Below are 57245 nucleotides of genomic sequence, written 5' to 3'. Positions count from 1 at the left end.
AATTCTTCTATTTCACCACCTGCGGCTGGATGATGTGGAACTGGCTGGCTTCGGGCATCGGTTCCGGAGCCACCTTGCTGCTTTATGATGGCTCGCCCTTCTATCCCGATGGCAATGTGCTGTTCGATTATGCCGCCGCCGAAGGCATGACCTATTTCGGCACATCGGCAAAATTCATCGATGCCGTGCTGAAGGCTGGTCTGAAGCCCGCAGAGACACACGATCTTTCGGCACTGCGCACCGTTTCGTCCACCGGCTCGCCCCTGTCGCCGGAAGGTTTTGCCTTTGTTTATGACGCCATCAAGCCGGATGTGCACCTTGCGTCCATTTCGGGTGGAACGGATATCGTGTCCTGCTTCGTGCTGGGCGTGCCGACGGAACCCGTGTGGCAAGGGGAAATTCAGGGCGCTGGCCTTGGCGTGGCTGTGGATGTCTGGAACGATGATGGCAAGCCGGTGCGGGGCGAAAAGGGCGAACTGGTCTGCACAAAGGCGTTTCCTTCCATGCCGCTGGAATTCTGGAATGACGCGCAAGGCGAAAAATATCAGGCCGCCTATTTCGAGCGCTTCGATAATATCTGGTGCCATGGCGATTTTGCCGAATGGACCGAGCATGATGGCATCGTCATTCATGGCCGTTCCGACGCGACGCTGAACCCCGGTGGCGTGCGCATCGGTACGGCGGAAATCTACAATCAGGTCGAGCAGATGCCAGAGATCGCCGAGGCGCTCTGCATCGGTCAGGATTGGGACAAGGACGTGCGGGTTGTGCTGTTCGTGCGCCTTGCCGAAGGCGTGACACTGGATGACGATCTGAAGGCGCGCATCAAGACCAAGATTCGCACCGGCGCCACGCCGCGCCATGTCCCGGCGAAGATCATCGCCGTCCGCGATATTCCGCGCACCAAGTCGGGCAAGATCGTGGAACTGGCCGTGCGCGATATCGTGCATGGGCGCGACGTGAAGAACCGTGAGGCGCTGGCCAATCCGGAAGCGCTGGAGCTTTATCGCGACATAGCAGAGCTTCAGGAGGACTGATTGGTTGCCGGATAAAGAGCGCAATAAAATTTCGTTATCCGGTAATAAATAGCCACAGAACGCCGCGCAAAGCCATTGCCTATTTGAAATTCACGGGACACCCTGCCTTCCACATAAGCCATCTTGCAAAGGATGGTCGCCGGGCAGAACTTGTGGAGGACGAGTATGTTTGCTTTGGGCCAAAATGGGGGCATGAATTTCGGTCTTGGCGAGGAGATCGAAGCCCTTCGCGATACGGTGCGCCGTTTCGCAGAAAGCCGCATTGCGCCGCTGGCCGCTGAAACCGACCGCAACAATGCATTTCCCATGCATCTGTGGCGTGAACTGGGTGAGCTTGGCGTGCTTGGCATCACCGCGCCGGAAGACTATGGCGGCGCGGGCATGGGCTATCTTGCCCATTGCGTGGCCATGGAAGAAATCAGCCGCGCTTCCGCCTCCATTGGCCTCAGCTACGGCGCGCATTCCAATCTCTGCGTCAACCAGATCAAGCGGAACGGTTCGCCAGAACAGCGCGCGAAATATCTGCCGAAACTTATTTCCGGCGAGCATGTCGGCGCGCTCGCCATGTCCGAGCCGGGGGCGGGTTCCGACGTCGTTTCGATGAAGCTTCATGCCGAGAAGCGCGGTGATCGCTATATTCTCAACGGCAACAAGATGTGGATCACCAACGGCCCGGATGCTGATGTGCTGGTGGTCTATGCCAAGACCGATCCGGCTGCGGGATCGCGCGGGATCAGCGCCTTCATCGTTGAAAAAGGTTTCAAGGGATTCTCCACCGCGCAGAAGCTCGACAAGCTCGGCATGCGCGGCTCCAACACCTGCGAACTGGTATTCGAGGATTGCGAAGTGCCAGCCGAAAACCTGCTCGGGATCGAGGGCAAGGGCGTCAATGTGCTGATGTCCGGCCTCGATTATGAGCGTGTGGTGCTGGCGGGCGGGCCGCTCGGCATCATGGCGGCGTGCCTCGATGTCGTGGTGCCTTATGTGCATGAGCGCAAGCAGTTCGACCAGCCGATAGGCGAGTTCCAGTTGATGCAGGGCAAGCTTGCCGACATGTATGTGATCTTCAACGCTTCGCGCGCCTACACCTATGCGGTGGCAGCGGCCTGCGACCGGGGCGAGACGTCGCGCAAGGATGCGGCGGGCTGCATTCTTTATACGGCTGAAAATGCCACGCAGATGGCCTTGCAGGCGATACAGGCGCTGGGCGGCAACGGCTATATCAACGATTACCCGACGGGCCGTCTTTTGCGCGATGCCAAGCTTTATGAAATCGGCGCGGGCACCTCGGAAATCCGGCGCATGCTGATCGGACGGGAACTCTTTCAGGAGACCCGTTGATGGCGGTCCTGAAATCGGAAATCTCGACGCGCAGCGCCAGCTTCGAGGCCAACCGCAAGGCGATGCTGGCGGCAATCGATGTGGTGGCGGAAGCCGCGCGCCTTGCCATTGACGGCGGCGGTGAGAAGGCGCGCGAGCGTCACGTCGCACGCGGAAAACTTCTGCCGCGGGAGCGCGTGGCGCAATTGCTCGATCCGGGTTCCCCTTTTCTCGAAGTGGGGCTGACGGCAGCGCATGGCATGTATGGCGGCGCGGCTCCGTCCGGCGGCATCATCACCGGCATCGGGCGTGTGTCGGGCCGCGACTGCATGATCGTCTGCAACGATGCGACAGTGAAGGGCGGCACCTATTATCCGGTGACGGTGAAAAAGCACCTGCGCGCGCAGGAAATCGCGGGCGAAAATCGCCTGCCCTGCATCTATCTGGTCGATTCCGGCGGCGCGAACCTGCCCAATCAGGATGAGGTTTTCCCGGACCGCGACCATTTCGGGCGCATCTTCTACAATCAGGCGCAGATGTCGGCGGCGGGCATTCCGCAGGTCGCCGTGGTCATGGGATCGTGTACGGCAGGCGGCGCTTATGTGCCTGCCATGAGCGACGAAACGGTGATCGTGCGGGGCCAGGGTACGATCTTTCTGGCGGGTCCCCCTTTGGTCAAGGCCGCAACCGGCGAAGTGGTCACGGCGGAAGATCTCGGCGGCGGCGACGTGCATACAAGGCTGTCCGGCGTGGCCGATCATCTGGCCAATGACGATGCCCATGCCTTGCAGATTGCGCGCGCCATTGCCGCCAACCTCAACAGCGAGAAGCGCTCATTCATTCCGAAGGGCGATGGTGCTGCTCCGCTCTACGATCCGGAAGAACTGCTCGGCGTGGTCTCCGCCGATACGCGCATTCCCTATGATGTGCGAGAAGTGATTGCGCGGCTGGTCGACGGCTCGGATTTTGACGAGTTCAAGGCGCGTTACGGCGCCACGCTGGTTTGCGGCTTTGCCAGCATCTACGGCATGCCGGTCGGCATCATTGCCAATAACGGCGTGCTGTTTTCAGAAGCAGCGCTGAAGGGCGCGCATTTCATCGAGCTTTGCTGCCAGCGTAATATTCCGCTGGTGTTTTTGCAGAACATCACCGGCTTCATGGTGGGTCGTAAATATGAGGCCGAAGGCATTGCCAAGCACGGCGCCAAGCTGGTGACGGCGGTGGCAACCGCCAATGTCCCGAAGATCACCATGCTGATTGGCGCATCCTATGGCGCGGGCAATTATGGCATGGCAGGTCGGGCCTATTCGCCGCGCTTCCTGTGGACCTGGCCAAACAGCCGTATTGCAGTGATGGGTGGTGAACAGGCGGCGGGCGTGCTGGCAACAGTCAAGCGCGACGGGATCGAACGCACCGGCGGAACATGGTCGGCGGAAGAGGAAGCGGAGTTCAAGCGCCCGACGCTGGAAATGTTCGAGCGCCAGAGCCACCCGCTCTATGCCTCGGCGCGGCTTTGGGATGACGGTATCGTCGATCCGCGCAAGAGCCGCGAAGTGCTTGGCCTGTCGCTTTCCGCCACGCTGAACGCGCCGGTCGAGCCGACGCGCTTTGGTTTATTCCGGATGTAAGGAAGCAATCAGATGTTCAAAAAGATACTGATTGCCAATCGCGGAGAAATTGCCTGCCGGGTCATCCGCACGGCGCGCAAGCTTGGCATCGTCACTGTCGCGATCTATTCCGATGCCGACGCCCAAGCGCTGCATGTGGAGATGGCCGACGAGGCGGTGCGCGTCGGCCCTGCCATTTCTGCGCAAAGCTATCTGAATGTCGGTGCGATCATAGAGGCTGCGAAGGAAACCGGCGCAGAGGCTATCCATCCGGGCTATGGGTTTCTCTCCGAAAATGCACGTTTCGTGGACGCGGTTGAAGCCGCCGGGCTTGTCTTCATCGGCCCATCGGCCAAAGCCATTCGCGCCATGGGGCTGAAGGATGCCGCCAAGGCGCTGATGGAAAAGGCAGGCGTGCCTGTCGTGCCGGGCTATCACGGCGACAATCAGGATGCAGCTTTCCTTAAAAGCGAGGCCGACCGGATCACCTATCCGGTACTCATCAAGGCGCGCGCGGGCGGCGGCGGCAAGGGCATGCGCCGTGTCGATAGCGCCGCCGATTTTGCAGCCGCACTGGACAGTGCGCGGCGCGAGGCGGAGGCTTCGTTCAGCGATGGCGCGGTGCTGGTCGAAAAATATATGGCGAAGCCGCGCCATATCGAGGTGCAGGTCTTTGGCGACAGTCACGGCAATGCCGTGCATCTTTTCGAGCGCGATTGCTCGCTGCAACGCCGCCATCAAAAGGTGATCGAGGAAGCGCCTGCGCCCGGCATGACGCCGGAAATGCGCGCGGCGATGGGTGAAGCGGCTGTCAAGGCGGCACTCGCCATTGGCTATTCCGGCGCGGGCACGGTGGAGTTCATCGCCGATGTGTCGGAGGGCCTCAGATCCGACCGCTTCTTCTTCATGGAAATGAATACACGGCTACAGGTGGAGCATCCGGTGACGGAAGCGATCACCGGCCTCGATCTGGTCGAATGGCAATTGCGCGTTGCCTCTGGCGATCCGCTTCCGAAACGACAGGACGAACTTTCCATAAACGGCTGGGCGTTCGAGGCGCGGCTTTATGCGGAAGACCCGGCGCGGGATTTTTTGCCCGCGACCGGCAAGCTTGCTCTGTTCGCGCCGCCTGAAAATGCCCGTGTCGATTCCGGTGTGCGAACCGGTGACACGATCACGCCGTTCTACGATCCGATGATCGCCAAGATCATCGCCCATGGCGCAACGCGCGATGAGGCACTGAACCGGCTTGATGCGAGCCTGAACAAGACCCGGATTGCGGGCCTCGTCACCAATCGCCAGTTTCTGTCGGCGCTTTGCAACCTCGAAGCTTTCCGTACCGGTGATGTCGATACCGGCCTGATCGCACGCGAGACGGCGACACTGTTCGCCGATAAGCAGCCTTCGGATATCGCATTTGCGCTCGCCGCGCTTGGTGCGCTCGATCTCCTGGATGCGCCACAAAACGGAGCCCCACAAGGCGACCCATGGTCGAGCCTGCGCGGGTTCCGGCTTTGGGGCGAGGCATCGCGCTCGATTCTGATCGATCATCACGGCGAGCGTCGATCAACCCACTTCACGATCAACGATCAGCGGCATTTCGGCTTTGCTTTCGGCACTATCGAAATCCGTGAGCACAAGAACGGTCTCGTCCGTTTTGCCATCGATGGCCGCGTGTCGGAAGCGTCCGTGATGCGCATCGGGCATGATGTGACGGTGCAACTTTATGGCCGCGACACCATATTCCATCATGTGCAGGCGATCGGTGCGGAGGAGGATGCGTCCAGCGAAAGCCGCATCCTGTCGCCGATGCCGGGACTGGTGCGGCTGGTTTCCGTGGTAGAAGGTGCGCGTGTCGCCAAGGGCGACCCGCTGGTGACGATGGAAGCCATGAAGATGGAACTGTCACTGACCGCGCCGCGCGACGGCAAGGTCGCGTCCGTAACAGTCGCGGCGGGCGATCAGGTCAATGAAGGCGCAATGCTCGTCGAATTGGAGGAAGAACATGGCTGAACACGTGGAAATCGTTGAAATGGCTGCGCGTGATGGCCTGCAAAACGAAAAGCGTTTTGTGCCGACAGCCGACAAGATCGCATTGATCGACCGCCTGTCGGGCTGCGGCTATGCCCGCATCGAGGCGACGAGTTTCGTCAGCCCCAAATGGGTGCCGCAGCTGGCCGACGCCGCGCAAGTCATGGCCGGAATCCGCCGCGCCGATGGTGTGCGTTATTCGGTCCTCGTGCCCAATATGAAGGGCTATGAAGCTGCTGCCGCTGCAAATGTCGATGAAATCGCGGTTTTCATTTCCGCCTCGGAAGGGTTTTCGAAAGCCAATATCAATTGCTCAATCGCCGAAAGTATCGAGCGGCTGTCTCCCGTCATCGGCGCTGCCATCAATGACGGTCTTGCCATTCGCGGCTATGTGAGCTGCGTGGTCGAATGCCCCTATGACGGGCCGGTGGCCCCGCAAGCGGTAGCCGATGTGACTGAACAACTCTTCTCGCTCGGCTGTCACGAAGTAAGCCTCGGCGATACGATCGGGCGCGGCACGCCGGACAAGGTTGCAGCCATGCTCGATGCGGTGCTGGCCATTGCGCCCGCGCACAGCCTTGCCGGCCATTATCACGACACGGGAGGGCGTGCGCTCGACAATATCCGCGTTAGTCTCGAAAAAGGCTTGCGGGTGTTCGATGCTTCGGTCGGCGGGCTCGGCGGCTGTCCATTCGCACCGGGCGCCAAAGGCAATGTCGATACGGTTTCCGTTGTCGAAATGCTGCATGGATTGGGTTTTGAAACCGGCCTTGATCTGGACAAGCTAAAGTCGGCGGCCTTGTTCGCCCAGGCTCTTCGTCAGGATAAGGCCGCATGAACGACTTCAAGACGATCCGAATTTCCATTGATGAGCGCGGCGTGGCCACGCTGACGCTCAACCGGCCCGAACAGCACAATGCATTGTCTGGCCGGATGATCGATGAACTGACGACGGCAGCGCTGCATCTGGCGGACAATGAAGCCGTGCGCCTCGTGGTCCTGACCGGCGCAGGCACGAGCTTTTGCGCGGGCGGCGACCTTGGCTGGATGCGCGAACAGGTGAATGCCACCCGCACCCGGCGCATTGAGGAGGCGCGAAAACTCGCCCTCATGCTGAAAGCGTTGCGCGATCTGCCGAAACCACTGATCGGGCGCATCAACGGGCAGGCCTATGGCGGTGGCGTCGGCCTCATCAGCGTCTGCGATGCGGCGATCGGCGTTTCCGGCGCGCGCTTCGGCCTGACGGAAACGAAGCTCGGCCTGATACCGGCCACCATCAGCCCTTACGTGGTAGCGCGCATCGGGCAGGCGAATGCACTGCGCATGTTTACCTCTGCCAGATTGTTCGACGCGCAGGAGGCACTGCGCATCGGCCTCCTGCATGAGGTGGTAGAGGCTGAAAGGCTCGATGCGGCGGTGGAAGCTGAGATCAAACCCTATTTTTCCACCGCGCCCGCCGCAGTCGCCGCTTCCAAGCGGCTGGTCCATGCGCTGGGCGCGCCGATAGACGAGCTGGTGATCGACATGACGCTCACCCGCCTTGCCGACACATGGGAGACACCGGAGGCCGCGGAGGGAATCGCGGCCTTTTTTGCGAAGAAATCACCGTCATGGAAAGGAGGAGACTAAGAGTCTGAATCAAAAAGCGGCAGGCCGAGGCGAAAATGGTGATTTTCGAGTACCGGAGCGGAGTGTACTGAACGTACATGAGCACCGGAACGCAGAAAAGCGCCATTTGCAGACCGGCATGGCGACTTTTGGAACAGACTCTCTGACTTTGGGAGGAGCCGATTTTCGTTGTAGTTGCGGGTACTTGACGCTTGCAATCGAAAGCCGGAAATGCATTCTTATTACATCATGAAAGCGCGCTCCCGGTCTGGAGCATGATTCCGAAAGAGCGGATGCAATTTCGGATAATATTATGGCTCTGACCTCTTCAATGAGTGGGGAGGGCGCTTTTGGATTGACCCTTTGAGATCATGCGATGAACAAAAGGGAGGGCCCGGCAATTCGGCAGCGCAGATGCGCTGAGATTTGGCCGGCAAGGGTTGTCTCGGGGCCGTCGGAGGACGCTGCCCCACCAAAGGAGAAAAAGAATGAACCTGAAACTTCTGTCCAGCGTGGCTTTCGCAGCTACACTCGGCTTTGCCAGCACCGCTTATGCAGACATCACCATTGGCGTGGTTGCACCGCTGACGGGCCCTGTCGCCGCTTTCGGTGACCAGGTGAAGAAGGGTGCGGAAACCGCCGTTGAAGTCATCAACAAGGCTGGCGGCATCAAGGGCGAGAAAGTCGTTCTGAAGTTTGCCGATGATGCCGGTGAACCGAAGCAGGGTGTTTCCGCCGCCAACCAGATCGTCGGCGACGGCATCAAGTTTGTCGTCGGCCCGGTCACGACCGGCGTTGCCATCCCCGTTTCCGACGTTTTCTCGGAAAACGGCGTCCTGATGGTCACACCGACGGCCACTGGCCCGGACCTGACCGCGCGCGGCCTGGAAAACGTGTTCCGCACCTGCGGCCGCGACGACCAGCAGGCCGAAGTCATGGCCGATTACGTCCTGAAGAACATGAAGGACAAAAAGGTTGCCGTGATCCACGACAAGGGCGCCTATGGCAAGGGCCTGGCCGACGCTTTCAAGGCAGCGATCAACAAGGGTGGCATCACCGAAGTCCATTATGATTCGGTTACGCCGGGCGACAAGGATTTTTCCGCGCTCGTTACCAAGCTGAAGGCAGCCGGTGCTGAAGTCGTCTATTTCGGCGGCTACCATGCCGAAGGCGGTCTCCTGTCGCGTCAGCTGCATGACGCTGGCATGCAGGCGCTGGTGCTTGGCGGTGAAGGTCTCTCCAATACCGAATATTGGGCAATCGGCGGCACCAGTGCTGAAGGAACGCTCTTCACCAATGCCAAGGACGCCACCAAGAACCCGGCTTCCAAGGATGCCATCGAAGCCCTGAAAGCGAAGAACATTCCGGCTGAAGCCTTCACCATGAACGCCTATGCTGCCGTGGAAGTCATCAAGGCTGGCATCGAGCGCGCCGGTTCGACCGATGATTCCGCTGCTGTCGCCAAGGCGCTGCATGACGGCAAGCCGATCGAAACCGCAATCGGTACGCTCACCTATGGCGAAAGCGGCGACCTCAGCTCGCCAAGCTTCGACATCTTCAAGTGGGATGATGGCAAGATCGTCGGCCTCGAATAAGATCATCGTGGTTTTAAGATAGAGAAACGCCGGGGATTATCCTCGGCGTTTTGCATTTTGCGGGGCGGAAGGTCGTCAGGAACCGGTGTAACCCAGTTCCGCTTCGACGGCCTCAAATGTCTTTTCCATCGCGTAGGTGGGGCTAAGCGGAAAGCCGAAATGGCCGTAGGCGATAGACATTTGCCGTTCGGCCTTGCTTTCGCTGCCCTTCGCGACTGCCGCCACGTAGAGCGCTGCAGCCAGTCCGGTGCGGTCGGCGCCGGATTTGCAATGGATGAGCACCGGCTTTTCCGCATTCTGCATCAGGGCGATGAGCTGTCTGGTTTGCGCCGGGCTTAACTCCCGCCGCGACGACATTTCGAAATCCGCATGCTTGATGCCGAGCGTCTTGGCGGCCGCAATCTCGTCGTCATACCATTTGGAACCCGGCTCGGGGCCGCGCAGATTGATGATGGTCTTGATGCCGTAAAGCTTCTGCAATGAAGCAATGCGCGCCGGGTCAGGCTGGTTGGAACGATAGGCCTGCCCGTCGATGATGGTGTGAACGTTACCCTTATACTGCAGTGTATAAAGATAACCGCCCATGACGCTCGATCCGATCAGCAACCCCAGCCCGACCAGCCGGATGTAAGTGAAGGACCAATCGACATATCTGCGAAAGAACGACATAGGGGCCTCATCCGAACAAAAGCAGATACTTAAATAAACCAGCTCAAGAATTTCTTCTTGGTTTCCAGGCGAAATATACTAGGATTTGGACTTAATATTGTTCGGGAAAGTAAGAGTTTCATTTTTGTGTTTGCGCTATTTTTCAACGAGTTCCGCGAATGTGTGCGGGAAATTTGTTGGGGCAAGCGTCGGCGTCAGTTTGTGGTATCAATAAATCGCGTTGGTTTTTCGGGGTTTAAGCTTCGGTTAACCATGACTGTTTAATCTACGATTATGTGCTGGGGCAGTTAGCGGAGCAGGTTTATGCAGCGCTATAGATTTGACGATAAACGAATTCTGATCGAGGCGATTGTTGAGTTACTCAACCGGGGCGTGGAGCCCGACGAACTCGATCTCGTACTAAGCCGGATCGGTCCGGTCGATCTTGATCTGATGCGGCAATGCCTGATCGAGGTTTGGAACTACAACCATCCCGATGTGGCGGAAACGCCGATGGCGGCCTGATGACAGTTCTGCGGCCCGGTGGATACTAGGTTTTCCTGCGGGTGGCTGAGACGGGAATGCAAGCGGCAATCTGCGAGGGTAGTTTGGCGCAGATGGATTGGGCATGGATGAGCCGCCCAGACAAGAATACGGCAGTTTCAGGCAACGGTTTGTGGGCCGAAATTGTCGGGGCAGGGCCGGGTTGAACCGGTTTTGGAGCAATCTGGCTTCTGCCCGCAATGTCATATTCCTGAAACGCAGGCAGGTTATATCCATATGCGTATCGGGAATTCACTTGGGACTGCGACCACGGATGTACTGGCGCAAACTCAGGTGAAAGCGGAAGGTCGGGTTCAGCCCGGCCTTTTTCGCTTTTGGGAGCTCTCGTCTGGGCGTTCTCCGGCAAAGGCCGTATGAAAATGATCCCGAAGCTTATTTCAATGACGGAAACTGTTCATGATACGCCACATCGTGCTCATCAAATTCAGTTCTGAACTCGACGCCGCGCAGATTCAGGAAAGGCTGCAGGCGATTGTGGCCCTTAAAGACAAGATTGGGGGTATCCTGTCCATCACGGCTGGCGAAAACAGCAGCCCGGAAAATCTGGAAAAAGGATTCCGGCATGGTTTCGTCGTCGATTTCGCGGATAGTGCGGCGCGGGATATCTATCTTCCGCATCCCGAACACGCGAAGGTCGGCAAAAGCCTCGTCGAAGCAGCCGAAGGCGGTATCGAAGGCATATTGGTTTTCGACTACACGCTTTAAAGCACCAGCCCGCCCACCCCCATGCAAGAAAGATCGTCGGCAGAAAGCGCAATCCCTGCCATCAGGCGATCCAGCACCCGGTCGAGGCTGTTTTCGCGGGCGCTGCGGGCCGATCCGGGGGCGGCGACAATATATTTGCCGTCATGTCGGCCCAGAACCAGCAGATTGCCGGGATCGACCGGCATGCCGATGCGCAGGATTTCGCCGCCTGCCATACGGATCGACTGCGGCACGATATCCGCCTCGTCGGCGACCGCCGAGGCGCTGAAAATCACGATTATATCACAGGCTGGGCCGACTTCGGCGATTGCCGCCGCAAGAGCCGACTGGTCGTGCGCAACGCGTTTTTCGCAAACAAGCATCCCGCCATTTCGGGTAGCCCGTTTTTCCATCAACTCGCGGGTCTTCTCAAGAACCGTCTCGCGGATCGAGGGGAGGCGCGACTGGATCAGCCCGATCCGCGCGCCATTGAAAGGATAGACGTGCAGTGCAGGCTGCGCATCAGGATCGATCTCCTGCAACAGGGTCTCCGGCACGGCAAAAGGAATGATCTTGACGGTGGCGATCATCTGCCCGGCTTCCACGCGCGCATGATTGCGCAGCGTCGCGATGGAAATCCGCGCATCATGTGCATTGACCGCGTCGATACGGCTGACATTGGCGGAAAACACGCCGTTGTGCCGTGCATGCAGGTTGACCCGCCCGGTTGTGGCATTCCCGATTTCCACCTCAGCGGAGGCAAGCGCGCGTCCGATCATCAGTGCAGCCTCATCCTCGCCGATATCGCCCTTTTCCAGACGCGCGGCCAGAACCGAACTTATGCCCGCCCCTCGCAGCAAAGCCAAATTGGCGGCATCAAGAACCGTACCTTTGCGCAAAGTGAGCGCGCCTGCCGTCATCGCATAGCCGAGAATTGCACCTTCGGCGTCATCAAGCGGCATTTCGGCAAATATCATTTCTTCCCCCAATTCCCTCACACTATCGTCAATAGAGCATAATCCGACCGGAATGAAAGCTTGATGCCAAAGATCCGCCGGGGAGAAAAAACATATGCCTGAAAAACGGTAGATTGCTTAAGCTATGTCAAAATTGTCCGCATAATGTGCGGTAGATGGCGCGGTTTTCCGTCACAATCCCGTTCATTGGGCGGTCAGGAGCCGGTTTGCTTCTTGCAAATCCGTCGCTTTGCGCTTATGCGTCCGCCGCGTCTGACGATTGGAAAGCCGAAAGACGACCAACGAGACCAGGCCAACGCGGCGCAGCCAATTCCGGCTTGAGATATGGCCAAGACATCGCCGCATCTGCGATCAGGCCGGATTATTTAGACAAAATGCCCGGTTTTGGGCGCGACATTACGATCCAGCACAATTTTCGTCAGACACGTGACAAACGGCGTTATTCGTTATAACGGTACTTTTGGAAATTTCAGAATTTACCGAAAACTAGGAAATGATGAATGCGCCGGAATTGACGGTCTGTGCGCAGGATGGAAAGACAAATGAAAAACGGCACCCCCCGGACGATCGTTTCGTTCGCCGTCTTGGTCTTCTCTGCGTTTCTCGCAGGTTGCCAGAACCAGGTCCTGCTCTCCCCGAAAGGGGAAGTTGGCATGGCGGAGCGCGATCTAATCCTTTTTGCGACCGGCCTTATGCTGCTCGTTGTGGTACCCGTCATCTTCATGACGCTGTATTTCGCCTGGAAGTACCGCGCCTCGAATGAGAAGGCGGATTACCAGCCCGACTGGCATCACTCGACCAGGATCGAGCTTGCGGTCTGGCTCATCCCTATGGCGATCATCGTCGTTCTCGGCTCGGTCACCTGGATCAGCACCCACAAGCTCGATCCGTATCGCCCGCTGGAATCGAACGCGAAGCCGATCAATGTCGAAGTCGTCGCGCTCGACTGGAAATGGCTTTTCATCTATCCGGATCAGGGCATCGCCACCGTCAACGAGATGGCAATGCCGGTCGATGTGCCGGTCAACTTCAAGCTGACCTCCAGCAACATCATGAATTCCTTCTTCATCCCGCAGCTCGGCAGCCAGGTCTACACCATGCCAAGCATGCAGACGAAGCTGCATCTGGTTGCCAATCATGCGGGCGAATTCGACGGTATCTCCGCCAATTACAGTGGTCAGGGCTTTGCCCAGATGCGCTTCAAGGCACATGCTTACAATCAGGCTGACTTCGACAAGTGGGTGGCCGATGTGAAGGCAAAGGCGAATGGCGAAGAGCTGAGCCGCGACCGTTACGCCTCGCTGGTCCAGCCGAGCGAGAAGGTTCCGCCGCAATATTTCGACTATAAGGATCAGGCGCTGTTCCACAATATCGTGAACCGCTGCTGGGACGGCAAGTCCGTCTGCCTCGACGATGAAATGCATCGTCAACAGATGATCCGCGAAGCGCGCGCCAATCTGCGCAAGTCTTCGCCTGTCGATTTCAGCCTGTGGGCCAGCGACATCATCTGCGCAGTCCAGCCGCAGCGCCTTTCGCAGCTCGAAAACTGATGTGCCGATAGGACCGTGATCTCGAAAGAGGTCACGGCCATCCGCATTCAATCCTTTGTTTCACGCGGTTCCGGAAAGAGAGCGCTCCTGCGCCGCCCCGGAATTGCTAAAATCGAAGCGTGATAAAAAATGTTCGGAAAACTTACGCTCGAAGCGATACCCTATCACGAGCCAATCATCATGGTCACGTTGGCCGCGGTGGCTGGCGGGGCGCTCGCTATTCTGGCAGCCATTACCTACTATCGCAAATGGGCTCCGCTCTGGAACGACTGGCTGACGTCCGTCGACCACAAGCGCATTGGCGTGATGTACATCATTCTGGCACTCGTGATGCTGTTCCGCGGCTTCTCGGATGCCGTCATGATGCGCGCCCAGCAGGCCATGGCCTCAGGTGCCAATGAAGGCTTCCTGCCGCCGCACCACTACGACCAGATCTTCACCGCCCATGGCGTGATCATGATCTTCTTCGTGGCGATGCCCTTCATCGTCGGCCTGATGAACTTCGCCGTGCCGCTTCAGATCGGCGCGCGCGACGTGGCTTTCCCCTACCTCAACTCGCTCAGCTTCTGGCTGACGGTTGCCGGTGCTATTCTCATCAACATCTCGCTCGGTGTCGGCGAATTCGCCAAGACCGGCTGGCTGGCCTATCCGCCGCTTTCCGGCAAGGAGTTCAGCCCGGATGTCGGGGTGGATTATTATATCTGGGCTCTGCAGATTTCCGGTATGGGGACGCTGCTTTCGGGCGTGAACCTCATCACCACCATCATCAAGATGCGCGCGCCCGGCATGGGCATGATGCAGGTTCCGGTCTTCACCTGGACCGCGCTCTGCTCCAACGTGCTGATCGTTGCAGCCTTCCCGATCCTCACCGCCACGCTGGCAATGCTCAGCCTTGACCGTTATCTGGATTTCCACTTCTTCACCAATGACGCCGGTGGCAATCCGATGATGTATGTGAACCTGATCTGGATCTGGGGTCACCCGGAAGTCTATATTCTGGTTCTGCCGTGCTTCGGCATCTTCTCGGAAATCGTGGCAACCTTCTCCGGCAAGCGCCTGTTCGGCTACAAGTCGATGGTTTACGCTACCGTTGCCATCACCATCCTGTCGTTCCTGGTCTGGGTCCACCACTTCTTCACCATGGGCGGCGGCGCCAACGTCAATGCCTTCTTCGGCGTGGCGACCATGATCATCTCGATCCCGACAGGGGCGAAGGTCTTCAACTGGCTCTTCACCATGTATAAGGGCCGCGTCCGTATGGAAACGCCGGTCATGTGGACCATCGGTTTCATGTGCACCTTCGTCGTCGGCGGCATGACGGGCGTTCTGCTCGCCGTTCCGCCAGCAGACTTCGTGCTGCACAACTCGGTGTTCCTGATCGCCCACTTCCACAATGTGATTATCTCGGGCGTTCTGTTCGGCTGCTTCGCAGGCGTCGTTTACTGGTGGCCGAAGGCTTTCGGCTTCAAGCTGAATGAACGTCTTGGCAAGAACGCATTCTGGTGCTGGCTCGTCGGCTTCATCCTGGCCTTCATGCCGCTCTATGTGCTCGGCCTGATGGGCATGACCCGTCGTCTGAACCACACCGAGAACCCGGCATGGCACATCTATCTCATTGTTGCTGCCATCGGCGTTGCGATCATCCTGTGCGGTATCGTATTCCAGGTTCTGCAGATCGCGATCTCGATCCGCGACCGCGAAAAGCTGCGCGACACCAATGGCGACAGCTGGGGTACGGGCCGTACGCTGGAATGGTCGCTGGCTTCGCCGCCTGCCTTCTACAACTTCGCCGAAGTTCCGCATGTGCGCGATCATGACGGCTGGTGGGATATGAAGCAGAACGGTTATGTGCGCCGCACTGAAAAGTTTGCGCGCATCCATATGCCGAAGAACACCGGCACCGGCTTCATCATCGGTATGCTGAACATTCCGCTCGGCTTTGCCCTGGTGTGGCACATCTGGTGGCTGGCAATTGCCTCGGCCCTCGCTGTGCTGGCCGTTGCCATCGCTCACTCGTTCAACAATGACAGAGACTATTACGTCTCGGCCGAAGAGGTGCAGAGCGTCGAAGATCTTCGCACCCGGCAACTGACTGCTCAGGAGGCTTGATCCATGAGCGCTAGCATTTCAACCGCCGCACCGTTCACGGGCGGAAACGAGCATCCCGCTCACGAGGATCATCACGATGCAGGGTCGACCACGACGGTCGGCTTCTGGATTTACCTGATGAGCGACTGCGTCCTCTTCTCAGGCCTGTTTGCAACCTATGCCGTTCTGGCGCATCAGTTCGCGGGCGGTCCCACCGGCCGTGAACTGTTCGATCTGAACTTCGTTCTGATCGAAACCATGCTCCTGCTGGTGTCGTCGCTGACCTACGGTCTGGCAACGCTTTCGATGTTCAAGAAGAACCGCGCAGGCGTTCTGTTCTGGCTGGGCGTGACCTTCCTGCTGGGCGCTGCCTTCCTCGTGATGGAAATCTATGAATTCAATCACCTGATCCATGAAGGTGCAGGTCCGGGCCGCAGCGCGTTCCTCTCGGCCTTCTTTGCGCTGGTGGGAACCCATGGTCTTCACATCACGTCCGGCCTGATCTGGATTCTGGTGCTTTCCGCCCAGCTTCTGCGTGACGGTCTGACGGAAAAGAACCAGACGCGCGTGATGTGCCTCAGCCTCTTCTGGCACTTCCTGGACATCATCTGGATCGGCGTCTTTACTCTTGTCTATCTGCTGGGGGTACTGTGATGAGCTCTGCACATGAAACACACGACCACGGCGCAAGCCACGGCAACCTGAAGTCCTATTTGATCGGCTTCGTGCTGGCGGTCGTCCTCACCGTCGTTCCCTTCATGATGGCCATGAACGGCTACTTCACGCCGGGAACCACCGCTGCTATCGTGCTCGGTATCGCCGTCGTCCAGATTCTGGTGCATCTGGTTTACTTCCTGCACCTCGATCCGAAGTCGGAAGGCGGCTGGAATATTCTGGCGCTCATCTTCACGGTTATCATTCTGGCTATCGTGCTTGCCGGCTCCATCTGGGTCATGCATCACCTCGATACCAATATGATGCCGATGTATATGTCGCCCGAAGACGTGCGCAATCTGCCGTAACAAGGTTTGTCAAAGCATTCCCTGCACCACAATGCTGCGGGGAATGCTTCTGCGAGCCTCGCAAAACAACTGGCCTGACGGCCCGTGATCGCGGCTTTATCCTCCCTCTCTCCCCCAAAAGCCGCGTGGCGCCCCGGTTCCCTCCGGGGCGCCTTCTCTATTGATTGTTGGAGCATGCCTCCAGAAAGTAGGGACCGGTTTCAGGAGATATGCTAAAACAATTGGATAGAGCATCTGCTGTTTGTCTATTAAAGTGTAGAAAATAGAAATATATGGTATTGATTTACCATATATGCGTATCGCGTTTGTTATACTTTCATAAGTTATGTATTGTCGTTGGTGTTATATAGTTTTGCGTCTATCTTTTCTCGCAATTATTGAGAGGATGCAATGAATTTATTTAATAATATACTTATTAATAAGCGTATTCTTGGGGTGGCGGTTTTTGCCTCAGTTGTTTCGTTCTCGGGCATCGCTGCCGCAGCACCGGCTATGCTTTCAGCCTCCGTCAATGTACGTACAGGACCCGGCGTCAGTTTCGGCCGTATCGCGACATTTCCGGCCGGGATGCAGGTCGACGCCGGTCCTTGCCGCGGCGGCTGGTGTCAGGTTCGCAACGGGAGATATTTCGGCTGGGTTTCGGCTCGCTATGTCCGGTTCGGAGCCTATGCGGGTCGTCCGGTCTATCCGGCGCGGCCGGGGCCGAATGTCATCATTGAGGAAGACTGGGGGCCGGATTTCGGCTGGTACGGCCCCCGGCGGCATGGCTGGCGACCGGATTATGTTCCACCGTGCAGCTGGCGCGGTTGCGGCCCTTACGGACCACCGGCTTGGCGGCGTAACTGGAATCCGAACTGGGGCGTAGGTCCGCGAGTTATGCGTTCATGGCCTCCTGTCGGCCCGGATTTACCGCTGATTCAACCGCAGAGACCGTTGCAGCCGCAAAGGCCGATCTGGGGCCCTGGCCCGGCGGTTGGCAATACCACTGGCGGCGGCATCCATTTTGGAAATATTCGTCCCTATCATGCTGGACGCTGATCGAAACGGCACGCAGAGCCTTGTTCATCGAATTTCGGTATTAAGAACAAGAGATATGATGTGTGGGAAGACGAGAAGTTTTTGGTATCAGGTCGTTCCCTCCTCCTCCCAATGACCTGATGGCGGCTCGTCGGCAGAAACCCCCGCCGACGAGCCGTTAAGCCTTTCAAGGCATGTGGTCCTGCAATCAGATCGATAGGGCTGCAAATGCTTTCATAGGCACGGAAAATTGCAATGGTGTGGTAACGTTAATACTCCATTGACTGAAATGGTCCATATCTAGCGTTGTTGCTTGGACTTCCGTTCTCCCTATGGTAATCCCTGAATCGTCCTGGGCTGGGGGTAATGAACGGGACGCTGCCAAGCGACCGCATAGACAGGAACCGGACAGTAGCGCGTATGACTTGGAGTAACAGGACGATACAGGGAAGGGGCATCGCCGTGCTTTTGCTGGCGGCTCATTTTTCCTCCTTCGCGGTGTCGCCTGCATTGGCGTTCGAGATCTTCGGTGTTCGTCTGTGGGGCGAGGACAAGAAGGAAGATCCCGACATCATCGACCCGAAGACCTATACCGTCGAGGTCACGACTACGGGCGACCGCAAGAATGCGGACGGCACGCAAGCCGATCTGAAATCCACCATAGAAGGCGCTTCGGGCCTGGTTTCGGATGCAGAGAGACCTGCATCGGGATCCGCCGGTCTGCTGGCCAAGGCGCGCGGCGATTATCGTCGCATTCTGGCCGCGCTCTATGGCGAGGGCCGCTATGGCGGCACGATTTCTATTCTCGTCGATGGCCGCGAGGCAAACGACATTCCGCCCGACGCGGAAATCCCCAACAATGCCAAGGTTGCGATCTCGGTCGATCCAGGCCCGCAATTTCTGTTTTCACGCACCGCCATTTCCAATATTGCGCCGCCGCCGGTCGACAAGCGCGATAAGGTGCAGTCGCCGGAAGAGGCAGGCTTCGCGCCCGGACAGGTGGCGCGGTCCGGCACGGTCATCAAGGCTGAGCGCCTTGCCGTCGAGGCATGGCGCCAGCAGGGCTATGCGAAAGCGCGGGTTACCGGCGAGGACATTGTCGCCGACCATGCCGATAATCGCGTTTCTGCCGATGTTTCGCTCGATCCCGGCCAGAAGGCGCATTACGGTCCGGTCAGCGTTGTCGGTACGGCGCGCATGGACCCGCAATTCGTGGCCTGGATGACCGGCTTGAAAGAAGGCCAGGAATACGATCCCGACGACATCGAGAAAGCCAAGAAGCGTCTCGGTCGCATGGAAGTGTTCCGGGCGATGAGTTTCGAGGAAGCTGAAAAGATCGAGCCGGATGGCAGTCTGCCGATGACGCTCAATGTGCAGGAGCGCAAGCCGCGCCGTTTCGGCTTCGGTGCCGAATATTCGACTATCGACGGTTTCGGCCTGACCGGCTACTGGATGCACCGCAACCTGTTCGGGCGCGGCGAGCGTCTGCGTTTCGACGCCAAGATCAGCGGCATAGGCGGCACGCAGGACAATTCCTTCGACCCGAAGAACTTTACCTATCTTATCGGTACGAGCTTTACGAAGCCGGGCGTCTATACGCCGGATACGGATTTTGTCGCCGCGCTTGATGCCAAGCGCGAAGTGCTGGATGCCTATACCGAAACCTCGGTCAATGCGAAGACGGGCTTCACGCAGATATTCAGCGACGAGTTGTCGGGCGCGCTCTATGCCAAGGCCAGCCATGGTACTTTCGACGATGACGTATTCGGCAACCGCACCTTCACGACGGCGGGTCTTGAGGGCAACCTTCTCTATGACAGCCGCAACAACAAGCCTGACCCGAGTTCGGGCTTCTATCTTGAGGGCAATATCCAGCCCTTCTATGAATTCCAGTACGGCAATTTCGCTACCCGTTTCACCGCCGAAGGCCGCACCTATTACGGCTTTGGCGAAAAGGATCGTGTGATTCTCGCGGGCCGTCTCAAGGTCGGTTCGATTGTCGGCGCCTCGGTCGAGGATCTGCCGCCGAGCCAGCTCTTCCTGGCAGGCGGCGGCGGTTCGGTTCGCGGTTACGGCTATCGCAATATCGGCGTCAGTGCGGGCAATGGCGAGATCATCGGCGGACGTTCACTTGTCGAGGCCAATGGTGAAGTGCGCACCCGCATCACCGATTCCATTGGCGCGGTGGCATTTGTCGATGCCGGTTACGTCGGTGAAAAATCCTTCCCCGATTTCTCGGAACAGATGCGTGTCGGTGTCGGTGGCGGTCTGCGCTATCTGACCGGTCTCGGACCGATCCGCCTTGATGTCGCCGTTCCGCTCAACCGCCGCTCGGGCGATCCGAGCTATGGCTTGTACGTAGGTATAGGACAGGCGTTTTGACCAGATTTCTCGCAATCATCGCCTTCGTCGCATTCGCCGTCACGGCAGTCATCTTCGGCTGGCCTGAGCGAGAGGCACCGGTGACGGCCCGCGCTCAGGAAAATGCTCAGGCGCAGGAGTCGGATAATGCACAGGCTCAGCCCGAAGAAGAGAAATCCTATTTCCTGTCTTTCGTGGAAAGCCAGCTTTCCGCGCCGAACCGCCGTATTTCCATTTCCGGCATCAGCGGCGTTCTGTCTTCGGAAGCAACCGTTGGTTCGATCACCATCGCAGACCGTGAAGGCGTCTGGCTGCGTATCGAGAATGCCAAGCTGAACTGGAGCCGCACCGCACTTCTGGTCGGTCGCCTCAGCATCCAGTCGCTGGCCGCCGAGCGTATCGATGTCATTCGCAAGCCGTTGCCTGACAACAGCCTGCCATCGCCGGAATCATCGACGTTCAGTCTGCCGGACCTGCCGATTTCGATCAATCTCGACCAGCTTGCCATTGCGCGCCTGCATTTCGGGCCGGACATTTTCGGCCTCGAATCGGAAGTGTCGGCCAATGGTAGTCTTTCGCTCGCCGATGGTTCGCTGAATTCCAATTTCGATATCAAGCGCCTTGACGGCCCAGGCGGCAATTTTGCCCTTCGCGCAGCCTATGCCAATGCCGATCAGAAGGTCGATCTCGACCTGAAAGTCTCGGAACCGGCCAACGGCATTGTCGCCAACCTGTTGAACATCGATGGCCGTCCGCCGGTTGATCTCACTTTGACCGGTGCCGGCCCGCTTGACGCGTTGAAGGTGGACCTTGCGCTCGACACCAATGGCAGCCGCACGCTGACGGGCGAATTCGCACTCAACCGGCAAGGTCAGGCACCCGATGGCGGACGTGTTTTCTCTGCCCGTTTCAATGGTCCGATCGCGGTTCTGGTGCCGCCGGTATTCCGTGATTTCTTCGGTGCCGAGACGATGCTGTCGGCTGATGGCTTTCTCAAGGATGCAGGCGGCTTCCGTCTCGACGATCTGGCGCTGAGCAGTGCTGCCTTGAAGCTGAAGGCTTCCGCCGAGACAGGTAACGACCGCTTCCTCAACAAGCTGCGTATCGATGCTTCGATTGCCGATGAAAGCAAGGGACGCGTTCTCCTGCCGGTCAAGGGCGCGGAAACCTATATCGACAATGCAAGGTTCCAGGTCGCTTATGGTGATCGCCCGACCAATGACTGGACAGGAACGCTCGCCATTGCCGGTCTCAAGAACGCAACGATTTCTGCCCAGAGCATCGCACTCGACATGGGCGGCGTTGCTGAAAATTTGGATGATGCCGCCAATCGCCATATCACCTTCAAGGTCAATGGCGGGATGGACGGCATTTCCGCGGAACGTGCTGAAATGGCCGAAGCGCTCGGAAGCAAGATTGCGCTTGCCATCGACGGTGCATGGCGTGCCGGTTCGCCGGTGGAGCTGGCGCAAGCCAATATTGCTGGCAACGGTCTCAGTCTCGACCTCAAGGGCAATATTGACGACTTTGCCTTCAACGGTGATATCGCTGCCAAGGTGGCAAGCCTTGCACCTTTCGGCGCTCTCGCCGACCGTGACCTTGCAGGCAGCATCGATGTCAATGCCAAGGGCATTGTTCGCCCGGTCAGCGGTGCATTCCAGCTCGACCTCAACGGAACGGCGCAGAACATGCGCACCGGTACGGAAGCGGTTGACCGCATTCTCGACGGTGCTGTCAACCTGAGCGGTGCGCTTGGCCGCAGCGCCGAAGGTTTTTCGGCGCGTGACTTCCGTATCGGCAATGAGCTGAGTGAAATCACCGCCAATGGTTCCTTTGCCTCCGACAAGGCAAGTTTCGATTTCGGCGTGATGCTGTCCGATCTGAAGCTTCTTTCGGATCAGGCATCGGGCCGGATGACGGTCAAGGGCAGCGCGCGCGGCGACGACAAGCTGATCGCACTGGCATTGCGCGCTGATGCGCCGCAAGGCACTCTTGCTGGGCGCAAGCTTTCCGAAGGCGGTCTTGATTTCAATGCCATGCTTGACGGCAATGCAAAGACAGGCGCCGCCCTTTCCGGCAAGCTTGCCGGTAGTGCATTTCTCAATGGCCAGCGCGTCGATCTTGGAACGTTGATTGACATCGTCAATGACGAAAAGCGCCTGACCGATCTCGTCTTCAATGCAGGCGGTGCGCATCTTTCGGGCAATGTCACCCAGACCGCGAAAGGTCTCCTGACCGGCGCGCTGAAGCTCGATGCACCGGATATTTCCACGGCTGCAGCCCTGGCGCTGGCAGAGGCGACCGGCGCGGCCAATGCCGACATCACGCTTGACGCCAATGACGGCCGCCAGAATGCATCGATCACAGCCAATGCCAAGGACATCAAGGTCAATGGCAATCATATCACGTCGGCTGACATTGCCCTGATGGCAAAGGACCTGTTCGGGGTGCCGGTGGTTGACGGCAATGCCGCGGCGCGCGACATCATGGTCGGCACGTTCGGCATCGACAGTTTTGACGCCGAGGCCAATGCGACCGGGTCGAAGACCGATTTCACGGCCAACACCAAGCTGAAGATCGGTACGGTCGCCAGTGCTGCCGGTTCGCTGGAACCGAAGGATGGCGGTTTTGAACTGGGTCTCGCCTCGGCCAATGTGAAGCAGGGCACGCTCAGCGCCAATCTGGCCGCGCCCGCCACCATTTCCATGAAGGGTGAGGAAATCTCCTTCGGCGATATCATCATCAATACAGGCGCGGATGCCAGTGCCGGTCAGGTCAAGGTCAATGGCGTGGTCGATGGTCGTCTTGATCTTTCGGTCGCTCTTTCCAATCTGCCGCTGGCGCTTGCCAATACGTTCAAGCCGGAACTGGGGCTCGGCGGCACAGTCAACGGCACGGCTCGCATCACCGGCACGAAAGAAGCGCCCAATGTCGCCTTCGATATGGCGGCGCGCGGCGTGACGGCAGCCGAGCTTAAAAAGCAGGGCATTGCGGCTCTCAATGCCGATGCCAAAGGCACCTCTGCCGATAATCGGCTCAATGTCGATGCGCATGTCACTGGAGGAGGCGGCATTGATGTTCGCGCCAATGGTAGTGTGCCGCTGGGCAAGGGCGACCTCGCGATTGACGTCAATCTCGCCAATCTTCCGCTGACGGCGCTGAACGGTGCGGTCAAGGGACAGGATCTTGCCGGTAATGTTACCGGGACAGCGCGTGTGACAGGGCCGCTCACCAATCCTGCAGCAACCTTCAATCTGCGCGGCACCGGCCTTGCAGCCAAGCCGCTGCGCGATAACGGGCTTGCGCCTCTGACCCTGCAAGCCGCCGGCAGCTATGCGGCCATGGCCATCGACTTCTCGTCGCTGACCGTCGATGGTCCACGCGGCCTCAATGTTACCGCCAATGGCAAGGTGCCATTCTCGGGGCAGGGGCTTGGCGTCAATGTCAATGGCAGCGTTCCGCTGGCGCTCGCCAACCGTTTCCTGGCGGATCGCGGTGCGCAGGCAAATGGTACGCTGACGCTGACCGCCAGCGTTTCGGGCGGTTTCAACCGTCCGCAATTGCGCGGCATGTTCTCCACCAATGGCGCAACCTTTGTCGATCCAGACACCAATGTCCGCCTCAACAATATCAATATCATGGGCAGCATGGATGGCGAAACTGTCACGCTGCGCCAGGTCAATGCCGCGCTCGGCAGCGGCGGTTCGGTTTCCGCCAGCGGTACGATTTCGACCAATGCCGAAGCAAACTTCCCGGCCAATATAGAGATCAAGCTCAATCGCGCCCGCTATGCCGATGGCAAGCTGGTCGTGGCGACGGTGGATGGCGGGATCACGATCAGCGGTCCGCTGATGCGCGATCCGCTGATTTCAGGTCGCATCGATGTCGACAGGGCGGAAATCTCGGTGCCGGAAAATCTCGGCGGTGGTGCAGCCTATGTTCCGGTTCGCCACAAGAACACGCCGAAGAACGTTCAGGCGACGCTTGATCGCGCCAAGGTCGAAACGCGCCGCAGCCGGGTGCCGACACCGACAGCGCGTCCGACCGTGCCGCGCCTCGACGTTCTCATCAATGCGCCCAACCAGATTTTCGTGCGCGGTCGTGGCCTCGATACGGAACTGGGCGGACGTCTTCGCCTGACCGGACCTGTGACCGACATCAAGCCGGTCGGCTCCTTCGACATGATCCGCGGCCGCATCGGCATTCTCGGCCAGCGCATTACCTTCGACGAAGGCCATGTCACGCTGGTGGGTGATCTCAATCCGCAGCTCAATTTCGTGGCGCGTTCGGAAGGCAATGAAATCACCGCAATCGTAACGGTGACGGGTACGGTCGATAATCTCGATATCAAGTTCTCGTCGACACCGGAATTGCCGCAGGATGAAGTGCTGGCGCAGTTGATCTTCAAGCGCTCCATTGGCGAATTGTCGGCGTTCCAGATCGCACAGCTTGCTGCTGCGGCGGCAGAACTGGCGGGCGGTTCCAACAACTCGCTGATGAACAAGCTGCGCGCCGGAACGGGTCTTGACGATCTCGATGTCGTGACGGATGACAAGGGCCAGACGGCAGTTCGCGCCGGTCGGTATATCCGCGACAATATCTATCTGGGCGTGGAAGCAGGTTCAGGCGGTTCTACCAAGGGCACTGTCAATCTCGACATCACCCGCAATCTGAAGGCCAAGGGGTCGCTGGGTGCGGAAGGCGATTCCAGCGGCGGTATCTTCTACGAAAAAGACTATTGATCGCCGCAAATTATTGAAGGCGATCCAGGCCGGGTTTCAGGACTCGGCCTTTTGCTATTCTGTCTGCAATCCAGAATAGCAGCTCCAGGTGAAAACCATAATTTTGCCATCAAATAACCGCCAGGCACATACGTTCGCCGCATTTGCCTTGATTTTTAAATCGATTGAATTTCCATAATCGCTACAATTTATGCTTTAAATGGTGATTTTCCGACACGTTTGCGCGAGTTGTTTAACCGTTCTTCAACCATAAGAACGCAAATTGCTGTTGAGTATGGCGGTCGCTTGACGGCTGTGTTTCAACCCTTCTGTCCGGGTAATTTGCATGACCAAGTTCATTGACGATCTGAGCCGCCGCCGCTTCCTTTTTGGCACCGGAGCCATCCTCCTCACCGGTGCTGCCGGTTGTAACCAAACGATGGATATGTCGGCCCTGCAGATGAATATCGACCCGATGTCGACTGGCGGGATTACGCCGATGCGTCCGCAGATCAGCGTCGACCGCGATATCACGACGCCGGATGTCATGTATGCCGCCGTACAGGAAGGGCCGTATTCGCTGCCCGCAATTCCATACCAGAAAGTGCCGAAGCAATTCCGCCGTCAGATCGTGCCGGACCCGACAGGACAAGCGCCGGGAACGATTGTCGTCAGCCTCAAGGATCATCTTCTCTACTACGTTCTACCGGGTGGCGAAGCGCTGCGTTACGGCATCGGTATCGGCAAGGCGGGCTTTGAATGGTCAGGCACTGCCAATGTCCAGTATAAGAGGCAATGGCCGGTCTGGACGCCGCCGCCGGAGATGATCCAGCGCAAGCCGGAGCTGGCGAAATACCGCAACGGCCAGGAGCCCGGCCCGCAAAACCCGCTGGGTGCACGCGCGCTCTACATTTTCCAGAATGGGCAGGACACCGGCTATCGCATCCACGGCTCGCCCGAATGGTGGTCTATCGGCCAGTCCATGTCCTCCGGCTGTATCCGCCTGATGAACCAGGACATTATCGACCTCTATAACCGCGTTCAGGGGAAGGCCCCGATCATCGTCGGATAAGCAATTGATTTCTCACAAAAAAGGCCGCGCCAGATCTGGCACGGCTTTTTTATTTCAGTCTCGATGTGTTTACTCGTAGCGCATCGATTTCGGCATAGCTTCGCCGAGATTGATGAAATGGCGCAGTTCGGCGCGCAGATTTTCTGCCGAGGCCATATGGACCTGGCTCTGCGGCGCAACATCGTTCTGCACGATCTGGGTGGATACGCCCGGCATGACAAACGCTCCTGCGGTCAGGACGAGGGCGGCGGCAATGCCCAAGCGTCGTTCGGTTCTGGCCTGCATTTCTATCTCCTTGTGTCACCTGCGGCGACTTAAAATTAAGAATCATACCTGTTCGCAAAACGCTGGGCTTTCCTGTCCCTGGCGGTCAGTGAAAAGTCGCGCGCTGCGTAAAATTCAAAGCGCTGTCGATGGCATGAATCGGTATTGGCAACAAAGTCTGGCCGAAATCAGCCAGCGTATCGGCAAAATTGCGGGCAGCCCCTGCTACATCGTCGCAGCGACGACGGCAGGCAATGGCTTCAAGGCAGGTATCGAGCAGCAGCGCGTCCTGATTGTGGATGCCGGAAATCAACCCCAGCGTCAGGCATTCCTCGCGGCAGACATGGTGCGAATCGAAAGGAAACGCCCGCAACGGACAGCTGGCGCAATGGCGCAGAACGCGGATGAAATGCGACAGCTCGCCCAACGCGCGTTTTGCTTCCGACGGTCCGAGAACTTCCGAATAGAGGCCCCAGGTCATTTCCCACGGGATGATCGAGCCGGTCTCGAAACCTGCAGTCCAGCGGCGATAGCCTTCCAGCACCAGCTTCTCCGGCAGGCGATCGAAATAGCCCGCACTGTTGGCGCCGTTCAGTTGGGATATGCGCATATTCATGTCCGCCTCCCGCAGAAGGTGCGGAACGAAGACATGCGCATGGATGCGGGGACAAAGCCCTGCTTGCCTGCCGAGGGACGTTCGGTTTCCCCCCGCACATTACAATATCCGGTCGGCAAGAGACTGAGCTGCCAGGGCAGGCCGTCGACATTTGCGGACCGGCATTCGCCGAGACCAATCATAGGGTCCTCCAATCGAAAGGGTTCAAGGCCCAGACATCAAAGGTTGTGAATTTGCACTGTATATAAAAGCCTGAAAATACATCTGGAGTCAATTCCTCAACTTTAAAACATATTATATTTCAATTATTTAGAATAATTCTAGACTAGAATAGTCATGTTTACAGCATTCAGGCAGGAACGCAACCGCTGCGGGGGCGCAGCGGTTGCGGCAAACGGGCGCATAATGCGCGAAGGAGAGACCGCGGATCATCCGCCCCTTTGCAAAGGAGCTCGTTCTCGCGAACAGGCTTTGATGCATTTCCAGAAACGGCGCAAATGGCGCGATTTACCGGAAATGCTTTCGGGAGCGCCGATCTGATTCAATCAGACGGCAACACACTCTAATGACCCGAATGGTCCTCGCCCTTCTGGCCGCTTTGCGCGGTGACGGGGAAATCGATCGTGACCTTACCGGCCTTTTCGAATTCCAGCGTCACCGGCACGGTCTCGCCTTCCTTGTACGGCTTCTCCGGCTGGATGAACATGAGGTGATAACCACCGGACTTCAGCTCGACCTTCTCGCCTGCCGGGATATCGAGACCGCCTTCAAGCTGGCGCATCTTCATCACGTCATTCTGCATCGACATTTCGTGGATTTCGACACGCTTGACGCCTTTTGTGGTGACGGAAACCAGCTTGTCGGCATTCTTGCCGTCATTGGCGATGGTCAGAAACCCGCCTGCGACCTTGGCACCGGGAACCATGGCGCGTACCGAAGGGCCCGTGATTTCGAGGTCACCAAGCTTCGTCGGCATTGCTGCCTGCATGGAGGCATGGTCCATCTTGCCCATATGGTCCATCTGGCCCATCTTGCCGTGCCCGTCATGGCCGCCATGCTCATCGTCAGCACCTGCCGCCATTACATGCAGCTGGGGCGCGGGGTGCTTCAGATCGTGCGGGTTCTGGCCATCCTTGGGGATTTCCGTCCAGGCAACTGATGCATCGCTTCCACAAAGCTGTGTCACGGGGAAGGAGAGGGTCGTATCCTTGTCGAATTTGGCGAGCTGGCCGACGACGGTGAATTCATCATAGAAGTCGCTGGGCAGATTGCCCTCGGTGAAGCGGACTTCCTGGACACCCGAGGACACGTCCTTGCCATGCACCTTGTAGCTCTTCGCGTAGTCGCCCTTGAAGGTCTCTATCTTCCAGCCTGCCTTGGCCTGCGGCTGAGCCGAAATGAAGCCTTCGGGTAGCTCGATCTTTACTTCGGTCGTGGGCTTGCCATCGCAGCCATGTGGAATGCGGAAGGTTGCCTTGTAGAAGCTGCCTGCCTTGGCTTCGCCCTGGTCGAGAGAGGAATGGGCATGGGCCATGCCGGCGGAGGCGCATAATGCAGCAAATGAGATCGCAGAAGCGAGAAAACGATAGTTTTTCATTGTGTTAAACCTGAATAATCGTTGGAAGACGCGCCGAAACTGGGTTTGGGCGCAATTTCATTGCGGAATGCGGTTCAGAGCGCGATTGTGAACTGATTGAATCAGATTGGGGCTCAAACTGTTTGCTTTGGCGCGCATCTTGTCCGAAAGCCGTTTCAGACCTTTCGGGATGCGCTCAAAAGAACGCATTCGCTCAAACGGGATTATTCAGGCGATGGGCGGCGCTTGCGGCGGAGCCGATGGGGGATAGGCGTTGCGGCGCAGAACGGGCTGCGGCGGCACGATCCCGTCGGCCATGGCGATATGGGGGGCAGCGCCGGTGGAACCGGCAGGTGCCGGGCACAGGAAGGCCGACGAAATCCGGCAGGCTTCGCAACTATTGTTGCTCAGATGCTTGTCGTGACCCTGATTGTTCGGATCGGAGCCGTGGTCACCGATACAAAGCACCGGATAGGTGCCGTCCGGCAGTTTGTACTGGGCAAGCAGATAGCTGTCGGGCCCATTGAGATCGACGGGTTTATGCGCAAAGGCGACGAACATCAGGGCAAATACGCTGAGGATGCGTATCGCCAGAGACATCCGATATTGGCCGATGCTCGTCTTCAACTCAAAGCTTCTCCGTTCAAGCCGAATTTACCTAGCCTATGCGGGCCGTCTTTGCCACTGGACAAATAGTCCGATTGTTAGGGGAATAGGGGAATAGGGGAATAGGGGAATAGGGGAATAGGGGAATAGGGGAATAGGGTGTGGGCAGGCGGTGGACAAGGCAAGCAAAATATTTGCCTTGACCGAGAAATAAGCGTTTTTCCCTTACTCCCTTACTCCCTTACTCCCTTACTCCCTTACTCCCTTACTCCCTTACTCCCTTACTCCCTTACTCCCTACACATACCGCCCGCCGCGCTGCAGAACCTCGATCTTGTAGCCATCGGGGTCTTCGGCAAAGAAGAAGCGGGCAAGCTGCACGCCATTGTTCTTGAAATCGACCAGCTTGCCGACCTTGAAGCCAAGTTCCGTGAAACGGGCATGTTCTGCATCGACATCATCGACCGCCACGGCGAGATGACCATAGCCATCGCCAAGATTGTAAGGCTCGGTACGGCCCTTGTTCACGGTCAGCTCGACTTCAAAATCGGCTTCCGCATTGCGCAAATAAATCAATGTGAAGGTTTCGAAATCGATGCGTTCCGCAATATCGAGGCCAAAAGCCTGATTGTAGAAGGAAACGGACTTCTCTTCGTCGAGAACGCGGATCATCGTGTGAATGGCTTTGGCCATGGCTTGCTCCGATGTTTGGAATGGAGCATTTCCAGCAAAAGTGCGAAGCGGTTTTGCGCTGGATAATGCGTGAGAAGAAATATTTAGAGTAGCTCCAGCAATTCTTTCGTAAATGGAACCACTCTAAATGGTTGGGCACTATTGGCGTTTGGTTGGAAAGCTGATTATGTCAGGACTGGATATGAAGCAACAATGAAGGAGCAGGGCGGTAAGGTGCGAGGGCAATAAGGCAATCGGGCAGTCTGTTCTGCTCGATATGGATTTCCTTATGTCGCCGCTTCCTTACCCTCTTGGTGCAGTGAAATGGCAAGCGTAACACGCGAACAGGTTCTGGAGCGGCTGAAGGCCGTGACGGGGCCGGATTTCGAAAGCGATGTTGTGTCGCTCGGTCTGGTTTCCGATATTTTTATTGCCGACGGCAAGGTCTTTTTCTCCATCACGGTCCCCGCCGAGCGCGCCGATGCGCTGGAGCCGATGCGGCTTGCTGCTGAAAAGGCCGTGAAGGAAATTCCGGGCGTCACCGGTGCGCTGGTCACGCTTACGGCGGAAAAAAGAGGCGGACGCACCAGCGACGATGCGCCGCCGCCACCCAAACCGCAGCCGCGCCCTGCCGCCGCACCCGCACAGCACCGCCATCCCGCGCCACCGCAACGCCCGGCGCAAAAGCCCGGCATTCCGGGCGTCGGCGCGATCATTGCCGTTGCTTCCGGCAAGGGCGGCGTCGGCAAGTCCACCACGGCGGTCAATCTGGCGCTCGGTCTTGCCGCCAACGGGCTGAAGATCGGTATTCTGGATGCCGATATTTACGGGCCGTCCATGCCGCGCCTGCTTGGCCTTTCCGGCCGCCCGGAAACGGTCGAGGGACGAACCCTCAAGCCGATGGAAAATTTTGGCATCAAGGTCATGTCGATGGGCTTCATGGTCGATGAGGAAACGCCGATGATCTGGCGCGGGCCGATGGTCATGTCGGCGCTGACGCAGATGCTGCGCGAAGTGGCCTGGGGCGAGCTTGATGTTCTGGTGGTCGACATGCCGCCCGGCACCGGCGACGCACAGCTGACCATGGCGCAGCAGGTGCCGCTGGCAGGCGCCGTTATTGTTTCGACGCCGCAGGATCTGGCGCTGATCGACGCGCGCAAGGGCTTGAACATGTTCCACAAGGTGAATGTGCCGCTTCTCGGCATCGTCGAAAACATGAGCTATTTCATCGCGCCCGACACCGGCGCGCGCTATGATATTTTCGGCAATGGCGGCGCGAGGAAGGAAGCGGAACGTCTCGACGTGCCGTTCCTCGGCGAAGTGCCGCTGCATATGGACGTCCGTGCCTATTCGGACGCTGGCACGCCGATTACCGTCAAGGAGCCGGATAGCGAACACGCGAAAATCTATCGCGAGATAGCGCGCAAGGTCTGGGACAACATGAAAGGCGGCAAGGGGGCCGGGAAGCCAGCGCCGGCCATTGTTTTTGAGTAAGAAAAAGGGCCGTTTCCGGCCCTCAGATTGATTACAAACCCCTCGATTTTTGGAAGCAGTCAAAAACGAGGGGTTTTGATTCCGATTTGTTCACGTTCTGAATCTGGGACGTTCCGTGAATCTGAGGTCATTTTGACCCTGCCGGAGGTTTGTCAGCAGCCTGAGGGCCGTTTCCGGCCCTTTTTCTTTGGTCAGGTGATAACGCTCGGCGCATCGCGTCCGCTGCGCTTCTTCACCTGCGTGATTTGTTCTGCCGCCTCGATGAATGGGGCCAGCGTTTCCTGCGTATCGAGATTATGCTTCGCGGTGTCCGCTTCATAGCGCTCGACATAGATGCGGATGGTTGCGCCAGATGTGCCGGTGCCGGACAGGCGCAGCACCACGCGACCGCCTTCGGGGAAATAGATGCGGATGCCCTGATGCTCGCTGATCGAGCCGTCGACCGGATCGTGATAGGCAAAATCGTCGGCTTTCTCGATTTTGAGGCCGTTGACCGTGGTGCCGGGCAGGCTGGCAAGCTTGTCGCGCAGATCGGCCACCAGCTTTTTGGCGATATCGGAATCGACCGCTTCATAATCGTGGCGGGTGTAATAGTTGCGCCCGAAACGCGCCCAATGTTCCTCGACGATTTCCTTCACGCTCTGCTTGCGCACAGCGAGAATATTGAGCCAGAGCAGCACGGCCCACAGGCCGTCCTTCTCGCGCACATGGTCGGAGCCGGTGCCGGAGCTTTCCTCGCCGCAGATCGTGACCTTGCCGTTGTCGAGCAGATTGCCGAAGAATTTCCAGCCCGTCGGCGTTTCAAACATGCCGATGCCGAGCTTGTCGGCCACGCGGTCGGCGGCGGCACTGGTCGGCATGGAGCGCGCAATGCCCTTGATGCCGTCCTTGTAGCCCGGCGCCAGATGCGCATTGGCGGCGAGCATGGCAAGCGAATCGGATGGCGTGACGAAGATGCCGCGCCCGATAATGAGGTTGCGATCGCCGTCGCCATCGGAAGCCGCGCCGAAATCCGGCGCATGATCGGACATCAAAAGATCATAGAGATCCTTGGCATAGACGAGATTCGGATCGGGATGATGACCGCCGAAGTCCGGCAGCGGCACGAAATTGACCACACTGCCTTCCGGCGCGCCGAGACGGCGCTCAAAAATTTCCTTGGCGTAAGGTCCGGTCACGGCATGCATCGCGTCGAACTTCATGCGGAACCCGCCCTTGATCATGGCGCGGATGGCGTCGAAGTCGAACAGGCTTTCCATCAGCTCGGCATAGTCGGTGACGGGATCGAAGATGACGACCTCGGTATCGCCGATCCGGTTGGTGCCGATCCTGTCGATATCGACGTCCGCCACATCGGCAATTTTGTACTGGTCGATCACCTTGGAGCGGGCGAAGATCGCCTCGGTGATCTTTTCCGGCGCAGGCCCGCCATTGCCGATATTGTACTTGATGCCGAAATCTTCATTCGGACCGCCGGGATTGTGGCTGGCCGAAAGCACCATGCCGCCGAAAGCTTTGTATTTGCGGATCATGTTGGAGGCGGCGGGCGTCGAGAGAATGCCGCCCTGACCCACCATGATGCGGCCAAAACCGTTGGCGGCGGCGATCTTGATGAGCTTCTGGATCACTTCGCGATTGTAATAGCGCCCGTCACCGCCGACCACGAGCGTCTTGCCGGCAAAACCTTCCAGCACATCGAAAACCGACTGGATGAAGTTTTCCGCATAATTGGGCTGCTGGAAAACCGGAACCTTCTTGCGCAGGCCTGAAGTGCCCGGCTGCTGGTCTTGATATGGCGTGGTCGCAATCGTCTTGACGGTCATGTTTTTCCCGTTCGGTTCAATGAATTAAGCGGTCAATGTGTGGGCATTTGCGGTCATTGCAAGACAACATAGATCAAACTTGTTGATTGAAAATAACAAACTGTGTGTTTGTTGTGTCAGCCTAGTTCCTTGAACAGGACGCTCTGGTCGAACAGATAGCGGTTGGAGAGCGGCAGGCTTGCCGCGCCCATCGCCTTGGCATGGACGCCAACCTTGCCCTCGATGATCGTCGGTGCGCGCAGGCCCTGCAAGTCGAGGCATGAAAGCTCCACGCGCGTCGCCTCCACGATGCGGTGGCGCACATTGCCCGGCAGCCAGCCGTCGATGACGGCGGCGGGAAAGTCGATGACGGAGGCGGCTGCCACCGCCGCATGGGCCAACCCGCGTGCGGCAAGCGCCACCCATTCATCGAGCGGCGTGCCGAAATTGCGCCAGTTTTCCGGCGAAAGCCACAGATCGTCGGAGGGCAGATGCCGCTCCTGCAACATGCGTTCTAGAACGAACAGCGAGGCCGTATCGATGAGCTGCAAGGTCTCGCCGCGCTCCCACGTGCCGCGCATCCGCATCGGCATGGAGCCGAGCGCGCCCGCATTGCCGGTTCGGCCCGGATAGAGCGTGTTGTTGAGCACCACGCCGCCGCCGATGAACGAGCCAATGAAAAAATAGACGAAGTCGGTGAATTCCGGCCCGCGACCGAAGGTCAGTTCCGCACCGCAAGCCGCTGTTCCATCATTCTGCACGAAGACCGGAAACGGAAATGCCTTGGCGAAATCGCTGACCAGATCGGCACCGAGCCATGCATCCAGGTCCTCAGCCGGTGCACCCACTTCCTCGACCCAGTTCCACAATTCGAAGGGCAATGCGATGCCCAGCCCCGCAATGCGCCCGCGTTTGCCGGGATCGAGAGCCATGGTGAAATCGTCCACGCTGTCGAGGGTGAAGCGGCGGATTTCACCCGGCACAGGCCAGCGATAGGTGATGTGCCGCCGCTCGCGGATCGCCCCCAGAAAATCCATCAGGATGATTTCCGCGCTGCGTCGCCCGATCTTGAGACCGAAGGAGAAAACCCCGTCGGCGGCAAGGCGCATCGGCATGGAAGGCTGGCCGACACGACCGCGCACCCGTTCGCCCTGCGTGATGAGACCGTCCTTTTCCAGAGCACGAATGATGACGGAAACCGTCTGCGCCGAAAGTCCGGTCAGCCGCGCAATATCGGCGCGGGCAAGCGCACCATGCCTGCGCACCAGCGCCAGAACCAGCCGCTCATTATAGGCGCGCACGCCGATCTGGTTTGAACCGCGATTGACGCTCGCGCCCGGCCCGGCGAATTGCAGCATGGCAGGCCCCGGAGTGCCGGAAAGTGTCCCGGAAAGGGTGCCGGATAGCGTATCGGCAGACCTGCTGTCTGGTTCGCCTTCAACTTTATGCCTGACCATTGCCTCTCCCCGATTCCAGCCCATGGAATGCAATCTCGAAATGCAGCCATGGAATGCCGGAATTCCTAAACCAACCATCGAAGGAGAAAAAGCCCTCTTTGCAAGGGATATAAAATAAAAACAAACGCTTAAGATAGACCACGTAATGAAACGACCAGCCTGCCGTTCGCCTTTGCCGGTCCTCTCTCCTCCGTCTTCCAGAATGACACGGCATATTAATAAATCAAGTGGATTTATTAATTGACTCTGTTTTGAAGCCGTGTTTTGCTTCTCCCCTGCCGGGGGAAGAGGACCGGCTCAATCTGGGAGGAGTCCATGAAGAAGACAGTTCTGTCGGCAGCCTTTGCTGCCTTCGCGCTTGGCGCTGCCGCCATTCCATTGAGTTCGGCCAATGCCGCCGATGTCGGCGCGTGCCTCATCACCAAGACCGATACCAACCCGTTCTTCGTCAAGATGAAGGAAGGCGCCATCGCCAAGGCCAAGGAGCTGGGCGTCAATCTCAAGACCTATGCGGGCAAGATCGACGGCGATTCCGAAAGCCAGGTCGCAGCCATCGAAACCTGTATCGCCGATGGGGCGAAGGGCATTCTGATCACCGCTTCCGACACCAAGGGCATCGTGCCGTCGCTGCAGAAAGCGCGCGATGCCGGTATGCTCATCATCGCGCTCGACACGCCGCTTGAGCCAGCCGACGCGGCTGACGCAACCTTTGCCACCGACAATTTCCTCGCCGGTGAGCTGGTGGGTAAATGGGCGGCGGCAACGCTTGGCGACAAGGCCAAGGATGCAAGGGTTGCCTTCCTCAACCTCACCGCATCGCAGCCCAGCGTCGACGTTCTGCGCGATCAGGGCTTTGCCACCGGCTTCGGCATCGATCCGAAGGACAAGACCAAGCTGGGCGACGAGGATGATCCGCGCATTGCCGGTCGCGACCTGACCGACGGCAATGAAGAAGGCGGACGCCGCGCCATGGAAAACCTTCTCCAGAAGGACCCGAACATTAATGTCGTCCACACCATCAATGAACCTGCCGCCGCCGGTGCCTATGAGGCTCTGAAGGCCGTCGGGCGCGAGAAGGACGTGCTGATCGTCTCCATCGATGGCGGTTGCCCCGGCGTGAAGAATGTCGAAGCCGGTGTGATCGGCGCGACCTCGCAGCAATATCCGCTGCAGATGGCGGCACTCGGCATTGAGGCGATCAAGAAGTTTGCCGATACGGGTGAAAAGCCGAAGCCGACCGAAGGCAAGGACTTTGTCGATACGGGCGTGTCGCTTGTCACCGACAAGCCGGCGGAAGGCGTTCCGTCCATCGACACGAAGACCGCACTCGACAAGTGCTGGGGCTGATCCCCTTTCCGAAACTCAGGCCCGGCATATCGGAAGATCTGCCGGGCAGGGTCTGCGAGTGAAGGCAGGAGACAGACATGAGTGAGCCACAGGCGGCTTCCGCTGCACAAAAACAGTCCATGCAGGACTATGAAAAGACGCTGTCGCAGAGCGCGGCCGATGTCGCCTCCTTCGATGCGGGCGACCAGTCGGTGCTTTATCGGATGCGCAATTTCCTGCATCACAATCCCGCCGCCGTGCCGCTGATCGTGCTCGTCCTGTCGCTGCTGGTATTTGGCGTCACGCTTGGCGGCAAGTTCTTCTCCGCCTTCGCATTGACGCTCATTCTGCAACAGGTCGCCATCACCGGCATCGTTGCGGCGGCGCAGACGCTGGTGATTCTCACCGCCGGTATCGATCTTTCGGTCGGCGCCATCATGGTGCTGTCATCGGTGGTGATGGGGCAGTTCACCTTCCGCTATGGCCTTCCCGCCGAACTTTCCATTCTCTGCGGCTTTGCGACCGGCGCGCTCTGCGGTTTCATCAATGGCTTTCTGGTGGCCTATGTCCGTCTGCCGCCCTTCATCGTGACGCTTGGCATGTGGCAGGTGATCCTTGCCACCAACTTCCTCTATTCCGCCAATGAGACGATCCGCGCGCAGGAAATCACGGCGGAAGCGCCGATCCTGCAATTCTTCGGCGAGAGCATCCGCATCGGCGGCGCGGTCTTCACCTATGGCGTCATCGCGATGGTGCTTCTGGTGCTGCTGCTCTGGTATGTGCTGAACCATACCGCCTGGGGACGGCATGTCTACGCTATTGGCGACGATCCGGAGGCGGCGCAGCTTTCCGGTGTCTCGGTCAAGCCGATCCTCATGTCGGTCTATGTGCTGGCCGGTATCATCTGCGCACTTGCGGGCTGGGCCATGATCGGTCGTCTCGGTTCCGTGTCGCCAACCGCTGGCCAGTTCGCCAATATCGAATCCATCACCGCCGTGGTGATCGGCGGCATATCGCTCTTCGGCGGGCGCGGCTCCATTCTCGGCACCATGTTCGGCGCGCTGATCGTCGGCGTGTTTTCGCTGGGCCTGCGCCTGTGGGGCACCGATCCGCAATGGACCTATCTCCTGATCGGCGTTCTCATCATTGCCGCCGTCGCCATCGACCAGTGGATCAGAAAGGCTGCCGCATGAAAACGAACACCACGCCTGTTCTTTCTGCCAAGGGGCTGGTCAAGCGCTATGGTCGCGTCACAGCTCTCGACCATGCCGATTTCGACCTCTATCCGGGCGAAATCCTCGCGGTCATCGGCGACAATGGCGCAGGCAAGTCCTCGCTCATCAAGGCGCTGTCCGGCGCGATCAAGCCCGACGAGGGGGAAATCCTGCTCGACGGCCAGCCGGTCAGCTTCCATTCGCCGATGGAAGCGCGGCAGGCGGGCATCGAGACTGTCTACCAGAACCTTGCCTTGTCGCCCGCGCTTTCCATTGCAGACAATCTGTTTCTTGGCCGTGAAATCCGCCGCAAGGGACCGCTCGGTTCGATGTTGCGCATGCTGGATCGTGGTGCGATGGAAAAGATCGCGCGCGAAAAACTGTCAGAACTAGGCTTGATGACGATCCAGAACATCGGCCAGGCGGTGGAAACCCTTTCGGGCGGTCAGCGTCAGGGCGTTGCGGTGGCGCGTGCTGCTGCCTTCGGCTCCAAGGTGGTCATCATGGACGAGCCGACTGCGGCGCTCGGCGTCAAGGAATCACGCCGCGTGCTGGAGCTCATTCAGGACGTGAAGCGGCGCGGCATGCCCATCGTCCTCATCTCGCACAACATGCCGCATGTGTTCGAGGTTGCCGACCGCATCCACATTCACCGGCTCGGACGCCGCCTGACAGTCATCGACCCGAAGGAATATTCCATGTCGGATGCCGTGGCGCTGATGACCGGCGCAATGAGGCCGAAGGAAGCGGCTTGAACAGAGCCGGTACGTCTCCGATAAATTGGCAGGACGAATCACGGAAACCGGACATGACGCCTATCGAGCGCGAAGCCCTGCCTTCGGAAATTCTTGCACGGCTGGCGCAGACCGGCGGACGCCTGATCGTGGCCATTGCCGGTCCGCCGGGCGCGGGCAAATCCACGCTGTCCGACTATCTGCTCCATGCCATCAACAAGGGCGGTGAAACACCGTCCATCGTCGTGCCCATGGACGGGTTTCATCTTGATGACGGGATTCTCGATCAGCGCGGATTGCTGAGCCGCAAGGGTTCGCCGCCCACCTTCGACTGCGCCGGATTTGCGGTGTTGCTGCAGCGTCTGAAACAGGCGGAGGGCGAAATCTTCATCCCGGTCTTCGACCGTTCGCTGGAGCTTTCCCGCGCCGCCGCATCCGTGGTTGGCCCCGAGCACCGCGTGCTTCTGGTCGAGGGCAATTATCTGCTGCTCGATCAGGAACCCTGGTCCAGGCTCGCCCCTTTTTTCGACATGACGCTCTATCTGGACGTACCGTTTGCAGAGCTGGAACGCCGCCTGACCGATCGTTGGCTCAGTTTCGGCTTCGATGCCGAAACGGCCCGAAACCGCGCTCTTTCCAACGATATTCCCAATGCCGAACTCGTGGTAGCGCAATCGCGCAAGGCGGATTTTGTCGTGAAATCGGGCGCACGATAATAGAGAATTGCGCCTTTCAAGGGTTGCGGCGATGCGCTTGCGTCTGCATGATGGCAAAAATCGCTTCATCAGTTTCCGACCGGAATAGTTCCCCATGACGACTTATGTTTTTGCGCCGCCCCCGCAGCCATTTCTGCCGGTAAAGGGAACGGACGCGCGCTTTCCCGTGCATCGCATCTATTGCGTCGGCCAGAACTATGCCGATCATGCCATCGAAATGGGCGGCGATCCGACCCGCAATCCGCCGTTTTTCTTCCAGAAGAACCCGGACAGCCTCGTGATCGAAGGCGGTGACTTTCCCTATCCGCCAAAGACCGAAGACGTACATCACGAGATCGAGCTTGTGGTGGCGCTGAAGACCGGCGGCACCGACATTACTGTCGAAAAGGCGCTGGACCATGTTTATGGCTACGCCGTCGGCATCGACATGACGCGCCGCGACCTGCAGGCCGTGGCCAAGAAGGCCGGTCGTCCGTGGGAAGTCGCAAAGGCTTTCGAGCACTCCGCGCCCTGTTCGGCCATCGTGCCGGTGTCGGACATCGGCCATCTGGAAAAGGCTGCGATTTCGCTCGCCATCAATGGCGAAACCCGCCAGTCTGGCGACCTCAACCAGATGATCTGGAAGGTCGCGGAAACCATTTCCTACCTGTCTTCGCTCTTTGAGCTGCAGCCCGGCGATCTTATCTTTACGGGTACGCCTGCGGGCGTCGGGCCGGTGACGCGCGGCGACCGCCTGGAAGGCAAGGTCGACGGTGTGGCAACTCTCACCGTAACCGTGGTCTGATTCTCTTCACGTGGAGGAGTATGAATGAGCATCTATCTTCCCGATGACGTGCACGGCGCTCTGGAGCGCTTCATCGCCGAAAAGCATCCCGGTCTTAACCAGACCGAGGCGATGACGCTGATCCTGCGCAAATGGCTGGTGCGCGAGGGTTATCTGTCGGCGGAGCCCGAACACGGCACGCCGCCGGAAGAACTGAACGCGACCAATGACGACTGAACAAGGCAGCAATTGATTATGGCCAAACAGCCGCCGGAAGGGGCGGGTCGCAAGACCGCGCTCGGGCGACGCCTTTTGATTCTGATGATTCTGGCACTCCTGCTTGTGATCGCGCTCGTCTGGATGAGCATTTATCTCTTCGATCCGAATGGCGGTCTGGACTTCGATGATCTCGGAATTTTCGCGTGTGATTTCAATGCCGTAGTTACGGTGCTGCCACGCATTCTGTGAGTGCGTTAATCTTTTTGTTACCATTTGAAATATTCATTTTGGCCAAGCCCTCACGTTTAGCGCTTCCGTTTGCCGTCTTTTGCATGGTACACGATTGTCATCGACCGAAAGAAGACTGACTGAGCCGGGCCCTCAAAGTCCGTGTAAGCCAAGAGGATCTGGATGGCATTCGAGGACATCAAGGCGGAAATTGCGCTGCTTTTCGAGCAAATGGTGAACCAGCCGCAAGACGCTCATGAAATCCGCGAAACGGTTCGCGAAAAGCTCAATGCGTTGCGGGCCAGCGGTTTGCCCCTGCCTGAAGATCTGGTCGAGCTTGAAAAACGCATCGAAAAAGATTTCGATTCCTGAGAACGGGTCCGGTCATGCGTTACGCGCTTTCTTCTTCATCCGCTGATCTGGTCCGCAAGGGCCTCATGCTTCTTGGTTGTGCCGTGGCGCTGAGCGCCTGCAACACCACCAATGACGGCAAGCCCGTGAAGACGGCGCTGATCACGCAGACCGATACATCCGGCCAGACCGCTTCCGCGACAGGCGCGGCAACCGCCGATGCAGGCGCTGTTGCCGGAACGCAAACTGTCGCAGCCGTGACCGATGCTTCCGATCCAGTCCTGCCGACCGCCGTTCCCATTCCCGGCATTCGTGGCCAGTCCGAACCGATGATGGCCTATGCCGGTGCGCAGGCTGCCGCTTCGCCGGCTTCCGTTGCCGCCAATATGGCCTTCGAGACGCCGGATCACGCGCCGGAAGGTCTCGATGCGCTGATTACCAAATATTCCGTCGCCTATGACGTGCCGGAGCGCTTGGTGCGCCGGGTCGTGCATCGCGAAAGCCGGTTCAATCCGGGTGCGCGCAATGGACCCTATTGGGGTCTGATGCAGATCAGCCATCCGACCGCGCGCGGCATGGGTTATACGGGTTCGGCCAAGGGCCTGCTCGATGCGGAAACCAATCTGAAATATGCTGTTCGCTATCTGTCCGGCGCCTATAAGGTCGCAGGCGGTGATGAAAGTCAGGCAGTCCGCTATTATGCGCGCGGCTATTATTACGATGCCAAGCGCAAGGGACTGTTGCAGGAGACCGGCCTCGACGGCAGCTGGAAGCGCAATGGCCCGACCCGTGATGCAGCCGCTTCCATCCAACCGGCATCCTTGCCGGAAGGCGGGGCAGCACCGCTTCCGGGCGTAGCACCCATTCAGGCTTCCTACACGCCAGCGCAGTAAACCTGCTTGAACGAACTGTCATCTTGACGCTGCAAAGCGATGGCAGTTTCCTGTTGAGAGCGCATCCCGAAAAGTGTGAAACGGTTTTCGGAAAAGATGCGCGTTAAAGCAAAGGACTAGAGCGCCGATCTGACCCAATCAGATCGAAACGCGCTCTGGAACCGACGACAGGGAAATTTCATGAATGTAAGACTGCCTCATCCAGTCAAATGGAAATATGACCGGGCCGAATTGTGGGCCGATGGCGTCATCCATGTGCTGGGTGTCGGGCTGGCGCTTGCCGGCGCCATTGCCATGCTGTTCTATTTTCTGCCGAACATGCCTGCGGCGACCTCGATTTCATCCGGCGTCTATCTTGCGAGCCTGCTGACGGCGCTCGGAATTTCGGCTGTCTACAATATCTGGCCGGTTTCACCGACCAAATGGTTTCTGCGCCGTTTCGACCATTCGGCGATCTATCTGTTGATTGCCGGAACCTATACGCCCTTTGCCATGCATATGGGGGATCGCGCTCTGCCGCTGCTTCTCTTCGTCTGGAGCGTGGCTTTTATCGGTATCATGCTGAAACTGTTCATGCCGGGGCGTTTCGACCGGCTGTCGATCCTGCTTTATCTGGCGCTCGGCTGGAGCGGCGTCATGGTCTATGACACCATGGTGCAGTCGCTGCCGCCAGCCGTCTTCTGGCTGATTGCAGCCGGTGGCATGGTCTATTCGCTGGGTGTGATCTTCCATGTCTGGGAGCGTCTGCGGTTTCAGAATGCCATCTGGCACGGCTTTGTCGTGGTGGGCGCAGCGCTGCATTATTGCGCGGTGTTTTTCGTTGGCGCATGGAACTGAAGCCCGCTCTATTTCGGCTCTGACGGTCTGCAAATGGCGCACTTCTGCGCTTCCGTTGCTCATGTACCTTAAAGTACACTCCGCTCCGGTTCTCGAATTGCACCATTTTCGTCGCGTCATAGCCAAAATAGCGAACGGGCTTCGGAGCGCGTGATTGCTCAATGAAAGTCTCGCGAGTTCGGCATTATTCTAACATTGCGCGGATGATGCGCCATTTGCGACGGAGCGACGAGGCGTTGGGCTTCGCGTCCGCTCATTTCGATCAGCGCTGCCGAACGGTCCTGCAGTTTTGATGCCACCAGATGCACGACCCCTTCGGGGCTGCGCTGGATGCGGCCTTCGATATGGATCAGCCGCGCGCCCATGACTTCGCGGCGAAACACCTTCATGATTTTCGGCCAGACGACAATATTGGCGATGCCGGTTTCATCCTCAATGGTGAGGAACACCACACCCTTGGCGCTGCCGGGGCGCTGGCGCACGGTGACGACGCCCGCCACTTTCATGCGGCGTCCGTCGGCGCCTTCCTGAACCGCGCGGCAGGTTGAAACGCCTTCCGCTGCAAGCCCCTCGCGCAGATATTGCAGCGGATGCCCTTTCAGCGAGAGCCGGGTCGTCTCGTAATCGGCAATCACATGCTCGGATGCGGCCATTTCAGGAAGCTTCGTGCGCGGCTCTTCCGCCAGCTCGCTGGTTGCGGCGGCGCGGAACAGCGGCAGGGTTTCGTCGTTGGGTAGACGGCGCACGGCCCAAAGTGCTGCGCGGCGGTCGATATCGAGCGAGCCGAAGGCATCGGCATCCGCCAGAAGCGTGAAGGCGCGCCGGTCGAGCCGAAGCCGCCGATGCATGTCTTCAATGGTGCGGTAAGGCTCCTGCCGATCGGCAATCAGAAGCTTTACGTCCTCCTTGGAAAAACCATCGATCTGGCGAAAGCCGAGCCGGAGCGCCAGGTGAACGTCGGGTGTTTCCTCCAGAATATTGTCCCACTGGCTGAAGTTCACATCGACGGGCAGCACCGTCACGCCATGTTCGCGGGCATCGCGCACGATCTGGGCGGGGGCGTAAAAACCCATGGGTTGGGAATTGAGAAGGGCTGCGGCGAACACTTCCGGGTGATGGCACTTGATCCAGGCGGAAATATAGACCAGATGCGCGAAGCTTGCCGCATGACTTTCAGGGAAGCCATATTCGCCGAACCCCTTGATCTGGTTGAAGCAGTTTTCGGCAAAGGTCCGGTCGTAGCCACGATTGACCATGCCGTCGATCATCTTTGTCTCCATCGTATGAATGGTGCCCATCTTGCGGAAAGTGGCCATGGCGCGGCGCAACTGGTTGGCTTCTTCGGGCGTAAATTTTGCAGCCTCCATGGCGATACGCATCGCCTGTTCCTGAAACAGCGGCACACCCTTGGTCTTGCCGAGAATTTGTAGCAACTCGTCGGGAGGGCCATGTTCCGGCGAAGGCGATGGCAAGGTGCAGGGTTCCTGTCCGTTTCGCCGCCTCAGATAAGGATGCACCATGTCACCCTGAATGGGGCCGGGACGCACGATGGCGACCTCGATGACAAGATCATAGAACTCTTGCGGACGCAGGCGTGGCAACATGTTCATCTGGGCCCGGCTTTCCACTTGAAACACGCCGAGCGAATCCCCCTTGCACAGCATGTCGTAGACGGCTTTGTCGCCCTGCTCCACGGTTGCCAGCGTCAGCTTCTCGCCACCATAAAGTTGCGGCTTGTGCTGGTGAATGAGATCAAAGGCCTTGCGGATGCAGGTGAGCATGCCGAGCGACAGCACATCGACCTTCATCAGCCCCACCTCGTCGATATCGTCCTTGTCCCATTCGATGAAGGAGCGGTCTTCCATCGCCGCCGGGCCGATGGGCACGGTTTCGTCCAGCCGGTCGCGGGTGAGCACGAAGCCGCCGACATGCTGCGACAGGTGACGCGGAAAGCCGATCAGCGTGATGGCCAGTTCCACCGCGCGCCGGATGATGGGGTTGTCGGGGTCGAGACCCGCCTGCCTGATATGCTGCTTGTCGATGCCGCCGCCCGATATGCCCCAGACCGTATTGGCAAGCGCCGCCGTCACGTCTTCGGTCAGCCCCAGCGCCTTGCCGACATCGCGGATCGCGCTGCGGGACCGATAGCTGATGACGGTCGCGACAATGGCCGCGCGATCTCTCGAATAACGGTCATAGACATATTGCATCACCTCTTCGCGCCGCTCATGCTCGAAATCGACGTCGATATCCGGCGGTTCCTGGCGCTCGGCGGAGATGAAGCGCTCGAACAGGAGGTCCACTTCCGTCGGGTTCACGCCGGTAATGCCAAGGCAGAAACAGACGACGGAATTGGCCGCCGAACCGCGCCCCTGACACAGAATTTTTTCTCGGCGGGCATAGTTCACAATGTCATAGACGGTGAGAAAATAGGGCTCGTATTCAAGCTGGGCGATCAGCGCCAGTTCCTTGTTGATGAGGCCCTGCACCTTTGGCGGGATCGTGTCCGCGCCGTAATGGCGCGCCGCGCCTTCCCAGGTGAGATCGTGCAGATGCTGCCGTGCCGTCTTGCCGGGCGGGATGGGCTCATCGGGATAGGCATATTTCAGATCATCAAGCTGGAAGGTGATGGGCGCGACGAAATCGGCGGTCGCCGCGACAGCTTCAGGATAATCGCGGAACAGCCGCAGCATTTCCTCTGGCGGTTTTAGGTGGCGCTCGGCATTCTTTTCCAGAAGCCGCCCGGCTGCGAAAACCGTGGTGTGATGGCGCGTGGCCGTCAGCACGTCCTGAAGCGCGCGGCGGTTGGGATGGTGATAGAGCACGTCATTGGTGGCGATGAGCGGCACGCCTGCCTGTGCGGCAAAACGGGCGCTGCGTTCTGCGCGGCGTCCGTCATGGCCTTGATGCGGCATGGCGAGCGCCAGCCAGACGGAGCCGGGGGCAGCTTGCGCAATCTCCGTCAGGCGTGCGGCAAAATCCGGCCTGTCTTCGTCAGGCGGAAAGACCGCGATCTGGAACTGCCGCGCGCGAAACAGGAGGTCGGCCCATTCGAGATGGCATTCGCCCTTGATGGCGGCGCGCTGCTTGCCCTCCGTCAGCAGGCGGCACAATTGCCCATAGGCAGCGCGATCACGCGGATAGACGACCATATCCGGCGTGCCGTCGGTGAAGGACAGGCGGCAGCCGATGAAAAGCCGGAAATCGCTTTTCTTGCGAATCTCCTTCCATTCCGCATGGGCGCGCACCACACCGGCCAGCGTGTTGCGGTCGGCAATGCCGATACCGGACAGGCCAAGCGCATGCGCACGCGCGACCAGCTCCTGCGGATGCGATGCACCGCAAAGGAAGGAAAAATTGCTGGCAGCAGCTATTTCAAAATAAGGAGCCATCACGCGAACAGCCCATGCAGAAACCAGCGCGGATGATTGGCGCCGTCATAAAGCCCCTCGCGAAAAATCCAGAAACGCTGGCCGGTCTCATCCTCCACCCGGTAATAATCGCGCAGTTCCGGCACGTTCTGACCGATTGCGAGCCACCATTCCGGCTCGATCCGTTCCGGCCCTTCGGCAAGGCGAACCTGATGACGCACCCGCCGCCACAGAAAAAACGAAGGCGGACTGTCGGGCACTTCCGCCACGCTTTCGATTGGTTGTGGCGGGCGAAACAGCTTGATGGGGCGCGCTGGCGGGTCGCCCGGCAGTTCCGCCTGGCTGCGATAATCGGCTTCGGTTTTTCGCCATCCATGCAAGGCAGGGACGAGGCCAAAGGCCCGTTCTGGGATATGCGTGTCGCGCGGAAAGGAGACGAGAACGCGGTCCTGTCCAAGCCGCGCCGAAAGTCGGTCGACCAGCTGGCCGAACCCTGCTTGGTCTTCCTCATACTGGTCGAGGCCCGTCTGGCGCTGGGCCACCGCCGCGCTGCGCAGCGCTGCCAGCCGGATCATATCGAAGCCGAAACCGGCATCAAGCGGGTCGGTGAGCGCATCGAGCCTTTCGCGCGCAAGACGCAGGAAAACCTTGTCGTTGCGCAAGGGCTGGCCGGTTTCGATACGGATATGGCGCACCTCGCCATCGACCCGGAAGAATGACGCCTCGATCAGAAGCGCGCCCTTGCCTTCCATTTCAAGCTGCTCAAACAGCGCCTGCGCCAGTTCCCGCAATATATGTTCCACCAGTTCCATTGCCGTCACCGGCTCTGACAGGCGGCGTTCGGCAAGGGTGAGCGGCAGGATGCGCAAGGGGGAAATCGGCGCGCGCTCACGCCGCGCCAGCCGGTCGAGCCTGGTGGCAAGATCGCTGCCGAAGCGGGCGGTGAGGGCGGAGCGCGGAAGTCCCATCACATCGCCGATCCGTTTCAATCCGGCGCGCTTGAGGCCGGTTTCGGCAGCTTGCGTCAGTTCAAGCGCAGAGAGCGGCAGGCGGGGGAGCAGCCGGTCGGCCTCTGTCCTGCTGAACAGGCCACCCTTCGTTCCGCGTGCCAGAAGCCGCGCGGCAAAACTGTTATCGGCAATCGCTGCCTGCACGTGCAGCCCGGCGCGTTCCAGACGCCGGATTGCGTCGACGCGCATGGCGGCAAGCCCGCCGAACAGATGCGCGCAGCCGGTTATGTCCAGCATCAGCCCATGCGGCAGATCGAAGGCGACAAGCGGCGTGTAGCGTTCGCACCAATGGGCAAGGCGCTTTAAAAGCGCCGCATCCTGTTCCGGCGCGGCCGCTGCCACATCAAGCCTTTCCACGCGGGCGCGCGCATCGGTTAGCACCATGCCGGGAAAAAGGCCGAGCCTTGCCGCTTCACCATCCACCGCCGTCAGGCGCAGCGCATTGGCCGTGCGCTCGATCACAACCAAAGGCAGGTGCGGTTTGCCGTCAGGCGGAACGGCGCGGCGAAGCCGATCGGTCGGCAGAAACGGAAACCAGAGGGCGAGGAACAGACGTTCTGCCGTCCCGTTCTCTTGTGCCAAATTCAAGGGTTTCATTGTTCCATTCCATGATCCATTGCCCGCATGTGCCGTGGCGATTGCGTTCAAGAACCGCCGAAAAGACAGGCTTGCCGGGTGCGTTCGCTCCGCTTGAACGGGATGGGGCGGGCGCCACCCGCCAGCGGCTGACAGCAGCGCTTTGCACAGCCGTCCGGTGGCTTCGGAGCAGGATGACGGGCAGTTGCGCGGTTTCGGTTGCAAGCAGCAGACGCCGCGAGGCGGTGAGGTCGAGGCATTTCGGCTGGCCGCTGATCGAGGCGACAATGCCGGAAACCAGATGCGAGGCCGTGCCGCCGCTTCCGGCTTCCAGCGCATCATTGGCCGCTTTCAGCACATCCTGCGCCGTGGGACAGCGCACGATCAAAAGTCGTGCGGGATCGATCCCGAAGGCGTGAAGCCCCGGCGGATAAAGCCCGCCATACTCGTTTGAGGCGGTTTCTTCCTCGATCCAGATGATCGGGCGCCGGGGGGCTGTTGCACGTTCTGCCGCGCGGGTGACAAAGGCGAGTGCAAAGCCGGTTGCGGCCATATGCGCGCCGGGGTTTTCGGCAAAAACCTCATGCAGCGCATCACCTGCAAGGCCATGCGGAAAGGCGGCATCTGCCCCGGCAAGGCCCAGCGTGAAACTGTGCGCCCGCCCGAAGCCCGCGGCCTTTTCGCCTGAAAGACTGCCTTGCGAGCTGTTTCCTTCAATGACTGTCACCATGCGCCGCAGCGCCGCGATGTCGATGCCGCTCACGTCAGAATCCCTATCAATATGTTCTCTATTTGTTCCAATATTGAATCGAGTCAGACAAGAGTCAAGCGCCGACAGAAAATTAGGGAGAAGTTTGATTTTTATCTTACTTCCAGCCTCGAAATAGCTTCCCCACTATGGGTCTAGGAAATAAAATTTATGTGATTATTGATTATTTTTGTAGGTCATTAGAACTAATCGAGAGAGGGGTGGATTTTATATGTAGGGTATATATTAGATTAAATTTATTTAAGTTGAAATTACAGGGTTTACTATGAAGAATTCGAATAAAATTAAATTATTAAATAAAAATATACTTATGGCATCGTTGTGTATTTTTCCATTTGTTGCTGGCGTCGCGCATGCGGAAGATGCTGTAACAAAGGGAGAAAACGCTTGGGCCGCTGATGGTGCTACCGCAGAAGGTGATGTTGCTGTGGCTGCAGGTCAGGGTGCGAGTGCTAAAAAACACGGCTCTATCGCAGTTGGTCAGGATGCGACAACTGATGGACAATCCGCAATAGCCATTGGCAATACCGCTTCCGCCTTGGGTACATTTTCTATTGCGACTGGTATTGACGCGAATGCCAGCCAATGGGCCGGAGTTGCGCTCGGTACTGAGGCAGAGGCAGCTGGCGGATGGGCAACGGCGATAGGTGGAAAAGCGTCCGCAGCGGGTTTTGGAAGCACTGCACTGGGTTCGAGTAGCTCTGCTCAAGAGGAGGGAACAGTTGCGATTGGTGACGCGAGCAAAGCGTCCAACCTGAACGACGTCGCATTGGGATCGAACTCGGTAACGGAACAGGCTGTAGGCTCGGCGAACACTACCATCAATGGTGAAGTGTTCAACTTTGCTGGTGCCACGCCGATTGCCACCGTGTCGATTGGGTCGGCGGGTCAGGAACGCACCATAACGAACCTTGCCGCAGGTCGTCTGGATGCGGCATCCACGGATGCGGTGAACGGGTCACAGCTTTTTGCCACCAATCAGGCTGTCAACAATCTGGCTGCAGGCGTTTCAAAACTGGCAAACGATGCGGTTAAATATGATACGAATCCAGATGGGACACGGGCGGACTCTGTAACGCTGAATGGCGGTTCTGTTTCTATGGAGGGAGGAGACTCCAACGCACCGGTTGTCTTGTCCAATGTCGCGAATGGCGTGAAGCGTAACGATGCGGTTAATGTCGGCCAGCTTCAGAATACCGCGTCTTCGACACTGGCCAAGGCGAATGTCTATTCGGATATGCAGTCCATCAAGACATTGGGTGAAGCAAACACCTATACGGACCAGCAGATGACGCGGGCCGTCGGTGAAGCCAATGCCTATACCGACACCAAGTTTGGGATGCTGAGCCAGGATATCGGTGCAGTCCGCAAGGAAGCCCGGCAGGCTGCGGCAATCGGTCTTGCTGCGGCGTCGCTGCGTTATGACGACAGGCCGGGCAAGCTCAGCGCGGCCATTGGCGGCGGCGTCTGGCGCAATGAAGGCGCCTTTGCCATGGGCCTTGGTTACACCAGCCAGGATTCCAAGTTCCGTACCAACGTCTCGATGACGACCGCAGGCGGCAATGTCGGCGGTGGCGTCGGCCTGAGCTATACTTTCAACTAAGGCCGCATGCCTATGCTTGCGACATATCGGATCGGCAGGATGTGTCTGGTATTATCCTGCCTGACTCTGGCTTTTTTGCCCGGCGGCGTTGCCGCCGGGCAAAAGGGAAAACAGAATCGCCTGCCGTTACAGCCGCCGCAGGCTTTTACGATGCCTCCCGGTTTTGCCATCAAACCCGCCGATATCGCCATTCCGGACGGCGTTCCGGTGGGGCAGTATCGCCGTATCATCCGGCCTTTTCAAAACTGGACGCAGATTTGCGACGAAAATCTGAAAATCAAAAAGCGGGTTTGCAACATCTCGCAGACGATCGTCCACGATAAGGGTGTGACGGTATGGAGCTGGTCACTGGCTGCGACTGAAGAAGGCAAGCCCTTCATGATTATCCGGGTGCCGCCCATCGTCGGTGTCGGAAAAGACATCCAGCTCGAATTTGCTGACAAGACTGCGCCCATCAAAATCCAGACCACAGGATGCGACCGGAATGTTTGTGTGTCTTATCTGCCAGTAGGGCCGCGCATGCGCGGCTATATTTCAAAAGGCAGCGCGCCAGAGATTTCCTACAGCTTCACGGATGTGCAAGGACGATCCAACCGGATTTCGCTTCGCGCACCGCTTAAGGGCCTCTCTGAGGCACTTGCGGCGATCTGAACGGGTCGATTTCGCAAGGAAAAAATTGCAAGAAAAACGCCCTCCCGGTTTTCCGGAAGGGCGTTTTTTAAATCGCAGGTTATTCGGGTTTTATTTGCGATCACGAGCGGCAAGCGTGCGCAGGCGCAGTGCATTGAGCTTGATGAAGCCCGCTGCGTCCTTCTGGTCGTAAGCACCCTGATCGTCTTCGAAGGTGACGAGCTTGTCGGAATAGAGCGACTTGTCCGATTCGCGACCGATCACCATCACATTGCCCTTGTAGAGCTTGAGCGTGACTTCGCCTTCGACATGGCGCTGGCTGTGATCAATTGCCGCCTGCAGCATTTCGCGTTCCGGCGAGAACCAGAAGCCGTAATAGATCAGTTCCGCATAACGCGGCATCAACTCGTCTTTCAGGTGCGCCGCGCCGCGGTCGAGCGTGATCGATTCGATGGCGCGGTGCGCTGCCAGCAGGATCGTGCCGCCCGGCGTTTCGTAGACGCCGCGCGACTTCATGCCGACGAAGCGGTTTTCCACGAGGTCGAGACGGCCAATGCCGTTGTCGCGGCCATAATCGTTGAGCTTGGCAAGAAGCGTCGCAGGCGACAGGCGCTCCCCATTGATGGAAACGGCATCGCCCTTTTCAAAACCGATCTTGATGATCGTTGCCTTGTCGGGCGCGGTTTCCGGCGAAATGGTGCGCATATGCACATATTCCGGAGCTTCCTGCGCCGGATCTTCCAGAACCTTGCCCTCGGACGAGGAGTGCAGCAGGTTGGCGTCGACGGAGAACGGCGCTTCGCCCTTCTTGTCTTTCGCAACCGGAATCTGGTGCTGTTCGGCGAATTCGAGCAGATGCGTGCGGCTCTTGAACGACCAGTCGCGCCATGGGGCGATGATCTTGATATCCGGGTTCAGCGCATAGGCCGAAAGCTCGAAACGAACCTGGTCGTTGCCCTTTCCGGTTGCGCCGTGTGCGATGGCATCGGCGCCGGTCTTTCTGGCGATGTCGATCAGGTGCTTGGAGATCAGCGGGCGGGCAATCGAGGTGCCAAGCAGATAGACGCCTTCATAGACGGCATTGGCGCGGAACATCGGGAAAACGAAATCGCGCACGAATTCTTCGCGCACGTCCTCGATGAAGATTTCCTTGATGCCCAGCATTTCCGCCTTCTTGCGGGCCGGCTCAAGTTCTTCGCCCTGACCGAGATCGGCAGTGAAAGTCACGACTTCCGCGCCGAGTTCCGTCTGAAGCCACTTCAGGATGATCGAGGTGTCGAGGCCGCCCGAATAGGCGAGAACGACTTTCTTAACGTCTTTCCACTTGCTCATAATAAACTTCCGTCTCATCAGGCGCTCCAGAGCGGCGCCCAAAATTTGTCCGTAGTTCTTTTATCAGTTGCCAAGCAGCGTGCAAGCCGACGAGCTGCGACTTATCGCGAAAACTCATGCGTATTATACTAGGGCGCTGAGATGCTAACGCATCACGCCCTGAAAATGCTCAGTCGCCGCACGGGCTTAACCAAAACTCGATGAGTCAAACTCATCGAGTTTTGGTATTACGTGATCTGTGGTTCGCCAACTTCATAAACAACGAGATTGCGGTCGCCGATACCGAGCTCGGGCCATGTCGCGCGCCATTCGGCAATATGGGCGGAGGCGAAATGCCGGTCGAGCGAAGCACGGTCGCGCCACATCTCCTTCACATGGATGAGACCCGGTTCAAGGATGTCTTCGGCGTAGCCATAGTCCACGCAGCCATCCTCCGCGCGGCTGGCCAAGATCATGCGCTGCATGGCCTCGCGTGCACGGTCAAGATTTTCCGGCGGCAGGCGGACGGTCCCTATGATCAGCAGCATTTCTGTCTCCATTCGACTGTTTCATTTGCCGGGAAATTATTCTAGCGTGCGCCATCTCTTGGAGCACATTTCGATGTCTTTTCTGACAAACCTGACCTTCATTCCCGAATGGACGATTTTTGTCCAGTTCGCGATAGCAACCGCGATCCTTTCCATCACGCCCGGTCCCGACATGACGCTTTTCGTCGGGCGCGCCCTGTCCGAAGGCAAGGCTGCAGGCTTTGCCTGCATGGCTGGTGCCAGCACCGGTATCGTCATTCATACTACCATGGTGGCGCTCGGTCTTTCGGCGCTCATTCTGGCGTCGCCGACAGCCTTTACGGCGCTCAAAGTGGTGGGGGCGGGCTATCTGGTCTGGCTGGCCGTGCAGGCGATCCGCAAGGGATCGGCCTTCTCGCCGGAAAAGAATGGCGGCAAGAAACATACGCTGTTCCAGAACTGGCTGACGGGTCTCGGCATCAATCTTCTCAACCCGAAGATCATTCTGTTCAACATGACCTTCCTGCCGCAGTTCGTCTCCGCGCATGACCCCCATGCCATGGGCAAATTGTTCTTTCTCGGCCTGTCGTTCATTCCGATGGCGCTGCCCTTCACCATTCCGATGGTGGTGGCGGCTGATCGCTTTGCCGGGCTTCTGAAGAAGAACCCGACCGTGACGCGCATCGTGGACTGGATGTTTGCGGGCGTATTCTCGGCCTTTGCGCTGAAGATCATCACCGCGCAGGCGAAGTAATAAAAAATCAGTCTGTCGGGCGGGATAAAAGCCGCCCGGCATTGCGCCCTGCCAGCAGCCAGTAGACGAAGCTGCCGACGACACCGGCCCCCGCTATGGCTGCGATCCAGAGCGAGCTTTCCGGCACGCTCCTTCCATCGCTGAACGGAAGCGATGCGCCTGCTGCGGCAAGCCCGATCAGGGCGCCCGCAACGCAATAGAACAGCGACGATTTGTAACCGCGTGCTTCCGCCAGAATGATGAGGATGAGGGCGGGCACAAAGCTGAACCCGCCAGCCATTGCTGCAAGAGCAAAACCGCCGACGAAGACGGCGCTCCAGAAGCTGGTGGCTGCAAAGAACGAACCGGCATCCATATCGCTTGCCATCATGACGAAGTCGTTCATGAAGGAATCGACGCCGAGGGTGCGGAAAAGGATGGCGGCCAGAAACCAGCCTGCCGTCAACACACCGCAGCAATAGCCGAATACCACGATGACGAAGCGCGTTATGTAGTCGAAAGTATCGTTCAAGCGCGCTCACCCATCGGTTTATTCGCCCCGTTATTCGCCATGCCCGGCAATCATCATGGCTTCGAGCGCAAGGCGCTCGCTCTTGCGCATGCGCTCCGATTCCGACTTGAGCTGGCCGCAGGCGGCAAGAATGTCGCGGCCGCGCGGAGTGCGGATCGGCGATGCATAGCCTGCCGCGTTCACATAATCGGCAAATTTCTCGATCTGCTCCCATTCCGAGCACTGGTAATTGGTGCCGGGCCACGGGTTGAACGGGATCAGATTGATCTTGGCCGGAATGCCCTGCAACAGCTTCACCAGAAGCTTGGCATCCTCAAGGCTGTCATTGATGTCTTTCAGCATCACATATTCGAAGGTGATGCGCTTGGCATTGGACAGGCCCGGATATTCGCGGCAGGCCTTGATGAGCTCGGCCAGCGGATATTTCTTGTTGATCGGCACCAGAATGTCGCGCAATTCGTCGCGCACGGCATGCAGCGAAATGGCGAGCATGACGCCGATCTCGTCGCCGGTGCGATAGATTTCCGGCACGACACCGGAGGTCGAAAGCGTGATGCGGCGCTTGGAAAGGGACAGGCCGTCGCCATCGGAGGCAATCAGCAGGGCCTTCTTCACTTCCTCGAAATTATAGAGCGGCTCGCCCATGCCCATCATCACGATATTGGTGATCTTGCGGCCCTCGGCAGGCACCATGGCGCCGTCGGGCGTGTCCTTGTCCGGGAAGTCGCCAAGCCGGTCGCGGGCGGTCAAAAGCTGCGCCAGAATTTCTTCCGAGGTCAGGTTGCGCACCAGCTTCTGCGTGCCGGTATGGCAGAAGGAACAGGTGAGCGTGCAGCCGACCTGCGAGGAAACGCAGAGCGTGCCGCGACCTTCTTCGGGAATATAGACGCTTTCGATTTCGACCGGGCGACCGGCGCCCCGCGGCGGAAAGCGGAACAGCCACTTGCGGGTGCCGTCCTGCGAAATCTGTTCTTCGACCACTTCGGGGCGCTGAATGGTGAAATGCTGCGCCAGAAGGCTACGCAGATCCTTGGAAATATTGCGCATGTCGGCAAAATCGGAAACGCCGCGCACATAAAGCCAATGCCAGAGCTGGCTGATGCGCATCTTCACCTGACGCTCCGGCACGCCGACCTTTATCAGCGCTTCGGCCATTTCCTCGCGCGACATGCCGATCAGCGACGGCTTTGCCTCCAGGCTGGCGCGCGCATGGCGGGCAAGCTGGTCGCGCGTATCATCAATGGTAAGGTCGAACGAAATGGACATCTGTTTTCAACTGTTGGAGACGACGGCTGAAGCGCGTCGATAAGCTTCGCCAGATAATCTGGCCCGAATGCATGGATAAATAGGGTCCGGCACTTGGCTTTTCGACCCCTGTTGCGCGCGCTCTTAGCACACAATATCGCATTCGTCATCCCACATGAAATCCGGCCACATGAAATCCGGCCACATGACATCCGGGGTGCCATGCGTGCGCAGGGTAAAGAAAAAGCCCGGAGCGATCCGGGCTTTGAAACTCTATTCAACTGTGCAAACTATTTGCACTTCTGGATTGCGGCAAGGGCTGCGGAAATGCCCTTCAGCGAATAGGTATAGCTGGTCTTGGTGCCGCGTTTCGACTGTGCCTGCACCTTCATGTCGGAACCGCCGCGCATGGCCGCGATGAGCTGCGGCTCTTCCGCTGCATTTTCCATCCAGCCGGACTTGCCGTTGACGAACATGTTGAAGCTGCGATTGCCGACGGTCACGACGACCTTCGCATTGGTGTTGAGGTCGTAACCGGCCATGAATTGCGGCTCGAACGAGATGTTCTGTCCGGGCTTCTGGCTCACGAGGAAGAAGTTGTCGCCGTGATCGACGTTGGCCGGGGCCTTTTCGGTCGGTACGGAGAGGACATAGCAGACCTTGCCGTTGCCCGACTGATAGCTATAGGCGCCCCAGGCGTTGAACTGGCTGATCTGGCTCGGGGTCTGGGCGAGTGCCGAGCCCGCCATCCCAATCATGAACACAGAAGCCGCGACGATCGATTTTCCAAGCATTGGTTTTTACCGGTTCTCTTTCGTTTGCTTCAAACTTGAATATCGGGATGCCGCCGTTCATCACGCCGTCCCGCTCAGTTGCCGATTAAATTGCCTTAATCTGGGTTACCAAACGGTGAAGTTTCGAAAGAAAACTTGAATGAGCAGCCAAGTCGCCCCGCCATCCCTTGGTTCCAGTTGAATGAAAAGAAAGCGGCGTCAGTAAGGCGGTATGTTAAGGGAATAGGGGAATAAGGGAGTAGGGGAATAAGAAGAAAAACGAGTATAATTGATTGTGGGGTCGTCAGGATCACATAGCTGTGAACGGCCTCCCTTACTCCCTTACTCCCTTACTCCCTCATCCTCCAGCGCCTGCTTCGCGGCGAGCCGGTGCGCAGGCGTGATGTGGGCACGAACGGCGGTGAGCGCTGCCATCAGCACGGCAACGTCATCGGTGAAGCCGATACCGGCCAGAATATCGGGGATGGCGTCGAACGGCAGCACGAAATAGGCGAGCGCTGCCATCAGCGTCATGCGCACGCGTGTCGGTGTCTTCTGGTCGAGTGCACAATAATAGGCTGCAACCACCTCATCCATGAACGGCACCATGCGGCCGGCGCGGCGCGCGGCCTTCCAGAATCCATTCTTCACCCGTTCGCTGCGCTTCTTGAATTCGCTCTCACTGCCGGGTTCGAGGATTTCACCGATTCTGACGTCATCCATTCTCGTTCAACTCCTGCCGTTCCGATTGTGGGCTACGACCGGATAAAAATGGGGAGTTTTGACCGCCCTTGCAAGACCATGATGATTCCATCATCCCGGTCACCTGCAACAACCATCAGCTACAACGCTCTCATCAAATCCCCAAAATACAGATTCGATCGGATCGCTTCCGAAGCGTTTTGGACGCGCGGCAAAGCAGGTGCAGAATGAATGGAGGTTTTGATGCATTTGACCGGCTATGGGGAAAACTTCATCCGCAGCGACCGTTCAACACGGCTGTTTCGCGGCAACCAGCTGCTGGCGGCGGGAAGTGAAGATAATTACATCACCGTCGATCTGTTCGAGGCGGGATGCTACGATGCCGCCGTCTATCTGCGGTTTCTCTTCGGTGCCGGAATTTCGCTCAACACGCTGCGCGGCACATCGAGCCAGAACTGGATACCCATCCTGAATTTCAGGGCAGGCGAACAATGGAACGGTTATTCGGCACTGCCTTTCGGTCAGGCAATCGGCTTCTATGATGTCCAGGCCGGGCATATTTTCCATGCCGCCATTTCGCTTGGCGATGTCCATATCCGTGGCGTCCATGGCGGCAAACTCGGACAAAACTGGCAGGATCGCGTTAATCTTACCCGCGTTCTTCCCTATTCCAGCCGCAACCCTGACGGCAGCTTCAACTATGACCGCCGGAAGATTTACGTATATATCTCAAAGCTTTAAAATCAGGCCAAGGCGTTCATCTTGTGCGCAAGCCTGATGTCGAGTTCCGTAATACCGTTCTCGCTATGGGTGGCGAGCGTGACATCGACGCGATTGTAGACATTGAACCATTCGGGGTGATGGTCGAGCTTTTCGGCATGGAGCGCTGCGCGCGCCATGAAACCGAAGGCGGCGTTGAAATCCTTGAACTTGAAGCTTTTGGCAATCGCCTCGCGTCCGTCGACCTTCTGCCAGCCATCCAGCTCCTTGAGCGCTTCGTTCAGTTCACTTTCCGTCAGCCGGTTGCGTGCCATCGTCTTTCGCCTATGTTGCGGTTCCTGAGATAACCTATCATAAGCGCGAGAGTTCCGTGACCATATCAGCGACGGCACCTAATCCGACCAGCATCCTTTTCATCTGCGCAGGCAATATCTGCCGCTCTCCGCTTGCCGAAGGCGTGATGGGGCATGTGCTGGAAAAGCGCGGCATCCGCCACGTGCCGGTCGATTCTGCGGGAACCAATGGCTACCATACCGGCGAGGAGCCGGATGAGCGCTCCATCAGCGTTGCGGCGCGTCATGGTCTCGATATTTCCACGCAGCGCTGCCGACAGCTGATCGCCGCTGATTTCACCCGTTTCGACCTGATCCTCGGTATGGACCGCTACAATATGCGAATGATCGCGGGGCGAATGCCTGCAAATGCAAGCGCACATATCGGGCTTTTCACCGAGATTGCCGAAGGGCGGGCGATTGAAATCCCCGATCCCTATTATGGCGGCATCGGGGATTTCGAGCTTGTTTACCGGATGGTTCTGGCAGCTTCCATCGCGCTTGCCGACCAGTTCTGGCCGGAACGGGCAACCAAAGGCCAGGCTTCCTCTACGATGTAAGGTCCGCCACCAACCGAATCGCGTGACGACATCAGCACGAATCGTCCCACCTTGAAGGGCAGCGTCGCGAAGTTGCCGCGTGAGGAGAGATAGCGCGCCACATCGTCGATGCGGGCGTTTCTGAGCCGCGCCAGCGTCACATGAGGCGTGAACTTGCGCGGGTCGGCGGGAATGTGCAGCCG

At 58.4% G+C, this 57245-nt stretch carries 52 protein-coding genes and 2 pseudogenes (2 of these 54 cut by a window edge); 34 read left to right on the top strand and 20 right to left on the bottom strand.

Annotated elements, in window-relative coordinates; all coding sequences use genetic code 11:
- The 7 genes from JNC70_RS03165 to JNC70_RS03135 form a co-directional block, all read left to right on the top strand.
- Nucleotides 1-1037, top strand: the 3' portion of a protein-coding gene (locus JNC70_RS03165) for an acetoacetate--CoA ligase (protein ID WP_104756647.1). Its footprint begins 952 nt before the window's first position; only the last 1037 of its 1989 coding nucleotides appear in the window; its start codon lies off the left edge, out of view; the stop codon is at nucleotides 1035-1037.
- A gap of 192 nt (nucleotides 1038-1229) precedes the next feature.
- Nucleotides 1230-2378 (top strand): isovaleryl-CoA dehydrogenase, encoded by a 1149-nt coding sequence (locus JNC70_RS03160; protein ID WP_483416433.1) that lies wholly within the window; start codon nucleotides 1230-1232, stop codon nucleotides 2376-2378.
- On the top strand, nucleotides 2378-3985 hold the full coding sequence (locus JNC70_RS03155) for a carboxyl transferase domain-containing protein (protein WP_104756594.1): 1608 nt from the start codon (nucleotides 2378-2380) through the stop codon (nucleotides 3983-3985). The genes JNC70_RS03160 and JNC70_RS03155 overlap by 1 nt, the downstream gene beginning before the upstream one ends.
- A 12-nt stretch (nucleotides 3986-3997) precedes the next feature.
- Nucleotides 3998-5977 carry an acetyl/propionyl/methylcrotonyl-CoA carboxylase subunit alpha gene (locus JNC70_RS03150; protein ID WP_104756593.1) on the top strand — a complete coding sequence of 660 codons (1980 nt, stop codon included), beginning with the start codon at nucleotides 3998-4000 and terminating at the stop codon, nucleotides 5975-5977.
- Entirely contained in the window at nucleotides 5970-6833 is an 864-nt protein-coding gene (locus JNC70_RS03145) for a hydroxymethylglutaryl-CoA lyase (protein WP_104756592.1), read from the top strand. Before JNC70_RS03150 ends, JNC70_RS03145 begins: the two co-directional genes overlap by 8 nt.
- Nucleotides 6830-7624, top strand: a complete 795-nt coding sequence (locus tag JNC70_RS03140) for a crotonase/enoyl-CoA hydratase family protein (protein ID WP_104756591.1) — start codon at nucleotides 6830-6832, stop codon at nucleotides 7622-7624. Before JNC70_RS03145 ends, JNC70_RS03140 begins: the two co-directional genes overlap by 4 nt.
- Before the next feature lie 467 nt (nucleotides 7625-8091).
- Nucleotides 8092-9198, top strand: coding sequence for a branched-chain amino acid ABC transporter substrate-binding protein (locus JNC70_RS03135; protein ID WP_104756589.1), 1107 nt, complete (start codon nucleotides 8092-8094; stop codon nucleotides 9196-9198).
- 75 nt (nucleotides 9199-9273) lie between these two features.
- On the opposite strand, the gene JNC70_RS03130 is transcribed toward JNC70_RS03135, so the two are convergent.
- A complete protein-coding gene (locus tag JNC70_RS03130) occupies nucleotides 9274-9867 on the bottom strand; it encodes a tyrosine-protein phosphatase (protein ID WP_104756588.1) in 594 nt (197 codons plus the stop codon).
- A 303-nt stretch (nucleotides 9868-10170) separates the two neighbouring features.
- Between JNC70_RS03130 and JNC70_RS03125 the strand changes: the two genes are divergently transcribed.
- Together JNC70_RS03125 and JNC70_RS03120 are read left to right on the top strand one after the other, a co-directional pair.
- Nucleotides 10171-10371 (top strand): hypothetical protein, encoded by a 201-nt coding sequence (locus JNC70_RS03125; protein ID WP_010657850.1) that lies wholly within the window; start codon nucleotides 10171-10173, stop codon nucleotides 10369-10371.
- A gap of 435 nt (nucleotides 10372-10806) precedes the next feature.
- Nucleotides 10807-11115: a Dabb family protein gene (locus JNC70_RS03120; RefSeq protein ID WP_104756587.1), complete on the top strand. Its 309-nt coding sequence runs from the start codon at nucleotides 10807-10809 to the stop codon at nucleotides 11113-11115.
- Here JNC70_RS03120 and JNC70_RS03115 read toward each other — a convergent pair.
- The gene (locus JNC70_RS03115) at nucleotides 11112-12071 is read right to left on the bottom strand and encodes a molybdopterin-binding protein (RefSeq protein ID WP_104756586.1); all 960 of its coding nucleotides are present in this window, start codon (nucleotides 12069-12071) and stop codon (nucleotides 11112-11114) included. The genes JNC70_RS03120 and JNC70_RS03115 overlap by 4 nt on opposite strands.
- A 542-nt stretch (nucleotides 12072-12613) precedes the next feature.
- Here JNC70_RS03115 and cyoA point away from each other — a divergent pair.
- The 8 genes from cyoA to JNC70_RS03075 all read left to right on the top strand — a co-directional run bounded on the left by cyoA (nucleotide 12614) and on the right by JNC70_RS03075 (nucleotide 25902).
- On the top strand, nucleotides 12614-13621 hold the full coding sequence (cyoA, locus tag JNC70_RS03110) for a ubiquinol oxidase subunit II (protein WP_104756585.1): 1008 nt from the start codon (nucleotides 12614-12616) through the stop codon (nucleotides 13619-13621).
- Between the two features lie 129 nt (nucleotides 13622-13750).
- Complete coding sequence (gene cyoB / locus JNC70_RS03105) at nucleotides 13751-15730, top strand: cytochrome o ubiquinol oxidase subunit I (RefSeq protein WP_104756584.1); 1980 nt, start codon at nucleotides 13751-13753, stop codon at nucleotides 15728-15730.
- Nucleotides 15731-15733: 3 nt separating this feature from the next.
- Nucleotides 15734-16363, top strand: coding sequence for a cytochrome o ubiquinol oxidase subunit III (gene cyoC / locus JNC70_RS03100; RefSeq protein WP_104756583.1), 630 nt, complete (start codon nucleotides 15734-15736; stop codon nucleotides 16361-16363).
- A complete protein-coding gene (locus JNC70_RS03095) occupies nucleotides 16363-16731 on the top strand; it encodes a cytochrome o ubiquinol oxidase subunit IV (RefSeq protein ID WP_104756582.1) in 369 nt (122 codons plus the stop codon). Before cyoC ends, JNC70_RS03095 begins: the two co-directional genes overlap by 1 nt.
- Nucleotides 16732-17121: 390 nt before the next feature.
- Entirely contained in the window at nucleotides 17122-17769 is a 648-nt protein-coding gene (locus JNC70_RS03090; RefSeq protein WP_104756581.1) for an SH3 domain-containing protein, read from the top strand.
- 399 nt (nucleotides 17770-18168) lie between these two features.
- Nucleotides 18169-20130, top strand: a complete 1962-nt coding sequence (locus tag JNC70_RS03085; RefSeq protein WP_249126650.1) for an autotransporter assembly complex protein TamA — start codon at nucleotides 18169-18171, stop codon at nucleotides 20128-20130.
- On the top strand, nucleotides 20127-24851 hold the full coding sequence (locus JNC70_RS03080) for a translocation/assembly module TamB domain-containing protein (protein WP_104756579.1): 4725 nt from the start codon (nucleotides 20127-20129) through the stop codon (nucleotides 24849-24851). Before JNC70_RS03085 ends, JNC70_RS03080 begins: the two co-directional genes overlap by 4 nt.
- A 325-nt stretch (nucleotides 24852-25176) precedes the next feature.
- A complete protein-coding gene (locus tag JNC70_RS03075) occupies nucleotides 25177-25902 on the top strand; it encodes a L,D-transpeptidase (protein ID WP_104756578.1) in 726 nt (241 codons plus the stop codon).
- 69 nt (nucleotides 25903-25971) lie between these two features.
- Here JNC70_RS03075 and JNC70_RS03070 read toward each other — a convergent pair whose 3' ends face one another.
- The 5 genes from JNC70_RS03070 to JNC70_RS03050 all read right to left on the bottom strand — a co-directional run bounded on the left by JNC70_RS03070 (nucleotide 25972) and on the right by JNC70_RS03050 (nucleotide 29656).
- Entirely contained in the window at nucleotides 25972-26187 is a 216-nt protein-coding gene (locus JNC70_RS03070) for a hypothetical protein (protein WP_104756577.1), read from the bottom strand.
- 85 nt (nucleotides 26188-26272) lie between these two features.
- Nucleotides 26273-26782, bottom strand: a complete 510-nt coding sequence (locus JNC70_RS03065) for a hypothetical protein (protein WP_208623474.1) — start codon at nucleotides 26780-26782, stop codon at nucleotides 26273-26275.
- A gap of 562 nt (nucleotides 26783-27344) precedes the next feature.
- Entirely contained in the window at nucleotides 27345-28379 is a 1035-nt protein-coding gene (locus tag JNC70_RS03060) for a DUF1775 domain-containing protein (RefSeq protein ID WP_104756574.1), read from the bottom strand.
- Nucleotides 28380-28586: 207 nt separating this feature from the next.
- Complete coding sequence (locus JNC70_RS03055) at nucleotides 28587-28985, bottom strand: hypothetical protein (RefSeq protein WP_104756573.1); 399 nt, start codon at nucleotides 28983-28985, stop codon at nucleotides 28587-28589.
- Nucleotides 28986-29260: 275 nt separating this feature from the next.
- Entirely contained in the window at nucleotides 29261-29656 is a 396-nt protein-coding gene (locus JNC70_RS03050) for a VOC family protein (protein ID WP_104757190.1), read from the bottom strand.
- A gap of 303 nt (nucleotides 29657-29959) precedes the next feature.
- Between JNC70_RS03050 and apbC the strand changes: the two genes are divergently transcribed.
- Nucleotides 29960-31129 (top strand): iron-sulfur cluster carrier protein ApbC, encoded by a 1170-nt coding sequence (gene apbC / locus JNC70_RS03045; protein ID WP_104757189.1) that lies wholly within the window; start codon nucleotides 29960-29962, stop codon nucleotides 31127-31129.
- Between the two features lie 191 nt (nucleotides 31130-31320).
- On the opposite strand, the gene JNC70_RS03040 is transcribed toward apbC, so the two are convergent.
- Nucleotides 31321-32952, bottom strand: coding sequence for an alpha-D-glucose phosphate-specific phosphoglucomutase (locus JNC70_RS03040; RefSeq protein WP_374788542.1), 1632 nt, complete (start codon nucleotides 32950-32952; stop codon nucleotides 31321-31323).
- A gap of 116 nt (nucleotides 32953-33068) precedes the next feature.
- Nucleotides 33069-34388, bottom strand: a complete 1320-nt coding sequence (locus JNC70_RS03035; RefSeq protein ID WP_104757187.1) for an ROK family transcriptional regulator — start codon at nucleotides 34386-34388, stop codon at nucleotides 33069-33071.
- Between the two features lie 315 nt (nucleotides 34389-34703).
- Between JNC70_RS03035 and JNC70_RS03030 the strand changes: the two genes are divergently transcribed.
- The 10 genes from JNC70_RS03030 (at nucleotide 34704) to trhA (ending at nucleotide 41669) form a co-directional block, all read left to right on the top strand.
- A complete protein-coding gene (locus JNC70_RS03030; RefSeq protein WP_104757186.1) occupies nucleotides 34704-35735 on the top strand; it encodes a sugar ABC transporter substrate-binding protein in 1032 nt (343 codons plus the stop codon).
- A gap of 77 nt (nucleotides 35736-35812) precedes the next feature.
- The gene (locus JNC70_RS03025) at nucleotides 35813-36907 is read left to right on the top strand and encodes an ABC transporter permease (protein ID WP_104757185.1); all 1095 of its coding nucleotides are present in this window, start codon (nucleotides 35813-35815) and stop codon (nucleotides 36905-36907) included.
- Nucleotides 36904-37683: an ATP-binding cassette domain-containing protein gene (locus tag JNC70_RS03020; RefSeq protein ID WP_104757184.1), complete on the top strand. Its 780-nt coding sequence runs from the start codon at nucleotides 36904-36906 to the stop codon at nucleotides 37681-37683. Before JNC70_RS03025 ends, JNC70_RS03020 begins: the two co-directional genes overlap by 4 nt.
- 53 nt (nucleotides 37684-37736) lie before the next feature.
- The gene (locus JNC70_RS03015; protein WP_104757183.1) at nucleotides 37737-38378 is read left to right on the top strand and encodes a nucleoside/nucleotide kinase family protein; all 642 of its coding nucleotides are present in this window, start codon (nucleotides 37737-37739) and stop codon (nucleotides 38376-38378) included.
- A 94-nt stretch (nucleotides 38379-38472) separates the two neighbouring features.
- Nucleotides 38473-39162, top strand: coding sequence for a fumarylacetoacetate hydrolase family protein (locus JNC70_RS03010; protein ID WP_104757182.1), 690 nt, complete (start codon nucleotides 38473-38475; stop codon nucleotides 39160-39162).
- 24 nt (nucleotides 39163-39186) lie between these two features.
- Nucleotides 39187-39378, top strand: coding sequence for a hypothetical protein (locus JNC70_RS03005; protein WP_104757181.1), 192 nt, complete (start codon nucleotides 39187-39189; stop codon nucleotides 39376-39378).
- Nucleotides 39379-39396: 18 nt separating this feature from the next.
- Nucleotides 39397-39609, top strand: a complete 213-nt coding sequence (locus tag JNC70_RS03000; RefSeq protein WP_104757180.1) for a hypothetical protein — start codon at nucleotides 39397-39399, stop codon at nucleotides 39607-39609.
- 162 nt (nucleotides 39610-39771) lie between these two features.
- Nucleotides 39772-39960 carry a hypothetical protein gene (locus JNC70_RS02995; protein WP_061344759.1) on the top strand — a complete coding sequence of 63 codons (189 nt, stop codon included), beginning with the start codon at nucleotides 39772-39774 and terminating at the stop codon, nucleotides 39958-39960.
- A 14-nt stretch (nucleotides 39961-39974) separates the two neighbouring features.
- Entirely contained in the window at nucleotides 39975-40832 is an 858-nt protein-coding gene (locus JNC70_RS02990; RefSeq protein ID WP_104757179.1) for a lytic transglycosylase domain-containing protein, read from the top strand.
- A gap of 180 nt (nucleotides 40833-41012) precedes the next feature.
- Nucleotides 41013-41669, top strand: a complete 657-nt coding sequence (gene trhA / locus JNC70_RS02985; protein ID WP_104757178.1) for a PAQR family membrane homeostasis protein TrhA — start codon at nucleotides 41013-41015, stop codon at nucleotides 41667-41669.
- Nucleotides 41670-41827: 158 nt separating this feature from the next.
- Here trhA and JNC70_RS02980 read toward each other — a convergent pair whose 3' ends face one another.
- From JNC70_RS02980 to JNC70_RS02970, 3 genes are read right to left on the bottom strand one after another with little or no spacing between them, the layout of a single operon-like run.
- Entirely contained in the window at nucleotides 41828-45061 is a 3234-nt protein-coding gene (locus tag JNC70_RS02980; RefSeq protein ID WP_104757177.1) for an error-prone DNA polymerase, read from the bottom strand.
- The gene (locus JNC70_RS02975) at nucleotides 45061-46512 is read right to left on the bottom strand and encodes a Y-family DNA polymerase (RefSeq protein ID WP_104757200.1); all 1452 of its coding nucleotides are present in this window, start codon (nucleotides 46510-46512) and stop codon (nucleotides 45061-45063) included. The genes JNC70_RS02980 and JNC70_RS02975 overlap by 1 nt, the downstream gene beginning before the upstream one ends.
- Nucleotides 46513-46537: 25 nt before the next feature.
- Nucleotides 46538-47389: an ImuA family protein gene (locus JNC70_RS02970; protein WP_104757176.1), complete on the bottom strand. Its 852-nt coding sequence runs from the start codon at nucleotides 47387-47389 to the stop codon at nucleotides 46538-46540.
- Between the two features lie 271 nt (nucleotides 47390-47660).
- On the opposite strand from JNC70_RS02970, the pseudogene JNC70_RS22845 reads away from it, so the two are divergent.
- From JNC70_RS22845 to JNC70_RS02960, 3 genes and pseudogenes are all read left to right on the top strand, one after another.
- Nucleotides 47661-47954 (top strand): annotated as a pseudogene (locus JNC70_RS22845) (hypothetical protein); the annotation flags it as partial.
- A gap of 102 nt (nucleotides 47955-48056) precedes the next feature.
- Nucleotides 48057-48998: pseudogene (locus tag JNC70_RS02965) on the top strand (YadA-like family protein); the annotation flags it as partial.
- Nucleotides 48999-49037: 39 nt separating this feature from the next.
- Nucleotides 49038-49649: an invasion associated locus B family protein gene (locus JNC70_RS02960; protein WP_104757174.1), complete on the top strand. Its 612-nt coding sequence runs from the start codon at nucleotides 49038-49040 to the stop codon at nucleotides 49647-49649.
- Between the two features lie 90 nt (nucleotides 49650-49739).
- Here JNC70_RS02960 and JNC70_RS02955 read toward each other — a convergent pair whose 3' ends face one another.
- Nucleotides 49740-50960 carry an argininosuccinate synthase gene (locus JNC70_RS02955; protein WP_104757173.1) on the bottom strand — a complete coding sequence of 407 codons (1221 nt, stop codon included), beginning with the start codon at nucleotides 50958-50960 and terminating at the stop codon, nucleotides 49740-49742.
- A 227-nt stretch (nucleotides 50961-51187) separates the two neighbouring features.
- Nucleotides 51188-51487: a putative quinol monooxygenase gene (locus JNC70_RS02950; protein ID WP_104757199.1), complete on the bottom strand. Its 300-nt coding sequence runs from the start codon at nucleotides 51485-51487 to the stop codon at nucleotides 51188-51190.
- Between the two features lie 73 nt (nucleotides 51488-51560).
- Between JNC70_RS02950 and JNC70_RS02945 the strand changes: the two genes are divergently transcribed.
- Nucleotides 51561-52220, top strand: a complete 660-nt coding sequence (locus tag JNC70_RS02945; RefSeq protein ID WP_104757172.1) for a LysE family translocator — start codon at nucleotides 51561-51563, stop codon at nucleotides 52218-52220.
- Between the two features lie 7 nt (nucleotides 52221-52227).
- On the opposite strand, the gene JNC70_RS02940 is transcribed toward JNC70_RS02945, so the two are convergent.
- The 4 genes from JNC70_RS02940 to JNC70_RS02925 all read right to left on the bottom strand — a co-directional run bounded on the left by JNC70_RS02940 (nucleotide 52228) and on the right by JNC70_RS02925 (nucleotide 55472).
- On the bottom strand, nucleotides 52228-52731 hold the full coding sequence (locus JNC70_RS02940; protein WP_104757171.1) for a hypothetical protein: 504 nt from the start codon (nucleotides 52729-52731) through the stop codon (nucleotides 52228-52230).
- Between the two features lie 30 nt (nucleotides 52732-52761).
- Complete coding sequence (gene rlmN, locus JNC70_RS02935; RefSeq protein WP_104757170.1) at nucleotides 52762-53997, bottom strand: dual-specificity RNA methyltransferase RlmN; 1236 nt, start codon at nucleotides 53995-53997, stop codon at nucleotides 52762-52764.
- Between the two features lie 269 nt (nucleotides 53998-54266).
- Nucleotides 54267-54770, bottom strand: coding sequence for an invasion associated locus B family protein (locus JNC70_RS02930; protein WP_104757169.1), 504 nt, complete (start codon nucleotides 54768-54770; stop codon nucleotides 54267-54269).
- Nucleotides 54771-55091: 321 nt separating this feature from the next.
- On the bottom strand, nucleotides 55092-55472 hold the full coding sequence (locus tag JNC70_RS02925) for a YkvA family protein (protein ID WP_104757168.1): 381 nt from the start codon (nucleotides 55470-55472) through the stop codon (nucleotides 55092-55094).
- 222 nt (nucleotides 55473-55694) lie between these two features.
- On the opposite strand from JNC70_RS02925, the gene JNC70_RS02920 reads away from it, so the two are divergent.
- Nucleotides 55695-56192 carry a hypothetical protein gene (locus JNC70_RS02920; RefSeq protein ID WP_245414808.1) on the top strand — a complete coding sequence of 166 codons (498 nt, stop codon included), beginning with the start codon at nucleotides 55695-55697 and terminating at the stop codon, nucleotides 56190-56192.
- A 2-nt stretch (nucleotides 56193-56194) separates the two neighbouring features.
- Here JNC70_RS02920 and JNC70_RS02915 read toward each other — a convergent pair whose 3' ends face one another.
- Nucleotides 56195-56485, bottom strand: coding sequence for a 4a-hydroxytetrahydrobiopterin dehydratase (locus JNC70_RS02915; protein WP_104757166.1), 291 nt, complete (start codon nucleotides 56483-56485; stop codon nucleotides 56195-56197).
- 56 nt (nucleotides 56486-56541) lie between these two features.
- On the opposite strand from JNC70_RS02915, the gene JNC70_RS02910 reads away from it, so the two are divergent.
- Nucleotides 56542-57063, top strand: coding sequence for a low molecular weight protein-tyrosine-phosphatase (locus tag JNC70_RS02910; RefSeq protein ID WP_245414807.1), 522 nt, complete (start codon nucleotides 56542-56544; stop codon nucleotides 57061-57063).
- Here JNC70_RS02910 and thpR read toward each other — a convergent pair.
- A protein-coding gene (gene thpR, locus JNC70_RS02905; RefSeq protein WP_104757165.1) for an RNA 2',3'-cyclic phosphodiesterase crosses the window boundary here: on the bottom strand, nucleotides 56973-57245 show its end. Its footprint extends 318 nt past the window's final position; only the last 273 of its 591 coding nucleotides appear in the window; its start codon lies beyond the right edge, outside the window; the stop codon is at nucleotides 56973-56975. The two genes, JNC70_RS02910 and thpR, sit on opposite strands and share 91 nt — an antisense overlap.

This window comes from Brucella oryzae, from assembly GCF_041929965.1.
Lineage (GTDB): Bacteria > Pseudomonadota > Alphaproteobacteria > Rhizobiales > Rhizobiaceae > Brucella > Brucella oryzae.
This window is presented reverse-complemented; position numbering and strand designations above follow the sequence as displayed.

What these genes read in the sequence shown, in the direction of transcription:
- JNC70_RS03160 (WP_483416433.1), top strand. Translation starts at nt 1,230, where the DNA reads ATGAATTTCGGTCTTGGCGAGGAGATCGAAGCCCTTCGCGATACGGTG.
- JNC70_RS03120 (WP_104756587.1), top strand. Translation starts at nt 10,807, where the DNA reads ATGATACGCCACATCGTGCTCATCAAATTCAGTTCTGAACTCGACGCC.
- JNC70_RS02955 (WP_104757173.1), bottom strand. Translation starts at nt 50,960, where the DNA reads ATGAGCAAGTGGAAAGACGTTAAGAAAGTCGTTCTCGCCTATTCGGGC.
- JNC70_RS02920 (WP_245414808.1), top strand. Translation starts at nt 55,695, where the DNA reads ATGCATTTGACCGGCTATGGGGAAAACTTCATCCGCAGCGACCGTTCA.
- JNC70_RS03000 (WP_104757180.1), top strand. Translation starts at nt 39,397, where the DNA reads ATGGCCAAACAGCCGCCGGAAGGGGCGGGTCGCAAGACCGCGCTCGGG.
- cyoB (WP_104756584.1), top strand. Translation starts at nt 13,751, where the DNA reads ATGTTCGGAAAACTTACGCTCGAAGCGATACCCTATCACGAGCCAATC.
- JNC70_RS02915 (WP_104757166.1), bottom strand. Translation starts at nt 56,485, where the DNA reads ATGGCACGCAACCGGCTGACGGAAAGTGAACTGAACGAAGCGCTCAAG.
- JNC70_RS03070 (WP_104756577.1), bottom strand. Translation starts at nt 26,187, where the DNA reads ATGCAGGCCAGAACCGAACGACGCTTGGGCATTGCCGCCGCCCTCGTC.
- JNC70_RS03155 (WP_104756594.1), top strand. Translation starts at nt 2,378, where the DNA reads ATGGCGGTCCTGAAATCGGAAATCTCGACGCGCAGCGCCAGCTTCGAG.
- rlmN (WP_104757170.1), bottom strand. Translation starts at nt 53,997, where the DNA reads ATGTCCATTTCGTTCGACCTTACCATTGATGATACGCGCGACCAGCTT.
- JNC70_RS03130 (WP_104756588.1), bottom strand. Translation starts at nt 9,867, where the DNA reads ATGTCGTTCTTTCGCAGATATGTCGATTGGTCCTTCACTTACATCCGG.
- JNC70_RS02945 (WP_104757172.1), top strand. Translation starts at nt 51,561, where the DNA reads ATGTCTTTTCTGACAAACCTGACCTTCATTCCCGAATGGACGATTTTT.
- JNC70_RS03015 (WP_104757183.1), top strand. Translation starts at nt 37,737, where the DNA reads ATGACGCCTATCGAGCGCGAAGCCCTGCCTTCGGAAATTCTTGCACGG.
- JNC70_RS03030 (WP_104757186.1), top strand. Translation starts at nt 34,704, where the DNA reads ATGAAGAAGACAGTTCTGTCGGCAGCCTTTGCTGCCTTCGCGCTTGGC.
- JNC70_RS03040 (WP_374788542.1), bottom strand. Translation starts at nt 32,952, where the DNA reads ATGACCGTCAAGACGATTGCGACCACGCCATATCAAGACCAGCAGCCG.
- apbC (WP_104757189.1), top strand. Translation starts at nt 29,960, where the DNA reads ATGGCAAGCGTAACACGCGAACAGGTTCTGGAGCGGCTGAAGGCCGTG.
- JNC70_RS03140 (WP_104756591.1), top strand. Translation starts at nt 6,830, where the DNA reads ATGAACGACTTCAAGACGATCCGAATTTCCATTGATGAGCGCGGCGTG.
- JNC70_RS02990 (WP_104757179.1), top strand. Translation starts at nt 39,975, where the DNA reads ATGCGTTACGCGCTTTCTTCTTCATCCGCTGATCTGGTCCGCAAGGGC.
- JNC70_RS03020 (WP_104757184.1), top strand. Translation starts at nt 36,904, where the DNA reads ATGAAAACGAACACCACGCCTGTTCTTTCTGCCAAGGGGCTGGTCAAG.
- JNC70_RS03125 (WP_010657850.1), top strand. Translation starts at nt 10,171, where the DNA reads ATGCAGCGCTATAGATTTGACGATAAACGAATTCTGATCGAGGCGATT.
- JNC70_RS02960 (WP_104757174.1), top strand. Translation starts at nt 49,038, where the DNA reads ATGTGTCTGGTATTATCCTGCCTGACTCTGGCTTTTTTGCCCGGCGGC.
- JNC70_RS03035 (WP_104757187.1), bottom strand. Translation starts at nt 34,388, where the DNA reads ATGGTCAGGCATAAAGTTGAAGGCGAACCAGACAGCAGGTCTGCCGAT.
- JNC70_RS03075 (WP_104756578.1), top strand. Translation starts at nt 25,177, where the DNA reads ATGACCAAGTTCATTGACGATCTGAGCCGCCGCCGCTTCCTTTTTGGC.
- trhA (WP_104757178.1), top strand. Translation starts at nt 41,013, where the DNA reads ATGAATGTAAGACTGCCTCATCCAGTCAAATGGAAATATGACCGGGCC.
- JNC70_RS03145 (WP_104756592.1), top strand. Translation starts at nt 5,970, where the DNA reads ATGGCTGAACACGTGGAAATCGTTGAAATGGCTGCGCGTGATGGCCTG.
- JNC70_RS02980 (WP_104757177.1), bottom strand. Translation starts at nt 45,061, where the DNA reads ATGGCTCCTTATTTTGAAATAGCTGCTGCCAGCAATTTTTCCTTCCTT.
- JNC70_RS03090 (WP_104756581.1), top strand. Translation starts at nt 17,122, where the DNA reads ATGAATTTATTTAATAATATACTTATTAATAAGCGTATTCTTGGGGTG.
- JNC70_RS03065 (WP_208623474.1), bottom strand. Translation starts at nt 26,782, where the DNA reads ATGAATATGCGCATATCCCAACTGAACGGCGCCAACAGTGCGGGCTAT.
- JNC70_RS03150 (WP_104756593.1), top strand. Translation starts at nt 3,998, where the DNA reads ATGTTCAAAAAGATACTGATTGCCAATCGCGGAGAAATTGCCTGCCGG.
- JNC70_RS03025 (WP_104757185.1), top strand. Translation starts at nt 35,813, where the DNA reads ATGAGTGAGCCACAGGCGGCTTCCGCTGCACAAAAACAGTCCATGCAG.
- cyoA (WP_104756585.1), top strand. Translation starts at nt 12,614, where the DNA reads ATGAAAAACGGCACCCCCCGGACGATCGTTTCGTTCGCCGTCTTGGTC.
- JNC70_RS03010 (WP_104757182.1), top strand. Translation starts at nt 38,473, where the DNA reads ATGACGACTTATGTTTTTGCGCCGCCCCCGCAGCCATTTCTGCCGGTA.
- JNC70_RS03050 (WP_104757190.1), bottom strand. Translation starts at nt 29,656, where the DNA reads ATGGCCAAAGCCATTCACACGATGATCCGCGTTCTCGACGAAGAGAAG.
- JNC70_RS02925 (WP_104757168.1), bottom strand. Translation starts at nt 55,472, where the DNA reads ATGGATGACGTCAGAATCGGTGAAATCCTCGAACCCGGCAGTGAGAGC.
- JNC70_RS03085 (WP_249126650.1), top strand. Translation starts at nt 18,169, where the DNA reads ATGACTTGGAGTAACAGGACGATACAGGGAAGGGGCATCGCCGTGCTT.
- JNC70_RS03005 (WP_104757181.1), top strand. Translation starts at nt 39,187, where the DNA reads ATGAGCATCTATCTTCCCGATGACGTGCACGGCGCTCTGGAGCGCTTC.
- JNC70_RS02950 (WP_104757199.1), bottom strand. Translation starts at nt 51,487, where the DNA reads ATGCTGCTGATCATAGGGACCGTCCGCCTGCCGCCGGAAAATCTTGAC.
- JNC70_RS02930 (WP_104757169.1), bottom strand. Translation starts at nt 54,770, where the DNA reads ATGCTTGGAAAATCGATCGTCGCGGCTTCTGTGTTCATGATTGGGATG.
- JNC70_RS03115 (WP_104756586.1), bottom strand. Translation starts at nt 12,071, where the DNA reads ATGATATTTGCCGAAATGCCGCTTGATGACGCCGAAGGTGCAATTCTC.
- cyoC (WP_104756583.1), top strand. Translation starts at nt 15,734, where the DNA reads ATGAGCGCTAGCATTTCAACCGCCGCACCGTTCACGGGCGGAAACGAG.
- JNC70_RS03060 (WP_104756574.1), bottom strand. Translation starts at nt 28,379, where the DNA reads ATGAAAAACTATCGTTTTCTCGCTTCTGCGATCTCATTTGCTGCATTA.
- JNC70_RS02995 (WP_061344759.1), top strand. Translation starts at nt 39,772, where the DNA reads ATGGCATTCGAGGACATCAAGGCGGAAATTGCGCTGCTTTTCGAGCAA.
- JNC70_RS03135 (WP_104756589.1), top strand. Translation starts at nt 8,092, where the DNA reads ATGAACCTGAAACTTCTGTCCAGCGTGGCTTTCGCAGCTACACTCGGC.
- JNC70_RS03095 (WP_104756582.1), top strand. Translation starts at nt 16,363, where the DNA reads ATGAGCTCTGCACATGAAACACACGACCACGGCGCAAGCCACGGCAAC.